Origin of the sequence: Actinosynnema sp. ALI-1.44 (genome assembly GCF_001984155.1) — a bacterium.
In the GTDB taxonomy this organism is placed as follows: Bacteria; Actinomycetota; Actinomycetes; order Mycobacteriales; family Pseudonocardiaceae; genus Kibdelosporangium.
Window position 1 is genome coordinate 169,627 of sequence record NZ_MTQO01000052.1, and the last position, 56,460, is coordinate 226,086.

57 protein-coding genes (2 of these 57 cut by a window edge) are annotated in these 56,460 nt (G+C 67.6%); 20 read left to right on the top strand and 37 right to left on the bottom strand.

Going from position 1 to position 56,460, the window contains the following annotated elements; all coding sequences use genetic code 11:
- Positions 1–389: the 3' end of a LacI family DNA-binding transcriptional regulator gene (locus ALI144C_RS38690; RefSeq protein ID WP_076992205.1), read on the top strand. Its footprint begins 649 nt before the window's first position; only the last 389 of its 1,038 coding nucleotides appear in the window; the start codon falls outside the window, past its left edge; it ends in the stop codon at positions 387–389.
- 56 nt (positions 390–445) lie between these two features.
- Here the strand turns inward: ALI144C_RS38690 and ALI144C_RS38695 are convergent, their stop codons facing one another.
- The 9 genes from ALI144C_RS38695 to ALI144C_RS38735 all read right to left on the bottom strand — a co-directional run bounded on the left by ALI144C_RS38695 (position 446) and on the right by ALI144C_RS38735 (position 9,934).
- Complete coding sequence (locus ALI144C_RS38695) at positions 446–2,707, bottom strand: FtsX-like permease family protein (protein WP_076992206.1); 2,262 nt, start codon at positions 2,705–2,707, stop codon at positions 446–448.
- Positions 2,704–3,381, bottom strand: coding sequence for an ABC transporter ATP-binding protein (locus tag ALI144C_RS38700; protein ID WP_076992207.1), 678 nt, complete (start codon positions 3,379–3,381; stop codon positions 2,704–2,706). Before ALI144C_RS38700 ends, ALI144C_RS38695 begins: the two co-directional genes overlap by 4 nt.
- 149 nt (positions 3,382–3,530) lie before the next feature.
- Complete coding sequence (locus ALI144C_RS38705) at positions 3,531–4,274, bottom strand: carbonic anhydrase family protein (protein WP_168211461.1); 744 nt, start codon at positions 4,272–4,274, stop codon at positions 3,531–3,533.
- A gap of 155 nt (positions 4,275–4,429) precedes the next feature.
- Positions 4,430–5,896, bottom strand: coding sequence for a SulP family inorganic anion transporter (locus tag ALI144C_RS38710; protein ID WP_076992209.1), 1,467 nt, complete (start codon positions 5,894–5,896; stop codon positions 4,430–4,432).
- 60 nt (positions 5,897–5,956) lie between these two features.
- Positions 5,957–6,634, bottom strand: a complete 678-nt coding sequence (locus ALI144C_RS38715; protein ID WP_237774524.1) for a carbonic anhydrase — start codon at positions 6,632–6,634, stop codon at positions 5,957–5,959.
- A gap of 58 nt (positions 6,635–6,692) precedes the next feature.
- Positions 6,693–7,019, bottom strand: coding sequence for a hypothetical protein (locus tag ALI144C_RS38720; RefSeq protein WP_076992210.1), 327 nt, complete (start codon positions 7,017–7,019; stop codon positions 6,693–6,695).
- Positions 7,020–7,272: 253 nt separating this feature from the next.
- On the bottom strand, positions 7,273–8,181 hold the full coding sequence (locus ALI144C_RS38725) for an LLM class flavin-dependent oxidoreductase (RefSeq protein ID WP_076992211.1): 909 nt from the start codon (positions 8,179–8,181) through the stop codon (positions 7,273–7,275).
- Positions 8,182–8,267: 86 nt separating this feature from the next.
- Positions 8,268–8,729, bottom strand: a complete 462-nt coding sequence (locus ALI144C_RS38730; RefSeq protein ID WP_076992212.1) for a MarR family winged helix-turn-helix transcriptional regulator — start codon at positions 8,727–8,729, stop codon at positions 8,268–8,270.
- A 344-nt stretch (positions 8,730–9,073) separates the two neighbouring features.
- Positions 9,074–9,934 carry an alpha/beta fold hydrolase gene (locus ALI144C_RS38735; protein WP_076992213.1) on the bottom strand — a complete coding sequence of 287 codons (861 nt, stop codon included), beginning with the start codon at positions 9,932–9,934 and terminating at the stop codon, positions 9,074–9,076.
- An 85-nt stretch (positions 9,935–10,019) separates the two neighbouring features.
- Between ALI144C_RS38735 and ALI144C_RS38740 the strand changes: the two genes are divergently transcribed.
- A complete protein-coding gene (locus ALI144C_RS38740; RefSeq protein ID WP_076992214.1) occupies positions 10,020–10,604 on the top strand; it encodes a TetR/AcrR family transcriptional regulator in 585 nt (194 codons plus the stop codon).
- A gap of 51 nt (positions 10,605–10,655) precedes the next feature.
- Here ALI144C_RS38740 and ALI144C_RS38745 read toward each other — a convergent pair whose 3' ends face one another.
- The gene (locus tag ALI144C_RS38745; RefSeq protein WP_076992215.1) at positions 10,656–13,079 is read right to left on the bottom strand and encodes a TIM-barrel domain-containing protein; all 2,424 of its coding nucleotides are present in this window, start codon (positions 13,077–13,079) and stop codon (positions 10,656–10,658) included.
- Between the two features lie 90 nt (positions 13,080–13,169).
- On the opposite strand from ALI144C_RS38745, the gene ALI144C_RS38750 reads away from it, so the two are divergent.
- Positions 13,170–13,907: an ABC transporter permease gene (locus ALI144C_RS38750; RefSeq protein WP_441297596.1), complete on the top strand. Its 738-nt coding sequence runs from the start codon at positions 13,170–13,172 to the stop codon at positions 13,905–13,907.
- Here the strand turns inward: ALI144C_RS38750 and ALI144C_RS38755 are convergent.
- Positions 13,886–14,644 (bottom strand): GntR family transcriptional regulator, encoded by a 759-nt coding sequence (locus ALI144C_RS38755; RefSeq protein WP_076992780.1) that lies wholly within the window; start codon positions 14,642–14,644, stop codon positions 13,886–13,888. The genes ALI144C_RS38750 and ALI144C_RS38755 overlap by 22 nt on opposite strands.
- Before the next feature lie 207 nt (positions 14,645–14,851).
- Here ALI144C_RS38755 and ALI144C_RS38760 point away from each other — a divergent pair, with 207 nt between their 5' ends.
- Positions 14,852–15,166, top strand: a complete 315-nt coding sequence (locus ALI144C_RS38760) for a hypothetical protein (protein WP_076992217.1) — start codon at positions 14,852–14,854, stop codon at positions 15,164–15,166.
- Here the strand turns inward: ALI144C_RS38760 and ALI144C_RS38765 are convergent.
- Positions 15,151–15,999 (bottom strand): NmrA family NAD(P)-binding protein, encoded by an 849-nt coding sequence (locus tag ALI144C_RS38765; RefSeq protein ID WP_076992218.1) that lies wholly within the window; start codon positions 15,997–15,999, stop codon positions 15,151–15,153. The genes ALI144C_RS38760 and ALI144C_RS38765 overlap by 16 nt on opposite strands.
- Before the next feature lie 118 nt (positions 16,000–16,117).
- Between ALI144C_RS38765 and ALI144C_RS38770 the strand changes: the two genes are divergently transcribed.
- Entirely contained in the window at positions 16,118–16,693 is a 576-nt protein-coding gene (locus ALI144C_RS38770; RefSeq protein WP_076992219.1) for a TetR/AcrR family transcriptional regulator, read from the top strand.
- A gap of 8 nt (positions 16,694–16,701) precedes the next feature.
- On the opposite strand, the gene ALI144C_RS38775 is transcribed toward ALI144C_RS38770, so the two are convergent.
- The 3 genes from ALI144C_RS38775 to ALI144C_RS38785 all read right to left on the bottom strand — a co-directional run bounded on the left by ALI144C_RS38775 (position 16,702) and on the right by ALI144C_RS38785 (position 19,733).
- Positions 16,702–17,079: a hypothetical protein gene (locus tag ALI144C_RS38775; RefSeq protein WP_076992781.1), complete on the bottom strand. Its 378-nt coding sequence runs from the start codon at positions 17,077–17,079 to the stop codon at positions 16,702–16,704.
- Positions 17,080–17,165: 86 nt separating this feature from the next.
- On the bottom strand, positions 17,166–18,404 hold the full coding sequence (locus ALI144C_RS38780; protein ID WP_076992220.1) for a cytochrome P450: 1,239 nt from the start codon (positions 18,402–18,404) through the stop codon (positions 17,166–17,168).
- A 6-nt stretch (positions 18,405–18,410) separates the two neighbouring features.
- A complete protein-coding gene (locus tag ALI144C_RS38785; RefSeq protein ID WP_076992221.1) occupies positions 18,411–19,733 on the bottom strand; it encodes a glutamine synthetase family protein in 1,323 nt (440 codons plus the stop codon).
- Positions 19,734–19,895: 162 nt separating this feature from the next.
- Between ALI144C_RS38785 and ALI144C_RS38790 the strand changes: the two genes are divergently transcribed.
- Positions 19,896–20,678, top strand: coding sequence for an acetoacetate decarboxylase family protein (locus ALI144C_RS38790; protein ID WP_076992222.1), 783 nt, complete (start codon positions 19,896–19,898; stop codon positions 20,676–20,678).
- Between the two features lie 13 nt (positions 20,679–20,691).
- Here the strand turns inward: ALI144C_RS38790 and ALI144C_RS38795 are convergent, their stop codons facing one another.
- Positions 20,692–21,768 carry an RNA-guided endonuclease InsQ/TnpB family protein gene (locus tag ALI144C_RS38795; protein ID WP_076992223.1) on the bottom strand — a complete coding sequence of 359 codons (1,077 nt, stop codon included), beginning with the start codon at positions 21,766–21,768 and terminating at the stop codon, positions 20,692–20,694.
- Positions 21,769–21,921: 153 nt separating this feature from the next.
- On the opposite strand from ALI144C_RS38795, the gene ALI144C_RS38800 reads away from it, so the two are divergent.
- Genes ALI144C_RS38800 through ALI144C_RS38825 form a run of 6 tightly spaced genes read left to right on the top strand, consistent with a single transcriptional unit; the run spans position 21,922 to position 28,504 of the window.
- Positions 21,922–23,355: an aldehyde dehydrogenase gene (locus ALI144C_RS38800; protein WP_076992224.1), complete on the top strand. Its 1,434-nt coding sequence runs from the start codon at positions 21,922–21,924 to the stop codon at positions 23,353–23,355.
- The gene (locus ALI144C_RS38805; RefSeq protein ID WP_076992225.1) at positions 23,348–24,232 is read left to right on the top strand and encodes a 3,4-dihydroxyphenylacetate 2,3-dioxygenase; all 885 of its coding nucleotides are present in this window, start codon (positions 23,348–23,350) and stop codon (positions 24,230–24,232) included. The genes ALI144C_RS38800 and ALI144C_RS38805 overlap by 8 nt, the downstream gene beginning before the upstream one ends.
- A complete protein-coding gene (locus ALI144C_RS38810; protein WP_076992226.1) occupies positions 24,225–25,073 on the top strand; it encodes a fumarylacetoacetate hydrolase family protein in 849 nt (282 codons plus the stop codon). The genes ALI144C_RS38805 and ALI144C_RS38810 overlap by 8 nt, the downstream gene beginning before the upstream one ends.
- Complete coding sequence (locus ALI144C_RS38815; protein WP_083753779.1) at positions 25,073–26,377, top strand: APC family permease; 1,305 nt, start codon at positions 25,073–25,075, stop codon at positions 26,375–26,377. Before ALI144C_RS38810 ends, ALI144C_RS38815 begins: the two co-directional genes overlap by 1 nt.
- Before the next feature lies 1 nt (position 26,378).
- On the top strand, positions 26,379–27,842 hold the full coding sequence (locus tag ALI144C_RS38820; RefSeq protein WP_076992227.1) for an aldehyde dehydrogenase: 1,464 nt from the start codon (positions 26,379–26,381) through the stop codon (positions 27,840–27,842).
- Complete coding sequence (locus ALI144C_RS38825) at positions 27,827–28,504, top strand: gamma-glutamyl-gamma-aminobutyrate hydrolase family protein (RefSeq protein ID WP_076992228.1); 678 nt, start codon at positions 27,827–27,829, stop codon at positions 28,502–28,504. Before ALI144C_RS38820 ends, ALI144C_RS38825 begins: the two co-directional genes overlap by 16 nt.
- Here the strand turns inward: ALI144C_RS38825 and ALI144C_RS38830 are convergent.
- Positions 28,495–29,073, bottom strand: coding sequence for a MarR family winged helix-turn-helix transcriptional regulator (locus ALI144C_RS38830; protein WP_076992782.1), 579 nt, complete (start codon positions 29,071–29,073; stop codon positions 28,495–28,497). The genes ALI144C_RS38825 and ALI144C_RS38830 overlap by 10 nt on opposite strands.
- A 96-nt stretch (positions 29,074–29,169) precedes the next feature.
- On the opposite strand from ALI144C_RS38830, the gene ALI144C_RS58545 reads away from it, so the two are divergent.
- Complete coding sequence (locus tag ALI144C_RS58545; RefSeq protein ID WP_269086725.1) at positions 29,170–29,295, top strand: hypothetical protein; 126 nt, start codon at positions 29,170–29,172, stop codon at positions 29,293–29,295.
- On the opposite strand, the gene ALI144C_RS38835 is transcribed toward ALI144C_RS58545, so the two are convergent.
- Positions 29,282–31,882, bottom strand: a complete 2,601-nt coding sequence (locus ALI144C_RS38835) for a LuxR C-terminal-related transcriptional regulator (RefSeq protein WP_076992229.1) — start codon at positions 31,880–31,882, stop codon at positions 29,282–29,284. The genes ALI144C_RS58545 and ALI144C_RS38835 overlap by 14 nt on opposite strands.
- A gap of 100 nt (positions 31,883–31,982) precedes the next feature.
- Between ALI144C_RS38835 and ALI144C_RS38840 the strand changes: the two genes are divergently transcribed.
- Positions 31,983–32,918, top strand: a complete 936-nt coding sequence (locus ALI144C_RS38840; protein ID WP_076992230.1) for a zinc-dependent alcohol dehydrogenase — start codon at positions 31,983–31,985, stop codon at positions 32,916–32,918.
- Here the strand turns inward: ALI144C_RS38840 and ALI144C_RS38845 are convergent.
- Complete coding sequence (locus ALI144C_RS38845; RefSeq protein ID WP_076992231.1) at positions 32,905–34,344, bottom strand: radical SAM protein; 1,440 nt, start codon at positions 34,342–34,344, stop codon at positions 32,905–32,907. The two genes, ALI144C_RS38840 and ALI144C_RS38845, sit on opposite strands and share 14 nt — an antisense overlap.
- A complete protein-coding gene (locus ALI144C_RS38850; protein ID WP_076992232.1) occupies positions 34,344–36,917 on the bottom strand; it encodes a glycosyltransferase in 2,574 nt (857 codons plus the stop codon). Before ALI144C_RS38850 ends, ALI144C_RS38845 begins: the two co-directional genes overlap by 1 nt.
- Positions 36,918–37,171: 254 nt before the next feature.
- Here ALI144C_RS38850 and ALI144C_RS55955 point away from each other — a divergent pair, with 254 nt between their 5' ends.
- Positions 37,172–37,348, top strand: coding sequence for a hypothetical protein (locus ALI144C_RS55955; protein ID WP_168211463.1), 177 nt, complete (start codon positions 37,172–37,174; stop codon positions 37,346–37,348).
- Between the two features lie 150 nt (positions 37,349–37,498).
- Here the strand turns inward: ALI144C_RS55955 and ALI144C_RS38855 are convergent, their stop codons facing one another.
- Entirely contained in the window at positions 37,499–38,017 is a 519-nt protein-coding gene (locus tag ALI144C_RS38855; RefSeq protein ID WP_076992233.1) for a gamma carbonic anhydrase family protein, read from the bottom strand.
- Between the two features lie 11 nt (positions 38,018–38,028).
- Positions 38,029–38,577, bottom strand: a complete 549-nt coding sequence (locus ALI144C_RS38860; RefSeq protein ID WP_083753780.1) for a helix-turn-helix transcriptional regulator — start codon at positions 38,575–38,577, stop codon at positions 38,029–38,031.
- A gap of 140 nt (positions 38,578–38,717) precedes the next feature.
- Here ALI144C_RS38860 and ALI144C_RS38865 point away from each other — a divergent pair, with 140 nt between their 5' ends.
- Positions 38,718–39,272 (top strand): hypothetical protein, encoded by a 555-nt coding sequence (locus ALI144C_RS38865; RefSeq protein WP_076992235.1) that lies wholly within the window; start codon positions 38,718–38,720, stop codon positions 39,270–39,272.
- Positions 39,269–41,800 (top strand): tetratricopeptide repeat protein, encoded by a 2,532-nt coding sequence (locus ALI144C_RS38870; protein WP_076992236.1) that lies wholly within the window; start codon positions 39,269–39,271, stop codon positions 41,798–41,800. Before ALI144C_RS38865 ends, ALI144C_RS38870 begins: the two co-directional genes overlap by 4 nt.
- Positions 41,801–41,802: 2 nt before the next feature.
- On the opposite strand, the gene ALI144C_RS38875 is transcribed toward ALI144C_RS38870, so the two are convergent.
- The 7 genes from ALI144C_RS38875 to ALI144C_RS38905 all read right to left on the bottom strand — a co-directional run bounded on the left by ALI144C_RS38875 (position 41,803) and on the right by ALI144C_RS38905 (position 47,724).
- Positions 41,803–42,105 carry a hypothetical protein gene (locus ALI144C_RS38875; protein ID WP_143231133.1) on the bottom strand — a complete coding sequence of 101 codons (303 nt, stop codon included), beginning with the start codon at positions 42,103–42,105 and terminating at the stop codon, positions 41,803–41,805.
- Between the two features lie 61 nt (positions 42,106–42,166).
- On the bottom strand, positions 42,167–43,054 hold the full coding sequence (locus ALI144C_RS38880) for a helix-turn-helix domain-containing protein (protein WP_076992237.1): 888 nt from the start codon (positions 43,052–43,054) through the stop codon (positions 42,167–42,169).
- Entirely contained in the window at positions 43,017–43,559 is a 543-nt protein-coding gene (locus tag ALI144C_RS58775; RefSeq protein ID WP_076992238.1) for a DUF6879 family protein, read from the bottom strand. Before ALI144C_RS58775 ends, ALI144C_RS38880 begins: the two co-directional genes overlap by 38 nt.
- Positions 43,556–43,858, bottom strand: coding sequence for a hypothetical protein (locus ALI144C_RS38890; RefSeq protein WP_237774525.1), 303 nt, complete (start codon positions 43,856–43,858; stop codon positions 43,556–43,558). The genes ALI144C_RS58775 and ALI144C_RS38890 overlap by 4 nt, the downstream gene beginning before the upstream one ends.
- Before the next feature lie 38 nt (positions 43,859–43,896).
- On the bottom strand, positions 43,897–44,499 hold the full coding sequence (locus ALI144C_RS38895) for a DUF5753 domain-containing protein (RefSeq protein WP_076992239.1): 603 nt from the start codon (positions 44,497–44,499) through the stop codon (positions 43,897–43,899).
- A 103-nt stretch (positions 44,500–44,602) separates the two neighbouring features.
- On the bottom strand, positions 44,603–46,030 hold the full coding sequence (locus tag ALI144C_RS38900; protein WP_076992240.1) for an ATP-binding protein: 1,428 nt from the start codon (positions 46,028–46,030) through the stop codon (positions 44,603–44,605).
- Between the two features lie 2 nt (positions 46,031–46,032).
- Positions 46,033–47,724 carry an FAD-dependent oxidoreductase gene (locus ALI144C_RS38905; RefSeq protein ID WP_076992241.1) on the bottom strand — a complete coding sequence of 564 codons (1,692 nt, stop codon included), beginning with the start codon at positions 47,722–47,724 and terminating at the stop codon, positions 46,033–46,035.
- A 93-nt stretch (positions 47,725–47,817) separates the two neighbouring features.
- Between ALI144C_RS38905 and ALI144C_RS38910 the strand changes: the two genes are divergently transcribed.
- Positions 47,818–48,078, top strand: a complete 261-nt coding sequence (locus ALI144C_RS38910; RefSeq protein WP_076992242.1) for a UBP-type zinc finger domain-containing protein — start codon at positions 47,818–47,820, stop codon at positions 48,076–48,078.
- Positions 48,042–48,524, top strand: coding sequence for a hypothetical protein (locus tag ALI144C_RS56450; RefSeq protein WP_193441263.1), 483 nt, complete (start codon positions 48,042–48,044; stop codon positions 48,522–48,524). The genes ALI144C_RS38910 and ALI144C_RS56450 overlap by 37 nt, the downstream gene beginning before the upstream one ends.
- Positions 48,525–48,591: 67 nt before the next feature.
- Here the strand turns inward: ALI144C_RS56450 and ALI144C_RS38915 are convergent, their stop codons facing one another.
- The 7 genes from ALI144C_RS38915 to ALI144C_RS38945 form a co-directional block, all read right to left on the bottom strand.
- Positions 48,592–48,984 carry an NUDIX hydrolase gene (locus ALI144C_RS38915; RefSeq protein ID WP_076992243.1) on the bottom strand — a complete coding sequence of 131 codons (393 nt, stop codon included), beginning with the start codon at positions 48,982–48,984 and terminating at the stop codon, positions 48,592–48,594.
- 11 nt (positions 48,985–48,995) lie between these two features.
- Positions 48,996–49,898, bottom strand: coding sequence for a TauD/TfdA dioxygenase family protein (locus tag ALI144C_RS38920; protein WP_076992244.1), 903 nt, complete (start codon positions 49,896–49,898; stop codon positions 48,996–48,998).
- A 264-nt stretch (positions 49,899–50,162) separates the two neighbouring features.
- Positions 50,163–50,975, bottom strand: a complete 813-nt coding sequence (locus ALI144C_RS38925) for an ABC transporter permease (RefSeq protein ID WP_076992245.1) — start codon at positions 50,973–50,975, stop codon at positions 50,163–50,165.
- Positions 50,976–51,027: 52 nt separating this feature from the next.
- A complete protein-coding gene (locus ALI144C_RS38930; protein WP_076992246.1) occupies positions 51,028–51,804 on the bottom strand; it encodes an ABC transporter ATP-binding protein in 777 nt (258 codons plus the stop codon).
- A complete protein-coding gene (locus ALI144C_RS38935; protein WP_237774526.1) occupies positions 51,801–52,787 on the bottom strand; it encodes an ABC transporter substrate-binding protein in 987 nt (328 codons plus the stop codon). Before ALI144C_RS38935 ends, ALI144C_RS38930 begins: the two co-directional genes overlap by 4 nt.
- A gap of 14 nt (positions 52,788–52,801) precedes the next feature.
- On the bottom strand, positions 52,802–54,118 hold the full coding sequence (locus tag ALI144C_RS38940) for an LLM class flavin-dependent oxidoreductase (protein ID WP_076992248.1): 1,317 nt from the start codon (positions 54,116–54,118) through the stop codon (positions 52,802–52,804).
- A 100-nt stretch (positions 54,119–54,218) separates the two neighbouring features.
- Positions 54,219–55,361, bottom strand: coding sequence for an ROK family transcriptional regulator (locus ALI144C_RS38945; RefSeq protein WP_076992249.1), 1,143 nt, complete (start codon positions 55,359–55,361; stop codon positions 54,219–54,221).
- Between the two features lie 173 nt (positions 55,362–55,534).
- Here ALI144C_RS38945 and ALI144C_RS58780 point away from each other — a divergent pair, with 173 nt between their 5' ends.
- Positions 55,535–55,735, top strand: a complete 201-nt coding sequence (locus ALI144C_RS58780) for a hypothetical protein (protein WP_202819161.1) — start codon at positions 55,535–55,537, stop codon at positions 55,733–55,735.
- Here the strand turns inward: ALI144C_RS58780 and ALI144C_RS38950 are convergent.
- Positions 55,719–56,460: the 3' portion of an ABC transporter permease gene (locus ALI144C_RS38950; protein WP_076992250.1), read on the bottom strand. 107 nt of this gene lie beyond the right edge of the window; 742 of the gene's 849 nt are visible here — the last part of the coding sequence; its start codon lies off the right edge, out of view — the gene reads right to left on this strand; the stop codon is at positions 55,719–55,721. The two genes, ALI144C_RS58780 and ALI144C_RS38950, sit on opposite strands and share 17 nt — an antisense overlap.

Consider the following 56,460-nt stretch of genomic DNA (forward strand, 5'->3'; position numbering starts at 1 on the left):
AGCAGGCCATGGACAGGCACGGGTACCCGTACATCCCGATCGCCGAGGGCGACTTCACCCAGCAGAGCGGCGAGACGGCGATGGCGCGGCTGCTCACCGAACACCCCGACTTGGATGGTGTGTTCGCGGCCAACGACCTGATGGCTCATGGGGCTGTGCTCGTGCTGCAGAAGAATGGTCGTCGTGTCCCTGAGGACGTGGCGGTGGTCGGCTACGACAACAGCCCGCCCGCGCTGGCTTCCCGGCCGCGACTGACCACAGTGGTCCAGCCGGTTGAGGAGATGGTGGCGGAGATGGCTCGGATTCTGCTTGACCGGATCGAGTCTCCCGAGCAGGCTCCTCGGTCCGTCGTCTTCGATCCCGCTCTGGTTGTCCGGGAGTCGACGTGAAGAAGACGCCGGAGGAAGCCCCGATACTCCCTCCGGCGTCAGGAATGACGACCGCCCTACTCGTCCGAGTAATCCCTCGCGGAAACCCGCCGCAGAACGGGCCCGCAGGCGGCAGCGGCCATCAAAGCCACGACAAGCCCCAGCACCACAGGCGTGATGATCCACAGGTTGAGCTGCAGACTCCCCTTGATCAAGGTGAGCAGCCCCGCCCCGACGAGCACACCGGCGACCCCGGCGCCCACAGTGGCCACCAGCGCGGGCAACATCGCCTCTCGCCGCAGTGCCTTGGTGAGCACCTTCACCGGCGTCCCCGCGGCGATCAGCGCACCGAACGTCCTGCGCCTGTCGACCACCGAACCCGCGGCAGCGACACCGGCGCTCACTCCACCGAGGACGGTCGCGATGCTCAGGCCCAGCAGCGTTGCCCGCCGGAGGTCGCCGGTCAGGGTATCCGCCCGGCCGTCGTACCGTTCGTTGCTGTACACCGACACGCCCGGCAAGTTGCGGACAACCGCGGTGTGCACCACGTCGGCGTTGGCCGGTGTGGTCACCACGGCCACGGTGTCCATCGCTTCCGGGCCGAAGCCGAACACCGCGGGGTCCACGACGAACCCGTGGTAGCCGACCGGCTCGTACTCCCGGATCTCTGTTCCCTTCGGCAACGACATCGGCTTGGTGTCACGCATGGCCCTGTTCCCATAGGGTGTGAACTTCAGCGTCGAAGCGTCAACGGCGGTTCCCTGGGGAACGTAGACGGCCGGTCCCGGGCGGCACCCCTCGATCCGGCCGCCGAGCACCTTGGCGACGTCGGCGCAGTTGATCACCATCGCCGAGAAGCCGCGGTCGCTGCCCGCCACGTCGAACCCGCCTCCGCCGATCTCCACGACCGACGCGTCACCGGCACCACGCGCGGCGAGGTCTGCCTTCAGGTCGCTGATCTGCTCCGTGCTGTGCCCGGCACCCTCGGCGACGAACACGCCGTCACGCCATTTGCCTGAGCTGTAACCGATCTGGTCCTCCACGCTGGGGAACATGGCCAGTGCCATGGATCCCGCGAAGACCGCGAGCACCACCCCGGCTGACGCGCGGAACGCGGCCTTGGGGTCGTCGCGCAACCTGCGCCCGGCCAGCAGGGTCGCCGGCGAGCGCCAGTTGGCCGTGAAGACCTTGCCGAGCAACGACGTCACCAGTGGGCCCGCGAACACCAGCGACACCGCGACCGCGGCGATCCCGAACAGGACCACGTACATCGCGGTGTCCTCGCCGCCGACTTTCGCCGCGCCCAGTGCGACGACGAAAACCAGGGCGGCGCCGACGAGCCAGAGCAGCCGTGCCACGTTCGGCTGGCGCTTGGTCTGCTGTTGCGCCGCACCCAGCGGCCTGCTCACCGCGCGCCGCAACCCGAGCACAGCGGCGCCGACGACCAGAAGTGGCCCCAGGATCAGCACTCCGGCGCTCAGCGGACCGGACGGCGTCCAGTCCGACGGATACCAGTCACCACCGTCCCACGGGATCAGCGCGACCAGTTCCCGCAGCGGGAACGACAGCGCCACACCGAGAACGGCACCGCCGATCGCGGCGATGGCGGTCTCCGCGGCGGTCATGGAGATCACTTGCTGCGGTGTCGCGCCTGCCAGTCGCAGTGCAGCCAACCGGCGCTCGCGGCGGGCCGCCGTCAGCCTCGCGGCCGACGCGACCAGCACAAGACACGGCGCGATCAGCACGACGATGCCGATCTGGCTGAGCACGACCAGCAGCGAGTTGATCGACCCCGGCTGTCCCGACGGCGTCAGCCCGGGGCGCGGTGTCCCGGTCGGCATCTCCTTGGCGTCGTGCCCGACGATCGCGACCAGTTCGTCCGGGTACAACAGCGCCTGGGGCCCGATCGTCCCGATCACCTTGCCCTTGAACCGGTCAGCCAGCTGTGCGGCCGGTTTCTCCGCCGCCAGCTTGGCCAACGCGGGCGACAGCAGCACTTCGTCCGGCCCCGGCACCTTCGGGATCCCGGCCGCGACAGGCGGGTCCGGCTTGAGCGCGGCGACGTCGAAGCGCTGGATCTGCTGCTGACCGACGTTGTCGCGGGTCTGACTCGCCAGAACCGCCGCGTTGGTCTTCGCCTCCTCGAAACTCGCCTCAGTGCTGTAGAACGGCTGGCGCCACGTCGCCCGGTCCGCACGGGACTGCAGGGCGTCCGGAACCGTTGCCAGCCACAGCACCAGTGTCACCCCGACCGCGACACCGACAGCTGTGAAGATGGCCGACAAGCGGCTCCGGGAGTCGCCCCGCAGCACACGCAACGCGAGCTGGACGGGGTTCATGCCGCCGCTCGCACTGCGATCAGGCCGTCGCGCATCTCGATGATCCGTTGCGCCCGATTCGCAACGGACTCGTCGTGCGTCACGATGACGACGGCCGCGTTCGTCTCCCGCGCGGCGGTCAGCAGCGCGCTGATCGTCTCCTGGCCGGTGCGGGTGTCCAACGCCCCGGTCGGCTCGTCCGCGAAGATCACCCGCGGGCTGTGTGCCAGCGCGCGGGCGATCGCCATGCGCTGCATCTGCCCACCGGACACCTCACCCGGCCTGCGGGTGGACAGGCCACCGAGGCCGAGGCGCACCAGCCACTCCCTCGCGGCGGCGATGCCCTTGTCCCGCGGGGTGCCCGCGAGCAGCATCGGCAGTGCGACGTTCTCCTCCGCGGTCAACTCCGCGACCAGCATCCCCGACTGGAACACGAACCCGAACTCCGTGCGGCGGAGCTTGCTGCGCTCGGTCTCCGACATCCGGGTGATCGGCTCACGGCCGACGAACACCTCACCGCCGTCGGCGGGCAGGATTCCGGCGAGCACGTGCAGCAGGGTCGACTTCCCCGACCCCGACGGCCCGACGATGGCGACCACTTCGCCTGTCCCGATGGTGATGTCCACCCCGGCGAGCGCGGTCACGTCGCCGTAGCGCTTCACCACGCTCCGTCCCGCCAGAATCGGCTCTGTCACCGTTCCTCCTCATCGATGTTCCGCGAACGACGAGGAGACTGCCGGGGCCAGATGGGTTGCCGCTTCGTCCTGGGAGCCGGGGAAACCGATCGGCACATCAGCCATCTGGCCGATGTGCCGATCGGTCAATCGGCGATCTTGGGCAGGTGTTAGATGTGCGGGCGGTCCACCACGACGGTCCGGCCGTTGAGCGGCTGGGGCGCACGGGCGTTTCCGCTGGTGAACAAGTGCTGGAAGCGGCTGAGGGTGGCCTGCGAGACGGTCTTGTCCTTCATCAGGAACCACTTGACGCCCTCGCTGTACGGGTACGTCGTCAAGGACCCGGTGTACCGGGCGGAGGTCCGCTCGTGCGGCAGCAGGGAGTTCAGGTCGATCTCGCCGACGTGTACGTTCGCGCCGCACTCCGGCGCCAACGCAGCCAGCACCTTGTCCACAGTAGACGGATCGCCCGCTTTCAGCGGGACGCCGATGACCAGGAGTTCCTGCGCGGCGTCGCGGTGCACGAGGTGCATCTCCAGCGGCGCGGTCTGGCCATCGAACCTGTGCTCGGACGGGGTGTGGAAGTGGAACTGGATCAGGTCGTAGCGCACACCGGCCAGCGTCACGTGCGCGGTGCCGGGCTCGACCTCGGCTTCCTCGGTTTCCTCGTGCTGCCGGGTGGAGCAGCCGCCCGGCGTGCTCGCGTCCTTCTGGACGTACCGCAGTTGGATGTCGGAATGGTGGTAGGAAATGTGTAACAGCGGCAAGCTCGGGTCGTATCTGACCGCACCGTACGTCACGTCGACCGGGCTTTGCCGCGGGAGCCGCGACTCGGCCGGCCCCGCCAGTGCGACGAGACCGGCCGACAGTGCCAAGGAAAGGCCAATGACGGCAACTTTTCTCTGTCGTGCCATCTGCGCGATCCTGCAGATGGCCGCAGACTGCATACAACCAACGAAAGACAGTTTCCGGACAAATTCCTGACGGAATTTCGGCGATTTTCCGCCAGGCGACAATCACCGTCGTACGTCCGTTTTTCCTGTATGTCAGGACATACAGTCCCTCGCATTTATTGGGCTAATTGTTCCGATTGGACGATATCGACGTTTTCCTCGCGATCGGCCCATGCCATGAGCGCGATCCGGCACGCGTGGTCGAGGTGGTGCACGTCGGTCAGGTCGAGATCCACCGGCCGTCCCCGCGGCAGCGACTCCAGCTTGTCCAGGATCGCGGGCAACCGCAGGAAGGTCGCGTTGCCCGACAGCCGCACCCTGATCGGCCCGCTGCCGGTGTCCTTCACGCGAACCTGCACGTGGGACGCCTGCCAAGCGACCTTGACGACCGCGAGGGCGATGCCGATCAGGACACCCTCGAACATGTTGAGCCCCACGATCGCCAACGCCGTGACCACCAGGATGACGGCCTCACCGCGGTGCTCACGCCACAGCGGCACCAGTTTGCGCAGCGGAAGCAGTTTGCAGCCCGCGTGCACCAGCACACCGGCCAGCGCCGCCAACGGGATGACGCCGATCGTGGCGGGCAGCAACGCGGCGAACAGCAGCAGCCACACGCCATGCAGCACCCGGGACGCCTTGGTGCGCGCGCCCGCCTCCACGTTGGCGGAACTCCGGACGATGACAGCGGTCAAGGGCAACGCACCCAGGACGCCACAGACCGTGTTGCCCACGCCCTGGGCGACGAGTTCCTTGTTGTAGTCGGTACGCGGTCCGTCGTGCATCCGATCCACCGCCGCGGCGCTGAACAGGCTTTCCGCGGACGCGATCAGCACGAAGGCGAGCACCGTGCCCAGCAGCGCGATGTCGCCGAGCCTGGCCAACTCGCCCGGCGACGTCAGGTTGATCGACCCGAGCAGACCCTGCACCTCGATCCGCTGCACGGGCAGGTCGAACACCGCGCTCACCAGGGTGGCCAGCGCCACGGCGACGAGCGCGCCTGGCACGAGCCTGACCTTGCGGGGCAACCGCGCCCACAACACCATCACCAGGATCGTGCCCACGCCGATGGCGAACGCCGTCCACGCGGCGGCCGAACTGAAGATCTTCCCGGCCAGGTCAGGCACGCCGGTCAGCTTGCCGAGACCGCTTGCGGGGGCGGTGACACCCGCCATTGTGTACAGCTGCCCGGCGATGAGCACCAGGCCGATCCCGGCGAGCATCCCTTCGACCACCGCGGGGGAGATCGCTCGGAACCACCGCCCGAACCGCACCAGGCCGAGCAGGATCTGCAATAACCCCGCGGCAAGGACGATGACGCCGAGCGCGGCGAGGCCGAACTGCCTGACCGCTTCGAACACGAGCACGGTCAGCCCGGCCGCGGGGCCGGACACCTGCAGGCTGCTGCCCGGCAGCAGACCGACGACGAGCCCACCGACGATCCCGGTCACCAGACCGAGTTCGGCGGGCACCCCGGACGCGACGGCCACTCCGACGCAGAGCGGCAACGCGACAAGGAACACCACGATGGACGCGGTGAGATCGGCACGCCAGGCGCGCCGGGACAGCGAGGGCGAGGGCATTTCAAGGAGCTCCATCCAAGTCAGCCGCGCAAAGACCGGCACAAACGCTTCGTGCGCAGGTCAGAGCGGGCGGAAGTTCGGCGTGCCAGTCTGGTTGGCGAGGACTTCGCCGGTTGTCACGCGGTAGAACCACGCGTGCAACCGCAGAGTCCCGGCGGCGACACCTTCGACGACACAGGGATGCGTTCGCACGTGATCCAGCTGTGTCAGCACATGGCGCCGGACGGCGCCGTCGAGGTCCACATCGGAGTGGGCCGTGCCGTGACCCGCCTGCGTCAGCCACCGCTTGACCTGCGGCATGACCGACAGACCGGCCTGACTGCGCAGGCCTTGCACGGCACCGCAGTGGGAATGTCCACAGACGACGATGTCGGACACACCGAGCGCGCGCACCGCGAACTCGATGGTTCCGGCGACCGCGCAGCTGGCGTCGGCCCGGTACGGCGGCACGATGTTGCCGGCGTTGCGCAACTCGAACAGCTGACCGGGTTGCGCGCCGGTGAACATCCCGGGCATCACCCGGGAATCGGAGCAGGAGATGAAAAGGGCTTCCGGCTTCTGCCCGTCACCCAGGCGCGCGAACTGTTCGCGGCGCTCGGCGACGGCTTCGGGAAAACTGCGTGCGTGATCGATCAGCGGCTGCATGTCGGCCTCGTTCTGGCTCGGTCCAACTGGAGTGGTGACCCAGGACCGCCGCAACCGGAACTTCGCGTGCACCGCCATGGCGGCAGCGCGCACCCACGCTGATTCTCGTTGAGAGGCCAGCGCTGCGTTCCGGCAGCGAGCGTCTGACCGATCAGATGCGGAGCACGGATAAAAGGTCGAGCGGCAGGGCGATGCCGCTGTGTTCCACGCGCACGATCCGGCGCGCCATCTCGTTCGCGGGGCGGCCGAGCACCGCGTCGTTCCTGCCCAGCTGCGGTGAGCCCGGCATGATCGCGCCGGACGGGTCCGCGCCGTCCGCGGCGCCGAGCAGATGCCTGCGGGCGGCCAACTGGACGGTTTCCTCGGCCTTCTCACTGGTCTTGGCCCGTGCTTCGACGCCGGCGTGCAGTGGGTGCTGCATGAACAGGACGGCCGCGAGCACGGCGAAGATCGCCAGTACCCCGAACCGTCGCGCCACGACTCCTCCTCCGTACACACCGGACCCAACCAGGAACAACACCGTTGATTGCCGGAAAGTTCCCCACCGCCGCACAGTCCGCATCGACCAAACCTGAACACTTTTCAGGGCGCGGTAGCCGGGGTCACCTGACCCGGCCCAGTCGACTGTACCGTGATTCCGGGATCTTGAAAATCCTCAACGCAAACTGAAAGCGTTGGCATCCAACAAACACGCCGCGTTCACCCGGCTGTCACATCGCGACAGTATGGCCTTACCGAGAAGTAGCCGCCCGGACGGCGGGGGCGATCTCGTTGGCCCACCGGCCCAGATCGACGAGATTCTGTGAGGTCCCCCCATCGGTGGAGAACAGCGTGAACCCGGACGCTCCGTGCTCGAGCACCGCTCCCACGAGCTCATCGACCCACTGATCAGGTGAACCGCCAATCCAGCGTCCCCCGTCGTCCCGCGTCGCGCGCAGCGGCCTGTCGGTGACCCGCCCGACGAAGTTGAAGATTGTTCGGATCTCGCCGGGATCGCGCCCGGCCGCCACCGCCGCCTCGTCGATGACCGGCCGGGACTCCCGGTAGCGCTTGCTCAGCCAGTCGGCCGCGTGACCGGGGATCCAGCCGTCGGCGACGCGCCCGGTGGCCGCCAGCGACTTGCGGCCGTTCGACCCCGTCCACACCGGTGGTGCCGCCGCCCGCGCCGGTTCGATGTCCTCGACCCGCCAGTGCCTGCCCTCGAAGGTGACCGGCGGACCTCCGCCCGACAGCTTCCGCACCAGAACGATCGCCTCCTCGAACGCGTCGACGGCGTCACCGGGCGACAACCGCGGAATTCCCAGCGCGGCGATCCGTTCCCACAGGCCGCCCGCTCCCATCCCGAGAACGATGCGACCGCCGGAAAGCGTCGACAAGGACGTGACGGACCGCGCGAGCATCGGCGCGGGCCTCGTCGGCGAGTTCGTGACGTTCACCAGACCGGAAATCCGCCGCGTCCGACCGAGCACGAATCCGATCGCCGCGTACGCGTCCAGGCGCGTTCCGGCATACGGATGGTCGGAAACGGACACGATGTCCAGTCCGTCCCGATCGGCAAGTTCGGCCAAACGGAGCAAATCGGACACGTCATCGACACCGCTCGGCGCGCCGAAACCGAAGACAACCCCAGGTAGAGACATGACACCCTCATCAGACAGGTTTTGAAGTTCGCAGTACGAACCATATTAGTTCGTACTGCGAACTTCAACCCGCCTCGAGTGTGTTCCTAGTGACGCTCGTCCAGCTCCATGAACACCTCGGGCACGTCGTTGTCCAACACCACACGGCTCAGCAGAGCGGCGAGCTCGTCCCTGGCGTCGTCACCGAGCCCCGCAGGCAGCTTCTCGACCCGGCGGCAGGTCTCGGCGTAGAACTCCTTCGCCAGCTCGGCGCCCCGCTCGGTGAGCTCCACGCGGACCGCGCGGGCCTCATCGGGATCGGATCCGCGCCGCACCAGGCCGTTGCGCTCGGTGCGGTCCACCAGGCCGGTCAGGCTGGACTTGGCCAGCCCCAACGTCGCACTGAGTTCACCCATGCCGTACGACCTGGACATCAGCACGCACAACAGCTGCCCTTGCTGCGGGGTGAGTCCGTACTCCCGTGCCGACTCGGCGTACACGGCGTTGACCAGGTACGAGGCACGCACCAGCGCCGTCACCACGCCGAACCCATCCTGATTGGCACTCACACATTCAAGGCTAGTGCACGGTCAAGAACGCACCGAGGCCGTGGACAGACCGCCCGGCGGGAGCGGGTCCCGCCGGGCGGATCCACTGTGGAGTATCAGAAGCCCGCCGTGATCCGGCTGACGCCACCGCCGAAAAGCCAGAAGACAACCGATATTCCGACCTTCCGGCGGCGACGCCAGGAACCGCCCCACTGAATCCCAACTCCGGCCTCCGGCCGGGGCAGACTCTCATCGAACGAGGACACCGATACACGACCACGAGGCGAGCAACCTGGCCACGCGCCGTGACCGGGTCATTCACGTCCATGAAGCATTGGCTTAGACCAATCCAAAGGTCAAGGGTGTCAGTCGGCCAGGAACGCGCGAACCAGCTCGTTGACCTCGTCGGGGCTCTCGATGAACGGGAAGTGCCCGACGCCGTCCAGCATCACCCCGTCCGACCCGGCGGGCAGCGCGGCGACGATGTCGGGAAGCGTTTCCGCGTCCACGCTCGGATCCTCAGTGCCGTGCAGGTACAGCGTCGGCTGGGTGGGGAGCTCGGCCAGGAGCGGCCCGGCCTCCCATCGATCCGTGCCGAACGTCGCAATCGGGAAGTTCTGCCGGTACGCCTCGATCGCCATCCGGAGGTTTTCCGGCTCCCGCAAGGCGCTCTTGCCCGCCTCGAGATCGGACACGAGGTCGACGCCCTGCTTGGTGCCGCTCCAGTAGCGCCACTGCCAGTCGAAGTAGGCGAAGTCGTCCTGGCGCACGACCTGCTCGGCCACGTCCATCTGGAAGAAGAAGAAATGCCCGAGCTTGTGGATCATCTCCGGGCCCAGCGGCTTTATGAAACGCAAGGGCGGGATGTCGGCCGCCACGACCTTCGCCCACCGCTGCGGCGCGGCGGCGGCTGCGCCCCAGGTGGTGTACGCACCCCAGTCGGTCCCGATGATCACGGCGTTCTCGTCGCCGCCCAGTTCGTTGTGCAGGGCGTTGGCGTCGGCGACGAGGTCCGCCAGTTTCATGCTGCCGTCCGGCGGAACCTGCGTGGGGGCGTATCCGCGCATCGCCGGAGCGACCGCCCGATACCCCGCGTCGGCGAGAACGGGCATCAGGTGCCTGAAGACACGGGGCGTCTCCGCCATGCCGTGCAGCAATAACGCCAACGGACCGTCGCCCTGCTCGGCGTAGGCGAAGTCGATCCCGTTGGCGGTGATGTGGTGCATGAGGTCCCCTCAGTGACTGTAACGAACGTTCCACCCAGAACGTAGCACGCACTAGAACGAACGTTCCACCGGGTAAACTGCGGCCATGAGCACCAGGGACCGGATCCTCCATGTCACCTCGCAGCTGATGCAGCGCCAGGGCTATGAGGGGACTGCGATCAAGCAGATCGCCAAGGAGGCACAGGTCGCGCTGAGCTCGGTCTACCACTTCTTCCCCCGCGGCAAGCAGGAACTGGCGGCCGACGCGGTCCGGCACGCCGACGCGCACTTCGCCGGGATGCTGGCCGAAGCACTGGCGAGCGAGGACGACCCCGCGGACGCGATCGTCGCACTGGCCCGGGTGGTCGCGGACTACCTGCGTGACTCGGACTGGCAGGACGGCTGCCCGATCACGGCAACGGCGCTGGAGACGGCGGGCCGCATCCCGGAGATCCAGGCCGCCGTCGAGGAGGCGTTCGAGCGCTGGCGCGGCCTGGTCGCCGAGAAGCTGCGGACCACCGGAATCCCCGAGCAGGACGTGAAAGACCTGGCGTACACGGTGATCAACACACTGGACGGCGCGGAACTGGCCGCCACGGTGTCACGGACCACCGAGCCGCTGGAGATCGCCGGGCGACACCTGGCCCGGTTGATCAACTCCTACATCACCAACCGGGCGGACGTGCCGTGAAGGCCACCTTACCGGCATGAGACGCCCGTAAAGTTCCCCTCACGCCGGGCGTCACCGAGTGATCGTCACGCTGCTAATGCCCGCGCGGGGCTTGAGTTTCAACAGCAAACCGCCGAAGGGCCCCGGTTTCGTCGTCCAGCCGACCGGATCACCGGACAGTGTGGACGACTCAGGGACGCGGCGGCCGTCGATCATAACCACCGCTGGCTTGGCCTTGACCGTGATCATCACTTGGCTTTCCCCAGGGGCGTTGGCGAGCAGCACTGTCGTCGTGTCACCACGGCTGTGGGCGATGAAGGTGCCGCCGGTAGGGCTGGTGGCATGGGTCAAGCCTGTTCCCGGTGCGTACATCCACCCGGAACGGTCCATGCGGTCCAAGTCGTTGAGCTGCCACGGCCGGGACCAGACGCCGTCGATCCTCTGGTTGAAGCCGATCGCCGCGCCTGCCCGCAGGTAGAGGGGGAAGTCGTCCAGAGTGGAGTTCCGGGTTGTTCGCTGGTTCCCTTCGTGCACTGTCCCTGTGTGCAGGTCGATCCAACGGCCCGCTGGGAGGTAGACGTCGACCGGGGTGGGTTGCCCTGCTGCCGCGTCCGCTTCGTTGCGATCCGCCGTGACCGGGACCGCCAGTAGGTCATCGCCGACCAGCATGTGCTGGTCCGCTGCCCAGGCCTGCTCGTCCGCCGGGTGGTCGTACGCCATCGGCCGGACGATCGGTTCTCCCGTGCGGGCGGAGTTCTGGGCCAGGCCGTAGAGGTACGGGAACAGCGCGTAGTGCAGCAGGACGTTGTCACGGAATCGGCCGACGGTTTTTTCGTCGTAGTTCCAAGGAGTCGCGTTCCGGCCCGCTCCCCCGACCTCGAAGACCGGGGACACCGCCGAGAACTGGCTCCAGCGAGTGAACAAGGTGGGGCTCGGCGCGCCCGGGCCGCCGCCGTTGAAGCCACCTGTGTCCGTTCCCCATGCCGGGTGGCCCGACAGCCAGGAGTTGAGGCCACGGCGGACCGAGAGCCGCAGGCCGTCGTAGGTCGCCTGCGGGTCACCGCCCCACACACCGTTCACGATGGACGGCACACCGGTGTATCCGCCACGCCACAAGGTCGTGAACTGGTCACCGTGGATCTTGCGGAGCACGTCCACTGTGGATTTGGCGTAACGGACCGGGCTCGTGTTCATCAGCTCGGTTCCCGGCCCGGCCGCGAAGGTGGCGTCCTCCAGCTCGAACTCCTCACCCCTGTCCCCCTTGACCATGTCGATTCCCAGCGCGAACAGCTTCGCCAGCTTCGCTTCGAAATGCGCCCGGGTGGCCGGGTTGGTCAGGTCCAGTTGCAGCGGGTCGGTACGGGCGGTCCGGATGAACGAGCCCGGCGGGTAGTCCGTTGCCGGGCACGGGCGTTCGGCCGCCACGGTTCGTACGTGCGGGGAGATCCAGATGCCCAGGTGTACCCCGCGGTTGCGCAGGTCCGTGACCATTCCGCGCGGATCGGGGAACTGGGTCGGGTCGAACGTCAGCGTCCCGTTGCACGCGTAACGGCTGTTCTGGCTCTCTCCCGGGAGTTTCGTCGACGTCTCCCACGGGTTGTCGATCCATTCCGTGGCGAGGGGGATCCCCCGGTTCAGCAGCTGGTTCACGTCATCGACCACGGTTGCCTGGTCCGCCACTGTGTCGCGCCAGTGCGTCAGCGCGAACTGACGGGGTGGCGGCAGGGTTGGCCGTCCCGCCTTCGCCGTGTACGCGTTGACGACCTGAGATGGCCTGCCCGCGTAGATCTCGTAGTCGAGTTTGTTGGTCTTGAAGCACAACTGCGTTCGGTCGGGCTGGCCGAGTTGCACCGCGCACGGCGGTGGGTTGCCCGAGCAGTGAGGCGGGTCGTCGGTCGCGTTGGGGAAGGCGATCCGGCCGATCGCGTCGGTCTCCGGGAACACCGCGTATCCGCGTGAACTGAGGAAGAAGGGACTCGGCATGCCACTCTTGTTGCAGCGGCCCAACGTTGACGCACCGGTGAAGTGCGCCTTGTTGAGCACCACGCGGTGCCGGAGATCCGTGTAGATGAAGTTGGCGCCGCCGCCCAGGAAATGTTCGGCATCGTCGCCCGTGAGTGATTCGCGGACCTCGACGACGTCCACCGCAGGAGTCAGGCGCCACTCCACCCGGATGCCGCGCGGTGTGCGCTGCACAGAGACGTGCGCGGTGCGAGCGGGTTCAGACGTTGCGACTACGTATGTGTCGCGCTCAGTTCGTAGGACGTTGGTGAGGCGATGTGGTGTGCCGTCGGCGAGTGTGTACGACATCCGTCCGTTGGCTTGGCCGATGAGGGGGCGATCGCCGTCGAAGACCTGGAGGTGGAACGGCGAGCGGTCGACCGTCCACCGCAGGCCCGACTGCACGGCTTGCGCGAGCGACGGCAACCCGGTGACCAGCAACACCGTTGCGACCAGCAGTACACGCACACGCCGCCAGGCAAGGCGCACGTCCATGACGTCTCCTTGAAGCTCCTTGCGGCGGGAGCAGTACCTCTCGCAGCCTACACATCCGATGTCTGCTTGTCGTGGGACGCTCAGCAGGTGATCCAACTCGGTCCGTTGCTCGTCGTCGTGCTGTCCGTGTTCGCGGCGGCAACGGCAGTGCTTGTCTGGTTGGGGCGTCTCGGGGCATGGCACTCCATAGCCACGGCAGCGGTGCGCGCGACTGTGCAACTCGGCGCGGTGTCGTTGCTCATCACGGCCGTCCTGCACTCGGGTTGGTTGACGGCCGCGTTCGTGCTGATGATGTTCACCGTCGCCAGCGTCACCTCCGCGAGGCGGTTCGGCACCTGGTCGGACACGGTGTGGTCAGCAGCCGCGATCGCCGCGGGAGTCGCGCCACCGTTGGCCGCGCTGATCCTGTCCGGCCTGGTCCCGGCTACGCCCGTGGCCGTCGTGCCGATCGCGGGGATCCTCATCGGCGGCGCGATGACCGCGACAACCCTGGCGGGCAGACGCGCACTCGACGAGCTGAAGACACGCCACGGCGAGTACGAGGCCGCGTTGGCGTTGGGGTTGTTGCCCCGGGACGCCACCTTGTTGATCTGCCGACCGAGCGCGGGTCAGGCGCTTGTTCCAGCGCTCGACCAGACAAGGACGGTCGGGTTGGTGACGTTGCCGGGCGCGTTCGTGGGCGTGCTGCTCGGCGGCGCCTCACCGATGCAGGCCGGAGCGACACAGCTGGTCGTACTGGTCAGTCTGCTGCTGGTGGAAGCGGTCGCGGTGCTGGTGATCGTTGAGTTGATCGCTGGGCAGCGCGTTCAGTCTGCGGGCAGCTCGTAATGCAGCTCGTACCTGTTCGCCGCGAGGATCATGTCGTTGACCTCGATAGGCCGCTTTGCTGTGTGCGCGACACGGGTCACCACCAACACCGGACTGCCTTCCGGCAGTTGCAGGCGTGACTGTTCCTCGGCGGTCGGCATCCTGGCCGCCACCACCTCGTCGTACCGGCGCAGAATGTAACCGGCTTCTTCGAGGCGGGCGTAGATGCCGCCGGGTCCCGTTTCGATCTCCTCGACCGCCAGCCCTTTGGTGAGTTCGCGTGGCAGCCGGGAAACCGCGAGCTGCACCACTACCCCGTCGGCGCGCATCACCCGGTCCCGCACGAGCACTTCCGCGCCCGGGGCGATGTTCAGCAGGTTCGCGATACGGTCGTCGGCGGCCTCCACTCGCACGTCGACCGCGACGCTGGGAACGAAGTTGCTCGCCGACGCGTCGCCCATGAACGCGCCCTTGTCTTCTGCTCGCGCTGTTCGAGACAGTCGCGTCCGCGCGAGTCTGGTTACAAAGGCATCCGGCCGGACAAACACGCCTCGGCCATGCCGGGCGACAACAAGACCACCGTTGCGGAGAAGCTTGATGGCGTCTCGGATGGTGGGCCGCGAGGCGTCATAGATGTCGACGAGTTCACGCTCCGACGGGAGCGGCGCACCTGGTGCGAGCTTTCCGGACTGGATCTGACCGCGAAGGTCGTCGGCGATCTGACGGTAGACGGGCACGCCGCTGGTCCGATCGACCACGGCAGGCACCTCCACTAACTGGTCAGGACGTCACGATATGGAGCCAAGGCTATCGACTGTCACTCCACCAGGGACGGCTTGCCGACTGGTATTGACCAGTCGTGTCGACGTCCTTACAGTCTTCATGTCAAGACGTCTTGACCACTGATCGATCTCGATCGCTTACAATTAGCCCTGAGCGCCCCGTATAGCCTAAGGAGTCCCTTCATGCCCGGAATCACCGACCATGAGCAGTTGATTGCCGAAGTTGTCGCCGCCCAGGCTCCGCGCGTGTTCGCCACAGTCGTGACCACCGACGTCTCTGATGGCGTCACCACGGACGACTCGGAGGTCAACGTGCTCGGCTGGGGCATGCAGTTCACGGACAACTCCGCCTACATGGTGTCCGCCGACGGCCGGAACCAGTACTTCCTCGCCGAAGCCGAGAACGCGTTGATGTACATCCGGACAGGCCCGGACGCCGTCGCCGACCTCGTCTGGCTCGACGGCGAACAGGAAGAAGCCGGTCAGGACGCGATCTGACTCGCGACTTGCGCGGCGGCGTCGCGTGGTTCACGGCCGAGGAGTTCGGCAAGCAGCGGATGATGGCCCGCGAAGGACCCTCCGCGCGCGGCTTGGAACATGGCGAGCGTCAACTGGGCCACGAACTCCGGCACGCCGTCGGCGATCTGCTCGGTCACCCACTGCTCGTCGGCCACGACGACGCGTTCGATGGTGCGGCCGGTGAGTCCGGAGACGATCTTGGCGAAGTCGTCGAGGGTAACGGCAGGCGCCGCGAGCGTGACGGGCCCGTCGAACCTGCGGGTGCCGGTGAGGATGACGGCGGCGGCCTCGGCCAGGTCGGCGCGATCGGTCCACGGTATGGGGCCGTCCGCGGGCATGGCGATCACGCCGGTCCGCTGCCAAGGACCGAGTAGCTGTTCGAGGCTGCCGAAGAAGCCGTTGCGCAGCGCGGTCCAGGCGACTCCCGAGTCGGCGAGCATCGCTTCGGTGGCGGCGTGGATGGCCGCCGGAGGGTATGCACTGCCGACAGCACCTTGCTGGCTGGTGTACAGAATCCGCCGGGCACCAGTCACCACCGCAGCCTCGACCGCCGTGCGGTGCTGACCGACCACGTCGGCCGCCATGTCGTTGGAAGACACCAAAAGCACCTGCTCGGCGTCGACCAAAGAGGCTCGCAGCGCGACGGGGTCGTCGTAGGAGCCCTGCCGTACACGCACGCCGCGTTCGGCGAAGTGCCGCGCCTTGGCGACGTCGCGCACGCTGACACCGATCCGGTCGGCCGGTATGCGCTGGAGGAGGTGTTCGACGGTGGCACCGTTGAGGGCACCGGTGGCGCCCGTGACAACGATCATGCTTGTGGCCTTCCCACGTACGGAGTCGCTTAAGTTGACTACCTGAGTCAGTTTGCTGTCCCTCGACGACGGTAAGTAAACTGACCAGGCGAGTCAAATTAGGAAGGCGAGGAAGCGCATGCCGGACGCCCGGCCTCGGCTGCGCGCTGACGCCCAGCGCAACACCGAACAGATCCGCCGCGTCGCGATCGACGCGTTTCAGGGACGGGGCCTCACCGTGCCGCTGGAAGAGGTCGCCAAGGCGGCAGGCGTGAGCAAAGCGACGATCTTCAACCGCTTCGGCGGCCGGATCGGCCTCATCGAAGCTGTCATCGATGAGGTCGTCGCGAACGAGCTGTACGCCATCGTCGACCGGACCCGGGCTGTCGAGGACATCAGCGAGCGGATCGCGTACTACATCACGGCGATCCGCGACCTCCAGTACCGCCAGCCCGCCGCCAACGACGTCATGCTGCAGGCATACCCCCACGCACCGCAGCTCATGGAGATCTGCCGGGCCGCGGGGGAGATCAACGACGAGCTCATCGCGGCGGGCCGCGTCTCCGGCGCGCTACGGCCGGAGTTCACGGCAGGCGACCTCCACGCGTACATCCACGACAACGCGCTCGCCCTCAAGCACGGACCTCGCCCTGCCCGTGACGACTACGACCGCCGGACCAGGTTCTTCCTGGACGGGATCCGCGCCGGAAGGTGACGGACTCGTCAGAAGTCGTCGGTGCCCGCGAGTTCCCGCTCGAAGTGGTCCGCGTTCGCGACGATCTGCTTCAGCACGGGTTCGAAGTCCTCACGCGCGCTCAGCTCCGTCACCGGGACGCTGTGCTTCAGCAGCGCGACGCCGTCGACCACCTCGACCTCGCCGACCTTCTCGGCACCGGCCAGCTCACGGAGCTTGCCCATGTCGATCTTGTCGGCCCAGCCGACGGGCGAGGACAGCTCCAGCGTTTCCGGCTCGGCGTGCACCGAGACCTGCTGGGTACGACCGCCTTCGGTGTCCAGGCGGAATCGCAGCCAGTCGTCGTTCTCCTCCAGCACCTCGTACCGGATTCGCACGTAGTTGATCACTTCGGTCCAGCTGGTCACCCGCGTCGCCTCTCCGATCACACCCGCTCGCGCGGCGAAAGCATCTCATGCCGGTCCGGGCGGCACTACCGGGGACTTCCCCGGTTTCACCGTCGGCCGACTTCGACCGGCAGCTCCTTGATCCCGTTGACGAAGTTCGACCGCACCCTCGGCACGTCACCAGTCAACCGCATCCCCGCTGCCCGCGGCACCAGTTCCTCGAACATGATCCGCATTTCGGTACGGGCGAGCAGGCCGCCGAGGCACACGTGCGGCCCGCCTTTGCCGAAGGTCACGTGGTCGTTGCGGGTCCTGGTGACGTCGAAGGTGTCCGGGTCGTCGAAGACCTCCTCGTCGCGGTTGGCCGAGCCGTACCACATGACGACCTTGTCGCCCGCCTTGATCTGTTTGCCGCCTAGTTCGACGTCGCGGACCGCCGTCCTCCGGAAGTGGTACACCGGCGTGCCCCAGCGCAGGAACTCCTCCACCGCGCCCGGGATGAGCGACGGGTCGTCACTGAGTTTGGCCAGCTGGGCGGGGTGTTGCAGCAGCGCGAGCATCGCGTGGGTGATCGCGTGCCTGGTCGTCTCGTTGCCCGCCACCACCAGCAGGAGGAAGTAGTTGTCGAAATCCCTCGCCGACAACGGGACGCCGTCACGCGGTGTGTCGTTCACGAGTTTGGACACCAGGTCCGCGCCGGAGACACCCCGGCGTTGCCTGGCCAGTTCCCGCCCGTACGCGAACACCTCGAGGGACGCCGGGGAGCGGAACGGCAGGTCCCGGTAGCGATCGCTCTCCGCGCTCCCGAGCAGGACGTCCGCGTAGTCCGGGTCGGTGTTGCCGATGATCCGGTTGCCCCAGTCGATCAACTGCCGGGTGTCGCTTTCCGGCACGTCCAGCAACCGGGCGAGGACGTTGATCGGGAAGTCCGCGGCCACCTCGGCCACGAAGTCGAAGCGGCCCTTGGCGAACGCGGCGTCCAGCGTCCTCACCGTCAGTCCCCGCAGGAACTCCGCGTACTGGTTGATCACGGTCGGCCCGAACTGGCGCTGCAACAGGCCCCGCAGCGCCCGGTGCCGCAGGCCGTCCATCTCCAGCATCGACGCGCGGATGGCGATCTGGTCGTCGTCGACCTCTTCGAGGTTGACGAACTTCGCCGAGGTGAACGTCTCGGTGTCCTTGCTGATCCGCACCACGTCCGCGTGCTTCGTGATCGCCCAGAAGCCGGAGCTCGGCTCGGGTTCCGGCTGCCAGTACACCGGGTCGTTGTGGCGCAACGTGTGGAACATCCGCCACGGCGTCACGCCGTCGGTGAAGTTGTCCAGGTTGACCAAGTCGACGTCCATGCGACCTCACAGGTGATAGGCGTACTCCGTGAACTCCCAGTCCGTGACGTGGCGGCGGAAGCGCGCGACCTCGTCCCGTTTGTAGGCGAGGAACGACGTGGTGAAGTCCTTGCCGAGGATCTCGGTCAGCTCGATGTCCGCTTCGAGCGCGTCCAACGCGGTGGACAGGGTCGACGGCAGGGCAGGCGATTTGCTGGTGTCGTAGCCGTAGCCCTCCAGCGGCGCGGGCGGTTCCTCACCGGCCAGCACGCCGAGCAGCGCGGCGGCGATGGTCGCGGCGATCGCGAGGTACGGGTTCGCGCTGGCGTCCCCGAGGCGCAGTTCGAGGCGCGCGCCCGCGCCGCGTTCCGGCGGGATGCGGATCATCGCGCTGCGGTTGTCCAGTCCCCAGTCGATCAGCCACGGCGCGAGGGTGTCGGGGCCGAACCGCTTGTAGGAGTTGATGGTCGGGTTGACGAGCGCGGCGAGCGCCGGTGCGTGCCGCAGGACGCCCGCGATCGCGTGGCGTGCCATTGTGGACAGTCCATGCGGCGCGGCCGGGTCGTCGAAGCAGTTGCCCGTGTCGTCGACGCAGGACAGGTGGAAGTGGAAGCCGGAACCGCCCGCCTCGGCGAAGGGCTTGGCCATGAACGTCGCCAGCCTGCCTTCCTTGCGGGCCAGCTCCTTCACCGCCGCCTTGAACCAGAACGCACGGTCGGCCGCGGACATCGCCGCGGAGTGCTGGAGGTTGACCTCGAACTGCGCGCCGTCGTACTCGTGGTTTCCGCCGGTGACGCCGATCCCGAGTTCGCGCAGGCTGCGCAACACGCGCAGCAGGTGGTTGTCGGGGTCGGCGCGCAGTCCGGCGGTGTAGATGGCGCCGGGAACCTCGGTGTAGCGGCGCCAGCCGCGCGGCGATGACGGGTCGGGGTCGCACAGGAAGTACTCGAGTTCCGGGCCCACGACCGGGTTCATGCCGTGGTCGGCCGCGCGGGCCAGCACCGAACGCAGCACCTCGCGGGGTGACTCCGGGCTGGTCACGTCGCCGAGGACCCAGGCGACGCCCGGCTCCCACGGCACAGCGACCACAGTGGACAAGTCGGGGCGCACCGTGATGTCCGGCAGCCCGGCGTCCAGCCCGCCGGGCACCTGGATCGTCTCACCCTGCGGGGTCGTGTGGTACACCGCGCGGCAGAACGAGAGCCCGTGTTCGACGAGCGACGGCAGGTGCTCGAGCAACACGTCCTTGGCACGGTCCGTGCCGAGCATGTCCGGGTAGGTCACCCGGACCACGTCGATCCCCGCCGCGGACAGCCTGCCGACGGGATCCACACTGTCTTGAGCACTCACCGACGTCTCCTCGGACAGCTCATCGTTTGGGGTCAAACAGTAAGCCGTCGACCACCCGGGTTCAAGGGGCGCGACCACTTTCCGCATCCTATTGACCCCGACGCCCGGCCGCCCTACATTGTTTGAGGCCAAACGACTATGCCGCCCGCGAGGAGCACCCCCTTGACCAGCGGATTCTTCTACCCGAAGACGGCGACAGGTGAGTCGTCGCTGATCCCGGCGCCGCCATGGCACTACTCGGGCGACCTGCTGACGATCGAGTACCGCACGGATCCGGACCGCGTGCGCGACCTGCTGCCCGAGCCGCTCGAACTCGCCGAGGACGACCCGGGCGCGGTCGCGCTGATCTGGGCGGACTGGCAGTCCTGTTCGGACAGCCGGGAGGAACTGCTCGATCCCGTGCGGTCGCAGTACAAGGAAGCCTTCGTGGTGGTTCGCTGCCGTTACGACGGCACGCACTACTCCCGCTGCGTCTACATCTGGGTGGACAAGGACTTCGCCGTCGCCAGGGGAATCCACCAGGGCTATCCGAAGAAGTTCGGTTCGATCCACATGACCAGGCCACACCCGTACGGCCCGGCGCCGAGGCTCGAGGCCGGTGCCCGGTTCGGTGCGACACTCGCCGCGGCGGACCGAAGGCTTGCTCAGGCGGTGGTCACGTTGCGGGAACCGTCGGACACCAACGGGTTCGTCAACGGCCACCCGATGGCCCACCACCGGACGCTGCCGTCCATCACCGGAGACGGCCTGGCGCTCGACGAACTGATCGAATCCGGTGCGAAGTCGTTCGAGGCGGGACCGGCCTGGCGGGGCGAGGCGGACCTGGAGCTGTTCGAGGCCCCGACCGAGGAACTCGCCCGGCTGGTGGTCCGCGAGCCGATCGCGGCGTACTTCCGGCAGCTCGGAGTGGTGTGGGACGGCGGCAAGGTCTTGGAGAAGCGTTGACATCCTCCCTGCCCTAAAGGGCGGGGATTCCCTTGGTCGCCCATGGGTTTTCCTGCTTCATCGTCGACTGCCCCGAACGGAGGTTTCCCCGTTGAGGTCTTACACCGTCTCCACAGGCTGTCACCGCCAGCCCGGCGGCCAGAATGTTATGCGCCGCGTTGACATCACGATCGTGGCTGGTGCCGCACCGGCAAGACCACAACCGCACGGTCAACGGCATCCGCTCAACGAGCGCACCACACGCCGAACACACCTTGGACGAGGGAAACCAGCGATCCACGACCACCAGGTCACGCCCATGCCACTCGGCCTTGTATTCGAGCAGGGTGCGAAACTGCCGCCAGGCTGCGTCGCTGATGGCACGGGCCAAGCTGTGATTCTTGACCATGTTACGCACGGTCAGATCCTCGATCACGATCGTTTGGTTCTCACGAACGAGCCGAGTGGTCAGCTTGTGCAGATAGTCGCGGCGGCGGTCGGCGATCCGGGCATGCACACGAGCAACCTTGTGGCGGGCCTTGGCTCGGTTCGCCGACCCCTTCACCCTCTTGGCCAAGGCGCGTTGGGCGCGGGCCAGCCGAACACGGTCGGCCCGCTCGTGCCGGGGATTGGCGATCTTTTCCCCGGTCGACAGGGTAAGCAGGGAGTCAAGCCCTGCGTCGATGCCGATCGCACCCGATGCCGAGGTCTGTTCGATCACGTCGTCGCACACCAGCGACACAAACCAGCGGCCAGCCGCGTCCTGCGACACCGTCACCGTCGACGGGGACGCCCCTCCGGGCAACGGACGCGACCACACGATCGCCAGCGGCTGATCCATTTTGGCCAGGGTCAGCGTGCCTTCGCGCCACCTGAACGCGCTGGTGGTGTACTCCGCCGAACGCCGCGACTTCTTCTTGCTCTTGAAACTCGGGTATCGGGCGCGCTTTCCCCAGAAGTTGGTGAACGCGACCTGCAAATGCCGCAGCGCCTGCTGCAGCGCCATGTTGTAGACCAGCCGGACACACCCGAACGTCCGGGCAAGCTCAGCGGCCTGCCGCAGGGTCGGATAGAAGCGGTACTTGAACGCCCGCTTCACAACCTTGGCCACGACCCACAACCTAGCGGGCCAACCAGTGAACCTCGCGATGACACGCCGGTAGACACCGATCCACCGTGGCGCATCGGCTTTCCCTGCCCTACACCGCAGAGATTCCGTTTCCTCTCCAGTCCGAAGGCCGAATTCATCCACGGAAGGAATCCGATGATCGAGCACTGGATCGGCGGCCACCGCGTCGCATCGGCCGAGACGTTCACGGACGTCTCGCCCATCGACGGCCGTGTCCTGACCGAGGTGGCCCGCGGTGGCCCGGCCGAGGTCGACGCGGCGGTCGCCGCCGCGACAAAGGCGTTCCCGGCGTGGGCGCGGACTTCGCGGACCAGGCGCGCGGAGATCCTGCACGCGATCGCCGACGGCGTGGAGAAACGCCTGGAAGAGCTGGCGATCACGGAAACCGAGGACAACGGCGCACTGCTGCGGTCGCACCGGCGTGGTGTGATGCCCCGGGTCGCGCACAACTTCCGGTTCTTCGCCGACTGGCTGCTCCAGTTGGAGCACGAGGACTTCGTCACGCGCGGGCACATCAACCACGTGTCGTGGGACCCGGCCGGGCCGTGTGCGTTGATCACGCCGTGGAACGCGCCGCTGATGCTGGCCACGTGGAAGATCGCGCCCGCGCTCGCTGCCGGTAACACCGTTGTGCTCAAGCCCGCCGAGTGGTCGCCGCGTACAGCGTCGCTGCTGGGCGAAATCGCCGCCGAGGCTGGTCTGCCCGACGGCGTGTACAACGTCGTGCAGGGATACGGCGACGAGGTCGGCGGCCCGTTGGTCGCCCACCCGGACATCCGCCGGATCAGCTTCACCGGCTCCGTGCCGACCGCGCGGCGCATCACGGCCGCCGCGGCGGCCAACCTGACGCCACTCAGCCTTGAGCTCGGCGGCAAGTCCCCGCTGCTGGTGTTCGCCGACGCTGACATGGACCTGGCGGTCGACCTGGCCGTCGAGCAGTACGACAACGCCGGGCAGGTGTGCCTCGCCGCCACCAGGATCCTGGTCGAGCAGTCGATCGCCGAAGAGTTCACCGAACGGTTCGTCGCCAAGGCTTCCACGGTGCGCCAGGGAGATCCGCGCGACGAGGCCACGGACATCGGACCGAACATCCACGAACGCCAGTTCACCAAGATCGACGGCTACGTGCAGCGGGCGCTGGCCTCGGGTGCTCGTGCGGTGGTCGGCGGCGGTCCGAACACCGACCTCGGCGGCCTGTACTACCGGCCGACGCTGCTGACCGACGTCGCCCAGGACTCCGAGATCGTGCAGGAGGAGGTCTTCGGGCCGGTGCTGACGCTGCAGACGTTCACCAGCGAGGACGAGGCGGTCCGGCTGGCCAACGACACGCGGTTCGGACTGGCCGCGACCCTGGCGACCGGCGACCACGACCGCGCCGACCGCGTGACACAGCAACTCGTCGCGGGCACGGTGTGGGTGAACTGCTTCTTCGTCCGTGACCTGCAGGCGCCGTTCGGCGGGTCACGGCAATCCGGGGTCGGCCGCGAAGGCGGGAACTGGAGTTTCGACTTCTACTGCGACCTGAAGAACACCGTCAGCGCACCGAAGGGGTGGTCCGATCATGGGTGAGATCGTCGGCGCGGGCCTGCTCGCCCATGTCCCGACCATCGTGCTGCCCGAAGCGACACGGCTGGAGCTCAACGAGGGCAAGGAAATCACCCTCGTCACCGGGCTGCGGCAGTTGCGCGAGGACGTGTTCGAGAAGCTGGACTACGACACCGTCATCGTGATGGACTCGCACTGGGCCACGACCGTGGAGTTCGTGGTGACGGCGCAGAACCGGCGCGCGGGACTGTTCACCTCGGAGGAACTGCCGCGCGGGATGTGCCGGATGCACTACGACTTCCCCGGCGATCCCGAACTGGCGCGGGCGATCAGCGGGTTCGCGGGCAAGCACGGCACGTGGATCACCCCGATCGACGACGACTACCTGCCGATCTACTACGCCACGATCAACCTGTGGAAGTTCCTCGGCGAAGGACTGCCGGACAAGCGGTGGATCAGCATCGGCGTCTGCCAGACGGGCGACATGGAGGACCACCTGCGACTGGGTCGCGCGGTCGCCGACGCGGTCGCCACGACCGACCGCAAGGCGATCGTGATCGCGTCCGGCGCGCTGTCCCACACCTTCTGGTCGCTGCGCGAACTGCGTGATCACGAGGCGAGCGATCCGGTGCACATCCGTACCCCGGAGGCGCGCGAGGCAGACCACGAACGGATCGCGTGGTTCAAACAGGGCAGGCACGACGAGGTGCTCCGCACCATGCCCGAGTTCTACGAGTACAAGCCGGAAGCCAAGTTCGCCCACTACCTGATGATGGCGGGCGCACTCGGCGAGGAGAAGTGGACGGCACCGGCACGCCAGTACGGCGAGTACGAGAACTCGGTCGGCACCGGCCAGGTCCACCTGTGGTTCGACCGTCCCGAAGGAGGGTGGCATGCCTGAGTTCCGCCGGATCCTGCTCGACGGCGCGGTCGTCGAGACCGTCCGCGACGGTGACGAGCTCGTCGCGGGCGACGGCCGTCGTGTCAAGACCGCCGAGGCGACACACCTGCCGCCGGTCGTTCCGTCCAAAGTGATCGCCGTACACCTCAACCACCGCAGCCGGGTGGAGGAGTTCCAGATCAAGCTGGCGGACACGCCGACGTACTTCCACAAGCCGACCTCGGCGTTGAACTCGCACAGGGGCGCGGTCGTGCGGCCCGAGGGCTGCAAGTGGCTCAACTACGAGGGCGAAGTCGCCATCGTCATCGGGCGGACGTGCCGCAACGTCTCCCCCACCGACGCCGGGGCGTACATCGCGGGCTACACCATCGCCAACGACTACGGCCTGCACGACTTCCGCGACACCGACGCCGGTTCGATGTTGCGCGTCAAGGGATCCGACACGTTGTGCCCGCTCGGCCCCGGGCTGGTGACCGACTGGGACTTCCGCGGCAAGTACCTGCGGACGTACGTCAACGGGAGCGTGGTCCAGGACGGGTCGACCGACGAGATGAAGTGGGACATGCACTACCTCGTCGCCGACATCGCCAGGACGATCACGCTGAACCCCGGTGACGTGCTGCTGTCCGGCACCCCGGCCAACTCCCGGCCGGTGCAGCCGGGTGACGTGGTCGACGTGGAGGTCGAAGGCCTCGGCAGGCTGACCAACCACATCGTCTCCGGCCCCACGGCGATCCGCGCGGACGTCGGCGCGCAGCCGACCGAGTCGGAGGAGGTGCTGTCCACGGCGCTGGGCGGCGACTGGGAGTTCCGCGGCATCCGCCCACCCAGGAAGGCCTGATGGACACCAGGACCGCGACGCTCAAGCCCAACGCGTTAGGTGTCTTGGGGATTCTGTTCTTCGTGTTGTCGGCACAGGCGCCGCTGACCGGGATCGCCGGTGCCATGCCGATCGCCATCGCACTGGGCAACGGTCCCGGCGTCCCGGCCGCGTACGCCGTCGCCGGTCTGGTGATCCTGCTGTTCTCGGTCGGTTTCGTGACCATGGGCCGTCATGTCGTGAACGCGGGTGCGTTCTACACCTACATCGGCAAAGGACTCGGCAAGACCGCCGGCCGGGTCAGCGCGGGCGTCGCGTTGTTCGCGTACTGCACGATCCAGGCCGCGATGTACGGGCTGTACGGCGCCACGGTCAGCGGGCTGATCCCGATCGGGGTGCCGTGGTGGGTCTGGACACTGGTGACCATGGTGGTCGTGCAGGTGCTCGGCTCTGCCGGGATCGAGATCGGGGCGCGGGTGCTCGCGGTGTTCGTCCTGGCCGAGTTCAGCATCCTGCTGGTGTTCGGCTTGGTCACACTCGTCAGCGGGGGTGGGCCGGAGGGGCTCGGGGTAGGCGCGAGCTTCTCCCCCAGCGCGCTGTTACAGGGCGCTCCCGGGGTCGCGTTGATGTTCGCGGTGGCGTCGATGTTCGGCTTCGAGGCCACCGCGATCTACGGCGAGGAGGCCAGGGAGCCGCGGAAAACCGTGCCACGGGCCACGTATCTCGCCGTTGTCGTGGTCACCGGGTTCTTCGCCTTCACCTCCTGGATGCTGGTGTCCGCACATGGTGCCTCGAAGGCCGTTGACGCTGCCGGTGCCGCGTTGGGCGGCGGCGACTCCACGGTGTTCGTGTTCGCACCGATCGCCGAGCAGTTCGGCGGCTGGGTCACCAGCGTCCTGCCGATCCTGCTGGCGACGTCGTTGTTCGCCGGGATACTGGCGTTCCACAACTCCGCCAACCGGTATCTGTTCTCACTCGGGCGTGATCGCCTGCTGCACAGCAAAGTCTGCTCGCTCAACAAGCGCAAGGCGCCGTGGTTCGCCGGGTTCGTGCAGACCGTGATCGCGATCGTGCTGGTCGTGCCGTTCGCCGTGGCGGGTCAGGATCCTGTACTGACGTTGTTCTCGTGGTTCAGCGGTGTGGCCGTGCTGGCCATGATGGTGCTTTATCTGCTGACTTCGGCGTCGGTGGTCGTCTTCTTCCGGCGTACCCGGCTGGACACGCGCCCGTGGCAGACGATGATCGCGCCCGGTCTCGGTGCGCTCGGCATCGCGGGGGCGATCGCGGTGATTCTGGCCAACTTCACCACGTTGATCGGAGGTTGACGTGACGCACGACGAGTGGCTCGCGCTGGCGAAAACCCTGGAGTTCCCCGGCGCGCACCACATAGACGGCGGCGACGTGACCGGGACGCGCACGTTCCCGGTGACATCCCCGCGCGACGGCCAGGTCCTCGCCGACGTGGCCGACGCGCAGCAGTCCGAAGTGGATGGCGCGGTGGCCGCGGCCCGGTGGGCTTTCGACGAAGGCCCGTGGCCCCGGCTGGCGCCCGCCGAACGCGGCCTGGTGCTGCTGAGGATCGCGGACCTGCTGGAACAGCACAGGGAAACGCTTGCGCTGACGATCAGCCTGGAGATGGGCAAACCGATCTCCGAGGCGTACGGCATCGAACTGCGCGCCACGATCAACACGTTCCGGTGGTACGGCCAACTCGCGGACAAGCTCAACGACGCCGTGCCGCAGACCGCGTCGGATTCCTTGGCGCTGGTCACCCGTGAACCCGCCGGGGTGGTGGGTGCCGTTGTGCCGTGGAACTTCCCGTTGACGTTGGCCTCGTGGAAGATCGCTCCGGCGTTGGCGGCCGGGTGCACGGTCGTGCTGAAGCCGTCGGAGTTCTCGCCGTTGTCGGCGTTGACGGTCGGCAGGCTGGCCACCGAGGCCGGGCTGCCGCCGGGCGTGCTGAACGTGGTCGCGGGCGACGGACCGACCGCGGGGCGGGCGATCGGGCTGCACCCGGACGTCGACGTGCTCGCGTTCACCGGGTCCGGCGCGGTCGGCCGGGAATTCCTGCGGTACTCGGCGGATTCCAACCTCAAGCGGGTGTGGCTGGAGCTGGGCGGCAAGTCGCCGAACATCATCCTGCCGGACGCCCCGGACCTCGACCGCGCCGCCGCGACGGCCGCGTGGGGCATCTTCTTCAACCAGGGCGAGATGTGCACGGCGCCGTCACGCCTGCTCGTGCACTCGTCCGTGGCCGAGCAGGTGACCGAGGCGGTGGTGCAACGGGCGCGCACGCTGCGCGTCGGGGATCCGCTCGACCCGGTCACCGAGATGGGTGCGTTGGTCAGCACGGGGCATGTAGATCGCGTGCTCGGCTACGTCCAGAGCGGGCAGGACGAGGGCGCGCGGTTGCGCTCAGGTGGTTCACGCGCGGGCAATTCCGTGCAGCCCACGGTGTTCGACCAGGTGACGCCGGAGATGCGGATCGCGCGGGAGGAGATCTTCGGGCCGGTGTTGTCGATCATGACGTTCGACACCGTCGACGAGGCCGTGTCGCTGGCGAACGGCACCGAATACGGCCTGGCAGCGGGATTGTGGACGTCGGATCTGTCCACAGCGCACACGGTGTCGCGTGCGTTGCGGGCCGGGACGGTGTGGGTCAACTGCTACGAGGAGGGTGACCTGACCGTGCCCTTCGGCGGGATGAAGCAGTCCGGCAACGGGCGGGACAAGTCGTGGCACGCACTGGAGAAGTACACCGAGCTGAAGACGACGTGGATCCAGTTGTGAGGCCGTTGATCGCGATCCCGGCCCGGTTCTCCGCGTCGGCGTCCGCGTTGCGCCACGCGGCGGAGGTCAACGCGCGAGCGCTGGTCGAAGCCGTGTGGCGGGCAGGCGGCGAGCCCGTGTCGATCCATCCCGCCGCAGGTGAGGTCGCGTCCCGGCTCAAGCGGTTCGACGGCGTGCTCCTACCGGGCGGAGGGGACATCTCACCGGATCGCTACGGCGGCGCGGCGCACGAGTCGGTGTACGACGTCGACGCGATCCAGGACGAGTTCGACCTGGCCGTCGCCGGGGAAACGGTGAACTCGGGCAAACCGTTGCTGGCGATCTGCCGTGGCCTCCAGGTGGTGAACGTCGCGTTGGGCGGCACGCTGCACACGGACGCACCGGGGCACCGGCATGTCGTGCACCCGGTCGCGCTGAGCGGGACGGTCGCCGAGATCACTGGCGTCGAGAAGATCGACGCCTCGTGCTACCACCACCAGCACATCGACACGCTGGGCGCGGGCCTGGACGTCACCGCACGCGCGGCGGACGGCACCGTCGAAGCTGTGGAGCTGACGGGGAGCGCGGGCTGGTTCGTCGCCGTGCAATGGCATCCCGAAGATTCCGCGGCCACGGACCCCGCTCAGCAACGTCTGTTCGACGCGCTGGTCGGTCAGGCCTGATTCTTCGGGCGCCTGCCGCTGCGGCGGGGCGGCGGGGTGCTGCCCGCCAGCAGCTCCTGACGGCGTTCGTCGCCGTACATCTCGATCTGGCGCACGACCTTGCGCAGCGATTCGGCGGTGCCGCGGCACTCCTCCAGGCTGAGCTGTTTGGTCACGAAGACCTCTTCGGCGTTGAACGCCGGGAAGATCCGCCGCATCAGCCGTTCGCCGTCCTCGGTCAGGCTGAGCAGCACGAGCCTGCCGTCCGACGGGTGCCCGGCGCGCCGGACGAAACCGCGTGACTCCAGCGTTTTCGCCACACCGGTGAGGGTTCCCTTGGAGATCCCGGCTTCCTCGGCGACGTGCCTGGTCTCCGACTCGCCCCAGATCCAGATCACCCAGAGCACCACGAAGGTCGTCCACGACAGGTCGACCTCGCGCAGCACAGTGCCTTCCACGTGCTGCCGGACGGCCATCGCCGCGCGGTGGATGTTGGCGACCGCGGCCATCTGCTCGCGGCTGATCGAGATCCCGCCGAGCTTGGCCTCGGCCAGTTTCTCGGCCTCACTGATCGATCGGTGGCCTGGCACGACGACAGTGTACTGGCCGGTGATCGGCCTGGACGTTCGTCCAGGCCGGACACAGTGGGGATCTCCCACCCGGCCGTCCATCAAGGTAGGTTAGGCTTGGACGGCCGCTACCAGGCCACGACGATCGCGACCGCCCAGATGCTGCAGGCCCCGGATGTCGTTGGCGTCCCTTGGCTGCTGGACCAGCTCAAGCCGACGCTCGCCAAGGTCAACGGCGGTTGACGAACGGAGCGAGCAGGCCCAGAGCACGGGCGCGGGCGACGGCCTCGGCACGGCGATGGACACCGAGCTTGCGGTAGAGGTTGCGCAGGTGGGTTTTGACCGTGTTCGGGGAGACGGACAGCTCGACGGCGATTTCCGGCGCCGACAGGTTGGTCGGCAGGTAGCGCAGCACCCGGATCTCGCTGTCGCTGAGCGGTTCGAGCGGCGGCGACGCGGACGGTGCGGGTGTGGGGCTTCGTCCGGTGAGCAGGTTGCGGATCTCGGCGACGAGTGCGGCGTGCCGGGTGTCGTTGTGCCTGGCGAGCAGGTCCGGTGTGGGGTGCAGCAGGAACCAGATCAACGCGCCGTCGGGTTCGGCCAGGTCGAGCGCGCGTTCCAGGGCGCGTCCCGCGTCCTCGGGTTCGCCGAGCGTGTCCCTGGCGATCGCTTCCAGCAGGAACGCCTGTGTCCGCCGGGTCGGTGAGACAGGCGGAGCGGAGCCGTCGAGAACCGGGGCGAGCGCGGCGGACGCGGCGTGGGCGTCGGACTGGGCGAGCCGGAGCACCGCCAGGGTTATCCGCATCTCCCCCAGGTCCCGATCGTGTTCGTCCAGTCCGGCGAGGACACGCGCGGCGTGCTGGATCTCCCCGGCCCGCACGAAAGCCTGCAGGTGCAGCGCCCGCATCGCCGTGTTCAACTGCGTGGGTTCGGCCAGCAGACCGGCCAGCCGTTCGGCACCGTGGAACGCGGCCAGCGCCGCGGCTTCCCGCCCGTGCGCCATTTCCAGCATCGCGCTGACGTGGCGGATCCCCAGTCCCGCCAGCGGCTGGGCGTTGGCCCTGATCGTGCGTTCGGCACGTTGGACCCAGGTTTCCGACTCGTCGAGCCGTCCTTGCCATGCCCGTACCGCGCCGAGCGTCATGTACGCCACCCCGGCGGCCGGTTCTTCGGTCCAGCCGTGCCGGTGAGCCAGATCCACTGCCCGCGTGCCGTGGTCGGCTGCCCGCTCGAAGGACAGGAAGAACTCGTTCGCCGCCTGACAGGCAAGACCGCTGAACTCCAGGTACGGCCGCCGCAACCGTTGGGCCAGTGCGCGGCCCAACTCCAGGTGCCGCCGCGCCTCGCCGAAACTGGCGGTCCAGTACTCGGCGCTGTCAAGGCTGATCAACGCGAACGCGCGCAGGTCCTCGGCCAGCCACGCCACGTCCTCCGCCTCGACCATCTCCTGCAGCTGACGTCCCCGCTCCGCCATCGCGACCAGGTTTCCCCGCCTGCGGGCCAGCATCAGCCGAACGATGCCCAGCAGGAGCCGCGCGTGGCCGCGTCGTGCGGCGGGCACCGAATCGGCGGTCCGCTCGGCCAGACCGAGGTACTTCTGTGCCGTTTCCACCGATCCGTGCGCGAGTTCGTCCACGGCGAACAGGGCCGCGAGCACGCTGTCCGCCGCGATCACGTCATCGGGGAACCCGATGAGCAGGTCGTGTGCGGTGGCCGCCGCGCCGTCGAGGTGCATGACCGGCCCGTGTTCGGTGAGCAGACTGGTGGCCAGTGGCCAGTCCCGCGCGGCCTGGGCGTGCCGGATCGCCTCGACCGCCTGCCCGTGCGCAGCGAACCAGCCGGCGGCTTTCCGGTGCAGTACGGCCGGATCGGCCGACGCGGTGCGGCGCAGCTCCAACCGCAGCAGGTCGGCGAACAACCCGTGATAGCGGAACCACGACCGGGTCGCGTCCACCGCGGTCACGAAAGCGTTCGACTGCTCCAGGTCCTGCAGTATCCGCTCGCCACCGCCGCGTCCGGTGAGCAGATCTGCGAGCTCGCCGTTCACCCGCCCGAGCAGGGAAGTCCGCAGCAGCAGCTCGCGCACCGCGTCCGGCTGCCGTTCCAGCACCTCGCTGAGCAGGTACTCGGCCACGGTCCGCTCGCTGCCGGAGAACTCGGCCACGAACCGGTCCGGGTCCGGGTGCCCGGCGAGGGACAACGCCGCGAGGCGCAGACCCGCCGCCCAGCCCTCGGTCCGTTCCCACAGCGCGGCCGAGGCCGACGCGGACACCTCCACCCCGACCGCGGCCAGCAGCTGCCGGGCCTCCTCCAGTGAGAACCGCAGGTCGGTTCCGCGGATCTCGGTCAGCTCGCCGTCCAGCCGCACGCGGTGCAGCCCCAGCCGGACGTCGTGCCGGGTGACCAGGACGAACCGCAGCGCCGACGGCGCGCGCATCACCAGGAGTTCCAGCTGGCCGCGTGCCTCGGCCGAACCGAGTTCGTGCACGTCGTCGAGCACCAGCCAGACCCGGTCGGTCAACGCCGCCAAGTCGGTCAACAGGCGCTCGACGAGTTCCCAGCCGTCCAGATCCGGCGCCGCCGTCAGTGCCCGCACCAGCGCCGAGCCGGGGACGGTCGCGCGGAGCGCGTCGAGCACCGACAGCCAGAACCGCTGCGGGTCATGTTCGTCGTGCCCGACCGTGACCCACGCGACGTCGACACCCACCTGGTCGACCCACGACCGGACCAGGACTGTCTTGCCGCTGCCCGCGGGCGCCGACACCACGGCCACCCGGGCAGAGCGCGTGAGTCGCTCGGCCAACCCGGGCCGCGGCACGACGCTCTTCATGATGAGATCAAATCACCCTGATGGGGTGAGGCTCGCTCACCCCGTCCGCCCGGAGAGTGGGCGTCGAACACGGGCACTGACGTACCAGGGAGCACTCAGCATGCGAGCGGTCGTGAACACCGACGACGGAATCCGCACCATCGACGTCGACGAGCCCGGCGGACCCGGTGTCCGGCTGTCCGTCGCCGCTGCCGGGATCTGCGGCACCGACGTCCAGTTCGCCGGGTTCGGCATGACGGGCTTCGTCTACGGCCACGAGTTCGCCGGGGTGGACGACACCGGACGGCCTTACTTCGTCGAGCCGACCATCTACGGCGGTGAGTGCGACGAGTGCCGTGACGGCAACCCCCAGCGGTGCACCGAACCCGGCCAGGGAAACCTCGGCGTCTTCTCCGACGGCGGGATGGCCGAGACCGTCGTGGTGCCGGAGTACACGCTGCTCGCGCTGCCCCCGCAACTGGACGTGAAGGACGCCTGCCTGATCGAGCCGGGCGCGGTCGCCTGGCACGCGGTGCGCCGGGCACAGGTGCAGCCGGGAGAACGTGTTCTCGTGGTCGGTGGGGGCACGATCGGGCTCCTCGCCGCGGCCACCGCCCAGCACCACGGTTTCGACGTCGATGTGGACACTCGGCACAGCCATCAGCGGGCCGCGGCCGAGCGATTGGGATTCGGCACGCCGAGCGGCGACTACGACGTGGTGATCGACGCGGCTGGCAGCGATTCCAGCCTCGCCTCGTCCGCGCGAGCGGCCCGGCGCGGAGGCCGGATCGTGCCCTTGGGCGTCTACATGGACACGATGCCGATCCCCGGCACCGCGATCAGCCAGGTCAAGGAACTCTCCTACGTCAACAGCATCGCCTACGGCCGCCACGACGGAGTCCGCGAAGTCGAGGAAGTCGCCGCCATGCTGGTCAAGAAGCCCGACCTCGCGCGGACGCTCATCACCCACCGGTTCCCGATCGAGGACGCCGGGGAGGCGTTCCGCGTCGCGGCCGACCGCGCCGCCGGAGCGATCAAGGTGGTCATCGAACCCTGAAGCCCGCGTTGATGATCGCTTCGACCAGCACTTCACCGTTGGGTGTGAGCGTGACGCCCTCCTCGTCCACGGTGAGCAGGCCCCGGGCCGCGAGGGACTCGAAGTGTTGTTTCCACGGGCTTTCGTCGAAGCGACTGCCGAAGCGCTGCCTGTGGACGTCCTCACGGACCGGGCGCAGTGTCGACAGCGCCATCTTGATGGCGCGTTCCTCCTGGCCTTCCGGGGTGAAGCGGGTCGCCGAGCCCAGCGGGACACGTCCCGCTTCCACTGCTTCGCCGTAGCGCTCCCAGTTGACGTCGGTGATCGCTTCCGAGCGGCGGCAGCTCGAGCTCCCGCCGAGGCCGATGGCCACCTCCGCTTCCTGCCTGTGCTGGTCGACCATGATGGACTTCCACTCTTCCGTTCCGTGGCCGTCCTTCGCGAAGTACATCGTCGGGTGTTCGGTGTACCCGCCTGCTCGCAGCCCGTCGGTGAGGATCTCCCGCATCTGGTACTGCTCGCCCAGGCTCGGCCAGCGGTGCCCGTCCCGGACCAGCTTGTCGCGGTAGGACGGGATCTGCCAGGCCGCCGGTCGCACCCCGGCCACGCCTGTCCTGGTGTCCGTGTAGGACTTCAGGTGCAGCTTGGTGCACACCACCGCCGTCAGGCCGAGGTCCAGCACTGTGTCCAGGTCCCTGCGGACGCTGTCGAGGTTCTGGTCCAGCAGGCCGTACATCAGGTCGATGCTGATCCACGGGAAGCCGATCGCCTGTGCCGTCCGGACGAACGAGACGCACTGCTGCGCGCTGTGTTCCCGTCCGCATTCGGCGAGGACCTTGTCGTCGAAGGACTGGACCCCGCTGGACAGCTTGGTCACGCCGAGGGACGCCAGGAGTTCCAGTTTGGCCGGCGTGAAGGTGCTGGGGTCCCCTTCGAAGCGGATCGCGGTGTCCGGGCCGAACGCGAAGGTCGAGCGGTAGAAGTCCAGGAGGCGGCGGATGGCGTCCGGCGGCAGCAGGGACGGTGTGCCGCCGAAGACGTTGAACTCGCCGATCGGTGCCGTCCGCAGCGACGGCACCTGCGCCAGCCAGAGCTCCGCTTCCCTGATGTTCCAGTCCACCCACTGGTTGGCCTTGGCCTCCGCGCCCGCACCCTTCGCCAGCACAACCGGGTACTGGCAGAAGCGGCAGCGGTACGCGCAGGTCGGGATGTACGACCAGAGGTGGATGGGATTCGTGCTCGCCAGTTGGGTGTCCAGGTCGGCGAGGAAGTCCGACGGCGCGTAGTCCGGTTCGTCGCCGGGGAACACGTGCGCACCGAACGGATCCTCCACCACGTACTCGAGGAGGTGCTGGTTTTCCGGTGCGGTGAGGGCTTCGAGCACTCTTGGGACCGGGTGGGAAGGGTCGAGCACTCGCAACGACTCCAGCGCCGACGCGTAGTCCATCAGAACACACCCCCGTTGCCGAAGTAGTTGTGCGCTTCGCCTGATTCCCTGTCTTCGCAGTAGTACTTCACGAACTCCGTGAACCTGTCCGGTGGAACGTCCCGCAGGCACCGGGGCAGTGGCGGTGGGTGGCCGATGTCCTCGCCGACCGTGGCCCGCAGTCTTGCGAAGATCTCGTCGGCGAACTCGAAGTAGAGACGGTAGGACGGTGTCTTGTACGAGTGGATCGACGTGAAGTCCGTCATCCGCATCTCGTCCTTGATCTCCGCGATCCGCCTGCCGAGGCGCTCGGCGAGCGGCGGGGTGAAGAACTCGACCACCGCGTCGTCGTCCAGCAGCGAGGGGGTCAGCAGGACAGGCAGGATCGTGTTCTTCGGGGTGAAGTCCTTGATGGAGAACTCCCACGCCTGCCGGGCCTGGTCCTCGGTCAGGTCCTCGGCGACCACCTCCGCTTCCTGTGCTTCCGGGCGGATGTCGCGCATGACGATGATGCCGTCCGAACCGTACGCCCTGCCCGCGATCACCTCGTCGATCGCGTGGTCCACCCGGCGCGGGTTGATCTCGACCCGCGCCTTGGGCACGTAGCCGATGTCCTCGCCGCTGCCGCGGACCGTGATCCCGAAGTCCCAGTCGTCGGAGAGGTGGTTGACGAACTCGCCGTCGCGCAACTGGTAGAAGATCTCGATGCCGCCGACCCGGTCGTGCACGTCCCGGTCGACGGCGAACCCCTTGCCGTCGGGGAAGCCACCGAACAGGGCGAAGGTCACCGCCCGGCACCGCAGGGTCCTGGTGATCGCGTCCCAGAGCCGTGGCCGTCCGGCGAAGTGCCCGGCGGAATAGTAGTAGTCGCAGACGCCGATCGCCGCCTTGCTCGACTCCATCGCCGCGAACAGTTCGGCCAGCCAGTCGTGGTCGACGCGGCAGTCGGCGTCCGCGGACACGAGGTAGAAGCGTTCGTCGGCGTTGACGCGGCCACGGCTGCGCTCACTGGCGAACCGCATCCCGGTGCGACGGGCGCACGAGACGCCCTGTTCCGGCTCTGCCACCACGTGCACGGCGAGGTCCGGGTGTTCGGCGGCGAAGGTGTGGACGACCTCCACCGTGTTGTCGGTGGAGTTGTTGTCCACCACTACGACTTCGTACGTCGAGCGGTCCAAGCCGTGCTGGTGGTAGAGCGAGTCGAGGACCCACGGCAGGTTCGCGGCCTCGTTGTAGACGGGCAGGACCACGCTGAGCCTGACCCGCGGGTCCATCGGGGTGAGCACGAGCCGGTCCAGCAGGTCGTGTGCCGTGCGGGAACCTCGTTCGCCCAGCCGGAAGTTGTGCTCCGCCATCTGCGTTCTCTTCTCGTCGTCGTCGAGCAGGTCACGGACTTGCCGGACGAAACCGGCGCCGGGGACGTCCTCGGTCAGCAGAGGCGCCCGGAAACCCTTGCTGCCGTAGACCGTGTCGTACAGCTCGTACCGGGTCGACACGTACGGCACGCCGGACGCGATCGCCTCCCCGACCGGGTTTCCATAGCTTTCGTAGTCGTAGGACGTCAGGAATGACGCCAAGTCCGCGTGCGCCAGCAGATCCCGTACCGAGTAGCGGCTGCCTGTCGAACGGCCGACATCGTCCTCGTGCGGGGCCAGCCAGCCGCCGAACACGACTCGATCGGTGACTCCCAGTTCGGCGGCCAACGCGGTCAGCCTGCGGTACTCGTCAACGGATTCACCGGTGTCCCCCGCCACGAACAGGTACGCGTCCGGGATCTCGGCGAGCAGGCGCAGGTCGCGGTCGATGCGTTTCTGCCTGATGATCCTCGTGCAGCGGGCGATCAGCGGGACACCGACCGGAATTCCGAAGTCACTCCGGAAATCCGCGTTGCCGGGGTGAACGGTCGCCCGGCGGTGGGTGAACGTGTTGGGCAGGACGTCGATGGCTTGCAGGTGAACCCATTCCAGGGTTCTGTCACGCGCTTGCTCGTGCAGCGCCAGGTAGTGGATGTGCGGCGAGTTCGGCGGCTTCGGCGTCGCCGGATACGGGTACACGCCGTACTTCCCGGAACTGGGCTCGCTCTGCCACATCAGGTCGTGGTCACGCCAGAGGACGTACCGGCCGAGTTTCCGCAGGGCGCCGTACTTCTCGATCGCGAGCCGCAAAGCCTTGGTGTAGGTGATGTTCTCCGGCAGCGTGCCGTTCTCGACCAGGACGTGCGAGACGTCATGCGCCTCCCAGGTCCGCACGATCAGGTCGCTGAGGTGTGCCGCGATGGTGTCGATCCTGGGCAGCAGGTGCGGGGCCGAGCCGCGCCCGACCACCTCGCGCAGCACCTCGGCGACGAAGTCCCTGTCGTAGCCGGGGATCTGCTCGACGCCGTCGATCCTGCCGAGCCGCACCCAGTCCGGCAGGAGCCGGGATTCGTCGGTGTACGGGCGGAAGAACGCGCCCTTGTCGGCCTTGATGTCGTACCCGAGGTCGAGTACGACCTGTTTGCCGCGCTCGGCGAAGTGCTTCGCCGTCTTCACGAACTCGACAACGACACCGGAGATCGGCGTGGCGTCGAAGGAGATGCCCCAAAGCGCCGTCATACCTTCCGAAGCTAACGGCTGCCCGCCCGGCGCGCGTGGTGAGATCCTCCAGTCGCCGCAATGGAAAGTGGCAAGAAGTCGCCAGTCGCGTCCGGGGGGTGCACTCCGGCAGGGCCACGAGCCGGGGTCGTGACACCGCACCGGCACTGGGCCGATCGGGGGACCTTCGTTTCGCCGTCGTCGATCACGGGCACGTAAATACTACCGCTGCACAACCCCGCATCGCACGACCCGTTGTCGAGAGGAGCGTGGCCATGGCTCGCCGATTCGTACATCAGACCGGGGCACGACGACGGCGTCGCGACGGCGGTGACTTCGAGTCCCCCGGCGCGTGCACGTGCCGTGCGTTCTCCGGTGGCCGGGCCGTGCACAACTACGGTCAGCCCGGATGCCGCTACGCGGAGCACGGCAACCAAGTCGTCACACCCTGATCTCCCGCTGGATTTTCCTGTCACCGCAACACTTTCCGTCTGGGTGGTGGCGTCGTGGCTGGACATCCCGCGCCGCGTGCTCAGATGGCCACCCGCCCCAGGCAACGTTGTCCGGGACGACCAGTCGATCCGCTGACACCGAGCGACGGATCACACCTCTTGGATCCCGGCGGCGTGCCTGCGGGCCAGTTCCTGGTACAGCTCGGGGTTCGTGTCGATCCACGCACGGGCGCCGTCGGTCAGGCCGATCTGGCGTTTCGCCGGTGAGCCCCTGGCCACCACCTCGGGCGGCACCTCCGAGGCCGGGGTGACTGTCGAACCCGCCGCGATCATCGCGCGGGCGCCCACCTTGCTGCCGTCCAGCACCGTCGATCCGTTGCCGACGATCGCGTACTCGCCGATCTCGCAGTCGTGCACCAGGCAGAGGTGGCCGACCGTCGCACCACGGCCCACTGTGCAACCGTTCACGCCGACGTGCAGTACGGCGTTGTCCTGGACGTTGGCGCCCTCGCCGATCACGATCCGGCCGAAGTCCGCGCGGATCACCGCGCCGTACCAGACCGACGCCCCGGCTCGCACGACCACGTCGCCGACCAGGGTCGCGGTCGGGGCGATCCAGGCTTCGGGGTGGACCTGCGGGCTCTTGCCTTCGAACGAGAACAGCGGCATACCGGGGAAATCTACTTCACGAAGTCGGGGACCACCTTCGGTGGCCACGTTCCCGCGGCGAGGATGCCTTCCGCATAGGCTTTCGACACAAGAGAAGTCCGGTTCGGCGCGCTCAGCTTCCGCAGCAGGTTGGTCACGTGGTACTCCACGCCGCCCCGGCTCAGGTCGACCATCAGCGCGAGTTTCGCCGTCGGCACGCCTGCCGCGACGCCTTCGAGGATCCGGGAGTCCATTTTGGTCAGGAACTTGCGCCTGCGGGTCACGGTCGCGCACGCTCGTTGCTGGTCGGGCGCGACCATCACGATGATCGTCTCGCCGCGCAGGCCGTCGCGCTGCACCACGTCGAGGACGTTGCGGCCGCGCACGTCTTCCGGGTGGCACCCGAGCCTGCGGTAGAGCTGCTGGCTCGCCTTGACCACCGTTCCGCTGGCGTCAACCTGCGCGGCGCACACGCCGGGAGCGGCCGTGAATGTCCGGAAGAACTCGTTGTCCACTGGGACGACCCCTCTCACCCCGAGGCTCGGGACCCGCACGTCCACGGCCGAGCGTAACCAGGCCATGTGTGGATTCGCAAGGCTTCTACCGTTGCTCGGTGTTGCTTACTTTGTTTTTGGGTTGGATTGATAGACGCATGAAAACCGCGAGGGTTGCGTGATAGGTATCTCCCCGTCCGATCCACCCCCGACTCGCGAGGTGACCTGTGCCCGATCCGTTGACCCTGTCCGTCCTCGGCGGCGCCGCACTGACCGAAGGCATCAAGTTCCTGTACGGGCAGGCGACGGAACTGCTCAAGCGCCGACGGGAGCGCAAAGACGCCGCCACGGCCGAGCAACCAGCGCAAACAGTCGAAACACCCGAGTTGGACGGCCAACTGGCCCAGCCGCTGCGGGTGGATCAGGCCGCGCTGGAGCGACTCGAACCGGACCTGCGCGCACTGCGCCGTGACCTGCAGGACTACGTGGACGGGCTGGAACCCGTCGAATCATCGGATGACCGGCTGCTTCAGACGGCGGACGCCGTCCGGCGGGTCCTGGAGGCGGTGTACGGCCAGCGGATCACGTTCCGCGGCGAGCAGCGGCCCGCCTCCGGCCCGCTCGCCGAAGGACGGGTCGACGTCGGCACGGTCGCGGGCTACGTCGCCGGTGTGCGGGCCAAGACCGCCACGGGCACCGTGCGCGGCATGGTGAACGTCGACGAGGTGAGCGCGGGCGGCGAGGTGGTCGGGGTGGACATCGACCACCTCGGCGAGAAGTGAACGACCGGCTCAGCCGGTCGGACCTGCTCTACGAACCCCTGATCGCCCAGTACCTCGGGCCGGGGTTCGTCGAGCGGACCTGGCTGGCCGGTCGGGTCGAACAGCACTTCGACGACCCGGGCTGCCGGTTCGTGCTGCTGACCGGCGGGCCGGGAACCGGCAAAAGCGCCTTCCTCGCGTGGCTCTCGCAACGCCACGCGCTGTCGCCGCGCTACTTCCTGCGTCGGCTGAGCAATCATCCGCTCGCCAGCGGGGACGCGTCCTCGCTGCTGCTGAGCGTGGGACACCAACTGGCTGTGCTGCGGCCGGACCTCATGCGCCCCGACGTGGACGTGTCGGTCGAGCAAACCGCCGGGACCGTCGCCGCCGAAGGCCGGGTTGTCGGCGTACGCGTGGGAATCCTGCAGATCTCGCCATTCGGCCGGACCGCGATCCAGGTCGAGCAGCACGCGGATGTCGTGGAAGGCACCGTGGTCGGACTGGACATCGAGCGTTTGGTCGTCGATCCGCGCCTGCACGACCTGGGCACGTTGCAGAGCCTCGCCCTGCTCGACCCGGCGATCCGTCTGGCGCACAAGCAGCCTGACGCGCTCGTGGTGGTCCTCATCGACGCGCTCGACGAACTGCGTTTCCAGTTCGGCGGGCACGGTGACATCGTCGAATGGCTGGCCGCGTGCCCCGAACTGCCGGCGAACCTGCGGATCGTGGTGTCGTGCCGTCCGGATCGTCAACTGCTGCAAAGGTTTCGCATCGCACAGGCGGACCGGCTGCGCGAGGAGACGATCGAGCCCGCGTCCGGCGAGGTGACCGGGGACGTGGTCGTGTACGTCCACAGTGTCCTGAGCGACCCGGCGCTCTCGGCACTGCCCCGCATCGACGCCAACCGGATAGCCACGCACGCGCAGGGCAGCTTCCTGTACGTGGCAATGTGGGCACGAGGCTTGCGCGACGCCGCCGCGGCCGGCGACCAGGAGCGAATCGCCGCTCTCACCGGCCTTTCCACGTTGCCCAACGGGCTTGCCGGTATCTACGAGTACTTCATCGCGCTGGTCCGCGACGGGGTGCGGCGCCGGGAAGGCGACCAGTGGAAGCGGATCTGGAAGCGCGTGCACCGGCGATTACTCGGCGTTCTGGCCGTCGCCCAGGCCGCCGTGAGCGTCGACCAGGTATTGCTGCTCGCCGACCTCGAGCAGGAGCGTGCGGACAGCGTCGACGCACTCGACGACCTCGAACAGTTCCTGATCGAGGACGACAACGGAATCCGGCTGTGCCACCGGACCTTCGCCGAGTTCCTGACCGACCGCGACCGGTGGCGCGAGGACTGGTACGTGGACGCCCAGCCGTTCCACCGCCGCGTCGCCGACCAACTCCTTGCCGAGTACGGCGATTCGTGGGCTGTCTGCGAGGACGAGTACGCGCTCGGCCACGTCGTCACCCATCTCGTCGCGGCAGGTGAAGCAAGCGACCGGTTGCCCGGCTTGCTGCGCGACCCCGGTTTCGGCTTCGCCAAGGCCACCAGGGTCGGGATCGGCGCGGCGCTCGCGGACTACATCGCCGCGAACGCCGAACTGCCGGGAAACACCGACATCGCGGCCGGACTGGCCGTAACCCTGGCGAAGCTGGCCGACCACGGTCTGGACAACGTCGCCGACCACCTGCACGCCGTCGTCGGCTACCACGGCTCCGCGAAGCTGTTGCACGAGTTGGTGCTCGACCACCTCAGCGATCCGGCCTTCCTCGAACAGCACATTGTGGACGACCAGGTCCGAAGGGCCGCGCTGATCTCGTTCTCGCTCGTCCTCGGCACCCGGCTGCGCCGCTCGGGGCAGGTCGCCGAGGCGCGAGAGGTGTTCCAGCGGGCCGTTCCGGACATCGACGCCGTGCCGTTCATGCGGCAGAAGTCGATGTTCCTGTACGAACTGGGCTTCATCGAGTTCCTGCTCGGCAGGCCAGAACAAGCGCTTGAGTGGCTCAACCAATCGGCCGACTACGCCGACAACCCGGTCAGCGCCTCCATCTCCAAACTGGTGGCGTTACGCGTCGGCCTGCTGAGCGGCGCGGTGTCCGCGGAGGACTACCTGGAAGCGCACGAGGAAGCATTGGCGTTCTTCACCGGCCCGGAGGCATCCGGGCCACACGCGTCGCGGTGGGTGACGAGCGCGCACGGCCAACTGCTCGACTTGGGACTGTGGACACAGGACACCGAGCTGATCGGCAAGTACATCCGCCTCCTGGAAGACGACCCGTGGATCCGTGAGACCGGCCGTGACGACATCCTGTTGAAGCACCGAGCCCGCGCGGCGGCCGTGACCGGCGACTGGGCGGCGGCCATTCCCCTCTTCGAGGCGGTGCTGGCGGATGCGCACGAACACCGCGAGGAACTGGCCAGAGACCTTTACTACTACGGCAAAGCACTGGCCGGATCAGGCGACGCCGACAAGGCGCGCGAGGTGTGGCAGGCGGGACTGGACACCCCAGGCGACGCGGCGAACTGGCCGTGGCAGGCGCTCATCCGTCGCGAGATGTAAGCCTACTCAGGCTCCGGTCCGACCCACACGAAGTGCGGCTTGGTATTGGTTCGCCTCGGGACATATCGCAACGCGTTCCCGGGGTCCGCCAAGGAGTACACACTCCGCCCGTCGTTCGCGGTCATGTAGGCGCCGTCGTCGAGGGCCATCCCCCAGGCGTACACCTTGGCGTCGGTCTGCTCGCCGTATTCCAGGACGACGGCGAAAACACGGGGAGCCTGATCGGCGACCATGTCCGTGATCATCTCGGTGAACGACTGCGGCTTGTACACGCCTGTGCTCCAGGGGTTGTTAGTGAGGGACATACCCAGGAGCGTAAGGAGGCTGGAGGGCGGGAGCCAGAAATATTCTCAGGTATTCGATGGTTCACTCGTCCGTGGCTGACAGCTCCGCCGCGAGGTCGTCCGCCAGCCGAGTGATGATCGCCCTGGCGGCACGGTCATAGCTGGCGATCGAAGAGAGGTGTTCGAAGACCTTGCCGTACAGGGCAACTTCCTCAGGCTGGGCAAGGCGCAACTCGGCCGAGTAGGTCTCGATCACTACGCTGTCGTTGTCACGCAACCAGAAGCCATGCCACGGCCCGACCACATACTGGGTGCGCGAGCCGATGATCCCGAGGCGGACGTTGGGCAAGTTCGACAGCGTGGTGAGCCGATCGAGCTGTGCGAGCATGCCGCTCGGCCCGCAGTACCGGATCAGCAGTGCCGATTCCGGGATGACAAGATGAAATCGCTTGTCCTTCTGATAAAGCAGTTCTTGTCGCTTCATTCGCGCCCGCACTGCCTCATCGACACTGTTCGGAACATCACGAAGAACAATGCCATTCATTATCGCCGCTCTTGCATACTCCGGAGTTTGCAGCATGCCGGGCACAATAGTCGTTTCGAACACTCGAAATAGTCGTGTCTTGGAGTCAAGCTCGAGAGTCTTCCGCTGAAGCGCTCCGTGTCCTTCAGCAAGCAGTCGATCCCATTCAGCGTACCTTGCTTCCAGCGTTCGCAATGCTGTCAGCAGCTCACTGGTTCGCGACTCACACCCGGTTGCCAGAGCCCACTCCCGGATGTCCTGCTCAGTCGGCGTCTGCCGAGCGGTCTCCAACTTGGAAATCTTGGACTGCGGCCATGACAACGACTCCGCGAGCTGCACGCCGGTCAGTCCGGCTTGTCGACGTAGCTCACGGAGTCGTTGCCCCAGCGCAGCGCGGGCCTCTTGGACGCTATGCGCGTCCAAGCTGTTCTTCGGTGACAAACTCATCCCGTTTCACAGCGTGATGCCAAGCGACATCTCGCCAGTAATTATGCCGCACGATCTCAATCGGGTCCTCATCGAACTCACAATTGAGAAGGCGATCCTCGTCATCGAAATTCATACGCAGCAACCTGCGCGAGTCAAACAACCAGTAATCATGGTTGGGCAACCCGACATCACGCGCAGCCTCGCGGTGAAGATAGCGAATATCCTCACCTGCATCATTGTTGTACCGCGCGTGCACATAGCCGAATCGACTGTAATCACTCAGTGGAAGGTCGACCACCCGAACACGCATGAAACGACGTCCAGCCTCGGTCGCGGTTCGGACCGTATCGAACCAGCCCGCCAGCCACGAAACGTCCTCGGGCGCGCCTGCCAGGAACCTGTCGAGATACTTCCGTTCGCGCTCAACGGCATACGCGTTCCTGACTTCCAGTCGAAAAGCCGTGTGCTCGAACTCGCTGAAGAGTTGCCTGAACGCAGCGCCGGGATCAATGATCTTACTCAGCGGTCTCCCTCCTTCGGCTGCTCACTACGCGCATAGAATCTCAGCACATCTTCCGGGATCTCAACAACGGACTCCCCATCGGGTATCGGACCGATGTCGGCCAGCGCCTGCGGGTCCGTCACTGCCCAGCCCTGCGCGAAGTAGGTTCTGCGGTCAGTGCGATCCGTGACGAACAACGTAGGCGAGCCGTTCTCCCCAGACTCGGGGTCCTTGCCGAGGAACTGAGCGCGCATCACGCCTCCAAAATATTCGAGAACTTTCTCTACGTCCAGAGTGTCGACGATCCAAGTTCCGGTCAAGGGGTCGCAGACCTGTTCCCCCGATCGGGGTTACGCACCTAGAGCGCATCAGCCGCGTGAGCGATGATCGCCCGCGCCGCGTTGCCGTATTCGGCGATGGACGAGAGGTGCTCGAAGACTGTCCGATACACAGCAACCTCCGCGTGGTCGTCCAGATGCAGCGCTGCCGAGTAGGTCTCGACGTCCACTTGGCTGTCGTCGGTCAACCAAAACCCATGCGACGGACTGATCACGTACCGCATGCTGGAGCTGATGATGCCGAACCGCACGTTGGGCACAGCGGACAGTTCACTGAGCAGGTCGAGCTGGGCATGCATGACGTCCGGCTCGGTGCATCGCATCCACAGCGCGGACTCGGCGAGAACGAAATGGAAGTGCTTATCCTTCCGGTACAGCAGTTTCTGCCGCTCCATTCGCGCCTCCACCGCGTCGTCGACACTGTCCGGAACGCCGTGGAGGAACATACTGCTCGTCAACACTGCTCGGGCGTACTCGGGAGTCTGCAACGTGCCCGGGATGATGGTCGTCTCGAACACCTGGAACGTCTGCGCCTTAACTTCCTCGTCGAGGATCTGGCGTTGCAGCGGCCCATGGCCGTCACCGAGCAACCGGTCCCACTCGACATGCCGTGGCCCGTTCATTCACAACCTCCTGGATCGTTCGGGGACGTCCCAGGGTGTCGGTGACCAGAGCACACAGGCAAGCGCTCGTCCCCCAATGGAGGACGAGCGTCAACCTGTTGGTCTACTGGGCTTTCAACGGGTTCAACGGAATCCGGACATGGAAAGTCGTCTTTCCCGGAACGGACTCCACGCGAACATCACCGTGGTGCTTGTTCACGATGATCCGCCAAGTGATGTCCAGTCCGAGCCCCGTCCCCTCACCCACCGCCTTCGTGGTGAAGAACGGCTCGAAGATCCTTTCCTTGATCTCCGCGGGAATCCCCGTCCCGGTGTCCGTGATCTCCACCACCGCGCAACCGTCGTCCAGCGCGGTGCGGATGGTCAGAGTGCCCTGGCCGGACATCGCCGCGATCGCGTTGTCGATCAGGTTCGTCCACACCTGGTTGAGCTCAGCCGCGTAGGCCGAGATCAACGGCAGCGAACGGTCATACGAGCGAACCACCTCGATGCCGCCGCCGAGCTTGTTGTTCAGCATCACCAACGTCGAGTCGAGCAGCTCGTGCACGTCGACAACCTGGAACGGCGCGCGGTCCATCTGCGAGTACTGCTTGGCCGCACCGACCAGAGTGGACACCCGAGTGGTCGCGTCCTCGATCTCGTTCATCAGCGACTCGGTTTCCACTGTGTACGCGATCCAGCGCACCGCCGCCTCGGTAGTCGCCTGTGGACACTTGTCGATCGCCTCGCGGAGCCACTCCACGTCCAGGCCGCCTGCCACCAGGGTCGGCGCCAGGTCCCAGCCGCCCTGTATCCCTCTCTCGTCCAGCCAGTCCGCTACCTCGTCCTCGCGGTCACTGGCTTCCATCGGCCCCAGTTTCGGGGCTTTCGCGACTCGTTCGACCGCGTTCTCCTGCAACAGCACCAGGGACGGCAGGGTTTCCGGGTCGATCGCACCGCTGGCGAGCATGGCCAGCTTGTGGCGCATGCCTGCCACGCGCTCGCGCAGGGCTGCCGTTGCGCGGACCGCCGCGGCCGCGGGGTTGTTCAGTTCGTGGGTCAGGCCCGCCGAGAGTGAGCCGAGGGCCAGGAGGCGCTCGCGTTGGCCGAGCACACGCTGGTTGTTCTGCATGCCCAGGAACAGGCCTTCGAGCAGGTGCATCGCCATCGGGAACCACTCGCGCACCATCGGCCCGAACTCGTCCGCCGGCAGCTGGAACATCACCGTGTCGGTGATCGAATCCACCGTCATCTGGTAGTTCGTCTTCGACCCGATGTCCGCTTCCAGGTACGCCTGGGTCGCACCGAAGTACGACCCTCGGTGATCCGTCCTGTTCGTCTCGACCATCTCGCCGCCGACGTTGCGGCGCAACGCCACCGTGCCTTCCAACAGCACGAAGAAACACGTCGCCGGTTCGCCCTCGGTCAGGATCGGGGTCCCCGCCGCGCGGCGCTCCACGTGACCGTGCTCGACCAGCCACGCCACCTGGGACTCGTCCAGGTGCTCGAACAGGAACAACGTGCGTACCTGCGACGCGGTCAGCTTCTCCATGGTTACCTTTCCAAGTACCGGTGTACCAGCGTCACGGCCATCGCGCCTTCCCCGACGGCCGACGCCACCCGTTTCACCGAATCAGCTCGCACGTCACCGGCCACGAACACGCCGGGCAGGCTCGTCTCCAGGTGGTACGGCGGCCGCTCCAACTGCCAGCCCGCGGGCAACGCGCCCTCGGTCACCAGGTCCGGCCCGGCCAGGACGAAGCCGTTCTCGTCCCGCGCCACGATGCCGTCCAGCCAGTCCGTGCGGGGCGCCGCGCCGATGAACGCGAACAGCCACGACGCGGGCACCGTCGTCGACTCGCCGGTTTTGTTGTGCCGCAGCGTCAGCGTCTCCAGGTGGGCGTCCCCCGCCCCGCCGATCACCTCGGTGCACGTCATCACCTCGATGTTCCCCGGCCCGGTCAGCTGGTCGATCAGGTAGCGCGACATCGAGTTCTCCAGCGAGTCGCCGCGCACGACCAGCACGACCCGCTTCGCGTGCCGGGAGAAGTACATCGCGGCCTGCCCCGCCGAATTGGCGCCGCCGACCAGGTACACGTCCTGGTCCTTGCAGTTCGGGCCTTCGGTCGTCGACGCTCCGTAGTAGACGCCACGTCCGGTCAGCTCGCCGAGCCCCGGTGCTTGTAGCGACCGGTAGGAGACCCCTGTCGCGAGGATCACGGTGTGCGCGGACAACTCCGTACCGTCGTCGAACCGGACCACCCTCGCCGATCCCCTGGCTTCCAGCGACACGACCTGCCGGGTGGTGAGCATCTCGACGTTGAACTTCTGCGCCTGCCTGCGGGCTCGTTCGGTCAGCTGCTCACCCGACACGCCGTCGGGGAAGCCGAGGTAGTTCTCGATCCTGCTGCTCGTGCCCGCCTGGCCACCCGCGGCCAAGCGCTCCACCAGCACCGTACGCAGCCCCTCCGACCCGCCGTACACGGCCGCGCCGAGCCCGGCCGGGCCCGCGCCGATCACGATCAGGTCGTAGAAATCCGTCGACGGGGTCGTGGTCAGACCGACGCTCGCGGCCAGCTCGGCATCGGACGGGCACGCCAGCGGCGCTCCGTCGGGCGTCACCACGACGGGGATGTCGGCCTCGCCGTGTCCGGACGCGGCCAGCAAGCGCTTGGCTTCACAGTCGGTGTCGTCGAGCTCGTACCAGCGGAACGGCACGGCGTTGCGGGCGAGGAAGTCCCGAACCTCATAGGACCGCGCCGACCAGCGGTGGCCGATGACCTTGGTCTGCCTGACCGGCTGCCGGTCGGCCGCCGCCCACGAGGCCAGCAGCTCGTCGAGCACCGGGTAGAGCTTCTCCTCCGGCGGGTCCCACGGCTTGAGCAGGTAGTGGTCGAGGTCCACGACGTTGATCGCCTGGATCGCGGCGTCGGTGTCGGCGTACGCGGTCAGCAGCACGCGCTTGGCCACCGGGAAGAGGTCCATCGCCTCCTCGAGGAACTCGATCCCGCTCATCTGGGGCATCCGGTAGTCCGCGAGCAGCGCCGCGACCTCCTCGCCGCGCAGTTTGATCTCCCGCAGCGCCTCGAGCGCCTGCGCCCCTGACTCCGCACGCACGATCCGGTAGGACTCGCCGTACTGCCTGCGCAGGTCCCGTGCGACTGCCCTGGACACGCTCGGGTCGTCGTCCACGGTGAGGATCGATGGCCGCGTGGAACGGCTGGTGTCGGGCAGAGCTGATGTCATGCCCCACAGTCAAGCACCAGATCAGCGCCCGGCGTACCTTCACGGGAGGACCGCGGGCATCCGGCAGCGTGAGATAATCGTCAGGAGTACACAGTGGCAGTTTGCGAGGACATCACCGAACTCGGCCCCGACCCCGAACCGCACACCCAGGACGGCTGCGAGGACTGCCTCGCCGACGGCGGCACCTGGGTACACCTGCGGCTCTGCCTGGCCTGTGGGCACGTGGGCTGCTGCGACTCCTCACCAGCCAAGCACGCGAGCGGGCACGCCGCCGAAACCGGGCACCCGGTGATCCGGTCGTTCGAGCCGGGTGAGTCGTGGCGCTGGTGCTTCGTGCACAAGACGACCGCCTGACAGCTGAGGCGCACGGCGTCGACCGTGGCCGCGTAGGGCGAGCCCAGGTCGTCGAGCGCTTCCCAGAGCAGGTCGATCGCCTCGCGGTGGGCGGCGAGCAGGGCCACGGCCTGTCTCGTGTAGCCCGCCGCGGAGCACTCGAGCACGACCGCGAGGTGATCGGTCACCCGCATCCCGGACATCAGCGACAACCTGTCGAAATCGGCCGGGTCGCCGTCGGCGTAGCAGGTCAGGCGCAGGCAACAGGGCGGCGCGCCTTCGGCGTCGTCCAGGCGGCACAGCGTTCGGGTCAGCGGCCCGGCCAGTTCCGTGGGCAGCGGCTCGGTGGCGGCGCGCAGGGACGGCAGCATCGGGCGGATCGCCTCGGCCGGGTGCGCCAAGATCGCCGATGCCACGAAGTGGGCCAGCTGCAGGGAATTCATGGTGGTCCGTTTCGGGCGCGTTGATCCACTTTGCGCTCACGGACAGCTACGCGTCAACGGACGCGTTGCCCCTAGGTCAGGCCCTGCCTACTTAGGGAAGCTGCTGCCGGACGTGGTCCGGCAGCTCCCGCTCCGCGGCCTCGGACGGCGTCAACCAGGCGTAGGCGTCGTGCTCGCCCGGGTTGAGCACCACCTCGGCCTCACCGTCCTCGACGACGTCGAAGATCGTCGCGTTGATCGTCAACGGCTTCCCGCTGATGTCCGGCCAGCTCGACGACGCCCGCTCACCGACGACCCGGACCGCGAGACCCGTCTCCTCGGCGATCTCACGGACCGCCGTGTCCTCGCTCGGCTCGCCGGGTTCCACGGTCCCGCCGGGCAGTTCCCACCGTCCACCGAGGAACGCGCCGCGATCACGCCGGATGAACAGGATCTTGTCGTCACGGGTGACCCAGCCATAGGCCAGGTTCTTCTCGGCGGTCATGCCGCCCGATGTTAGGCCCCCTGCTCGGACCCTGTGTAGTGCGCGGCGTCGTCGCCCTCCACGATCCGGCTGGTCGAGCCGTCGATCGCGACCGGTGCGTCACCGACGACGGTGACCCTGTGCAACAGCCGCGGCTGGGTCCCGTAGTCGTCGGGCGCGTAGTGCTGGGTGGCGCGGTTGTCGAAGATGAGCACGTCGCCGGGCGCCCACTGCCAGCGCACGACGTTCTCCGGCCTGGTCACGTACGACTGGAAGATCCGCAGGATGTCCGCTGATTCCGCTGTGGACAGCCCGACGATCCGGGTGGCGAACCCGCCGACGAACAGGCCACGCTCCCCCGTCTCGGGGTGGACGCGCACGACCGGGTGTTCGGTGCGGTAGCGGGTCGTGGTGAACACGCGCCGGTACTCAGCGGCCTTGGCGCTGCTAGGCGGATCCGCGTAGTCGTAGTCGTTCGTGTGCACGGCCCACAATGTGTCGGCGAAGTCCCTCAACGGGCCGGGCAGGTCGTTGTACGCGGCCACCGAGTTCGCGATCAGCGTGTTGCCGCCCGACTCCGGGATCACGATGCCCCGCAACGACGTCGCCTTCGGCGGCGTGCGGACGAACGTGACGTCGGTGTGCCAGCGGTTGGCGCGGATGCCTTCGTCGCCGTTGACCGCGAGCACGTTCGGTGCGCCTTCGACCGACGGGACCGTCGGGTGTGCTGTGGTGAGTTCGCCGAACAGGGACGCGAACCGGGCGTGCCCGGCGTCGTCGAGGTCCTGTCCACGGAAGAACAACGCCTTGTGTTCGTTCAGCGCCGAGGTGAGGAACTCCGCGGGTGGCAGGTCCCGTGCGAGGTCGGCACCGAGTACCTCGGCACCGATCCGCCCGCCGATCCTGCGGACTTCCAGTGACGTGATCGTCGTCATGATGTTCCCTTCACGAGGTGATCTCAGGTCCACGCGGGTCGAGCTTCGGCTCGACAGCGCGGGCGGCTCCGGGTGTGCGACCGTGCCCCCGGCCGATGCGTTCCCGGTAGCTGCCCCAGCAGCGCGCCGAGCCCGCGGGCAGCGGAATTCGTTGACGGACTCGTAGGTCTGGTCGAGTACACGAGCCATCCAGCCACCGAGGGCTTCCCGGCTGGCCATGGCTCGTTCCCGTGCCTCGGGCGTCGACCACCAGGACGTCCGCCGTCAGACGCGCCATGACGTGAACCTGCGCTCGAGCACCACCAGGATCTGGTTGAACACCAGGCCGTACAACGACAACGTGACGATGCCCGCGTACATCTGCGGCACCGCGAAGTTGTACTGCGACGAGTTGATCAGGTAGCCGAGCCCGGCCTTGGCACCGACCATTTCGGCGGCGACCAGCACCAGGATCGACACCGCTCCGGCCAGCCGGACCCCCGTGAAGATCATCGGCACCGAGGCGGGCAGGATCACCTTCTGGAACAGCCGCAGCGGCGGCAGGTTCATCGACCGGGCCAGCTTCACCAGCGTCGGGTCGGCGCTGCCGACCGCGCTGATGGTGTTGAGCAGGATCGGCCACGTGCAGGCGTAGAACACGATCGAGATCTTGGACGTCTCCCCGATGCCCAGCAGCAGCACGAACACCGGCAGCAGCGCCAGCGCGGCGGTGTTGCGGAACACCTCCAGCAACGGCCCGAGCAGGTCCGCCACTGGCCGGTACCAGCCGATCAGCAGGCCGAGCGGCACGGCTGTGACGACCGCGAGCCCGAAGCCGCTGAGCGACCGGACCAGGCTGGCCTCGAAGTTGGTGAGCAGTTGCCCGTTGCCGAGCAGTTCCCACCAGGCGACGGCCACCTCCGAGAACGGGGGCAGGAACGTCCGGTCGGTCAGGTCCAGCCGGGGTGCCAGTTCCCAGATCACCAGCAGCGCCACGATGGCCGCGCTCTTGGTGACCGCGGTCCTCAGCAGTCTTGGGCGTGGGCGGGCTGGTGCGGGAGCGGCGACCACCGTGGCCCGCTCCAGTATCGCGGTCATAGCTGTTCCGCCTCTCCGAGATTTCTACGCCTGGTCACCTTGGACCGGGGGGTCATACCGTCTCCTTCTCGTGCAGCAAGGACCAGACTTCGTGCCGGTAACGGCCGAAGATCGGGCTGGACCTCAGGTCCGCCTCGGCCGACCGGGCACCGAGGTCGATCGGCAGGACCTCCTTGAGCCGTCCCGGTCGTGACGTCATCACCGCGACCCGGGTGCCCAAGTACACGGCCTCTTCGATGCCGTGGGTGACGAACACGATCGTCTTGCCGGTGCGCTGCCAGATCCGCAGCAGTTCGTCCTGAAGGGACTCACGGGTCTGCGCGTCGAGCGCCGCGAACGGCTCGTCCATCAGCAGCACGTCCGGGTCGTACGCGAGACTGCGCGCGATGGCCACGCGCTGGCGCATCCCGCCGGACAGTTCGTGCGGGTAGCGTTTCTCGAAGCCGGACAAGCCGACCAGGTCAAGGAACTCCTTGGCCCGCTTGGCTCGCGCACGGCGTGGCGTGCTGGTGGCCTCAAGGCCGAACTCCACGTTGGACTGCGCGGTTCGCCACGGCAGCAGGGCGTACTGCTGGAAGACGATCCCCCGGTCGAGTCCCGGTCCGGTGACCGGCTTGCCGTCGACGAGCACACGTCCGGTGGTCGGCATGGTCAGGCCCCCGAGCAGGTCGAGCAACGTGGACTTGCCGCAGCCGCTCGGGCCGACGACCACCACGAACTCGCCGGGCTCGACGTCGAGGGAGAACTCCTCGACGGCGGTGAACCGTTCGGCCGAGCCGCGGATCGGGAAGTCCTTGCACACGGCATCGAACGCGATCTTCGGTGTCACACGATCCCCCCGTTGAACTGGTTGCTGTACAGATCGCCCACCTTCACCGCACCGGGTTCGAGGTCACCGCGTTCGGTCAGCCAGTCCACCCACACCTGCAACTCTTTGTCCTGGATGCGGCCGCCGGGTTCGGCGACACCGTAGGACTTCCAGTAGTCCAGCGGATCCGGGTCCTCGTTGCGGGCGCGCCGGGTGAGGATGTCCCTCATCCGTTTGATCACCTGGTCGCGAGGTGTGGTCCGGGACCAGTCGATGGCTTTCGCGACCGCTGTGACAAACGTTTTCGTGGTGCTCGGGTTGTCCTTCAGGAACCGTTCGGTCATCACGTAGGTACCCGCGGAGAACCGGCCGAGCAGGTCGAAGTCGGTGAACAGTGGCCGGATGCCGCCGGTCTTGAGCGCCTTGTCACGCAGGATCCCGCCGAGCACCGCGACGTCGACCTGTCCCTGCCGCAGTGCCTGTTCGGTGTTCACCGGCGGCAGCGCCAGCCGTTCGACCTGGCCGAACTCGGCCCGCTCGACGCCGTTGCGCTGCAGGTACGTGTCCAGCATGGCCTCGGAGTGCGCGCCGAGCGTGTTCATGCCGACCTTGGCGCCCACCAGGTCACGGGCCGAGCGGATCCGTGAGTTCGCCAGGACGTAGTACCCGCTGAACTGGGCCTCGTCCACACCGTAGTAACTGATCACCGCGGTGATCGGGGCGTTGCCGGACGCCAGTTTGACCACCGCGCCGTTGAACGCGCCGCCGAAGTCGACCTGCCCGGTCGCGGCGGACTGGATGTCCTGCGGGCCGCTGATGGTGTTGCCGACCCACTCCAGCTTCACGTCGCCGAGATACCCGAGGTCCGCGGCCAGTTCCGGCGGCGTGACCTGCCCGGCCCAACCCTGGTAGCGCACCGTCTTGGTCTCGCCGGATGCCGAACCTGTGCCACATCCCGCGACGATTCCACCCGCCAGGACAAGGAAAGCACGCCTGTTGACCACTGTGGACACCTCCTTCAGACCGTCACCGGCGCCAGGTTCGACAAGCCGTAGTGATCACGCAAGGTCGAGCCGGTGTAGCGGCTGCGGAACAGCCCGCGGTCACGCAGTCTGGGCACCACCGTCTCGACGAACTGCTCCAGCCCGTGTGGCAGCAGCGGCGGCATGACGTTGAAGCCGTCCGCGGCGCCCTGGTCGAACCACGTCTGGATGTGGTCGGTGATGGTGTCCGGTGTTCCCGCGACCACCTGGTGGCCACGGCCGCCGCCCAGCCGCGACAGGATCTGCCGCAACGTCAACTGCTCGCGCACGGCCAGGTCACGCACGAGTTCGAACCGACTCCTGGCGCCGTTGACCCGCTGCACCGGCGGCAGTTCGGGCAGTCGCCGGTCGAGCGGGTGCCCGGTCAGGTCCACGCCGATCATCTCCGACAGCTGGCGGACCGCGCGGACGGGCACGATCAGCTCGTCCAGTTCTCGCGCCAGCTGATCGGCTTCGGCCTGTGTGGCACCGAGTACCGGCACGATCCCCGGCAGGACCTTCACCGAGTCCGGGTCCCGTCCCTGTTCGGCCACCCTGGCCTTGAGGTCGGTGTAGAACGCGCGCGCCGAGTCGAACGTCTGGTGCGCGGTGAACACGGCTTCCGCGTGCTGCGCGGCGAAGGTCCTGCCGTCCTCGGACGATCCCGCTTGGACGAGCAACGGCCGCCCCTGCGGGCCGCGGATCGAGTTCAGCGGGCCCCGGACCTGGTAGAACCGGCCCACGTGGCCGAGTTCCCGAACCTTGGCCGGGTCGGTGTAGACACCGGTTGCCCTGTCGACGACCAGCGCGTCGGCATCCCAGCTGTCCCACAACCGGTTGGTGATGCCGACGAACTCGGCCGCGCGCTCGTATCGTTCGGCGTGGTCGGCCGCCGCGTCACGGGAGAAGTTCTGCGCGGCCCGGTCGCCCGCGGTGGTCACGATGTTCCAGCCCGCGCGGCCGCCGCTGATGTGGTCGAGCGACGAGAACCACCTCGCGACGTTGTACGGCTCGCTGTAACTGGTCGACACGGTCGCGATCAGTCCGATGTGGCTCGTCGCGGCCGCGATCGCGGTGAGCAGCGTGATCGGTTCGAAGACCTGGGCGGCGGTGTGCTCGATGTCGCCCCACACCTGGACTCCGTCGGCGAGGAAGACCGAGTCGAACGTGCCGTGCTCGGCGATCCGCGCCAGGTTCTGGAAGTGCCGGACGTCGGTCAGCGCGGCCGGATCGGCCAGCGGGTGTCGCCACGCCGCCTCGTGATGGCCGACGCCCATCAGGAAGGCGTTGAGGTGCAAGTGCCGCTCCGGCATGGGTTTCTCCAGGATCGTCGCGCGGTGGGATGCGTCCAATACTGGGAATGCCGCGACGGGACGGTCAACTTTGCGACGGATGAAATTAAGTCGGGCCCACTCAGTGAGACGTGGGCGCGAACGACGCCGACAGCGGATTACCGTAGAGCATGTCCAAAGCAGCCGCCCCCGCCGAGACGGCCAGCACGGTCGACGAGTCGAAACTGCTTGCGGTCACCGGGTTTCCCGGCGCGCGCGAGCGTGTGCCGACTTCCTCGCGGACAGCGGCGAGGCATTCGGGAAAGGAGTTCGCACCGAGTTCCGAGACCACCAGCAGGTCCGGGTTCACCAGGTCGTACAGCAAAGCGGCGACACGTCCGATGATCCGGCTGCGCTCGGCCAACTGCCGACGCGCCACGACATCGCCCGACTCGGCGGCCGCGAGCAGGTCCCAGAACGACCGCCCGGCGACCCGGCGAGACCACGCCTGATCGGCCACCGTTGCCTCGAAACACCCGAAATGCCCTTCGGGGCAACGGACAGCCGGATCACCGACGGGCAGGTGCGCGATGTCGCCCGCGGCGGAACGCCTGCCGCGCATCGTCCGCCCGCCCATCCGGACGGCGGCGTCGACCACGTTGCCCACGAACAGGTACAGCACGGAGTCCCGATTCCCCACCGCGCCGAACAGCTCCTCGGCGTGCATCAACGCACGCGTGTGGTTGTCCACGTGCACCGGCAGTCCGAGCCGTCGCGCGAACACGTCCCGCAACGGCACGTCCCGCCAGCCCAGCGAGGCGTGCTCGACCATCACCCCGGCATCCTGGTCGACCCATCCCCCGGTGGCCACCCCGAGCGACAACGGAGCCTGACCCGGAATCACCTCGAGCACAAGCGAAGTGAGCTCGTCCGCGGCGTTCTCCAGTACCTCGACGGGATCGCCGGACACGTGCGGCACGCGACGCTGCGCGAGGACACGGCACCGCAGATCCAGCACCACGACCGTGCAGAACTCGTGTGCCACGTGGACTCCGGCCACACGGTGGGTGTCGGTGTCGATGTCCAGTGGCGCGTGCGGGCGGCCCATCCGTTGGATGGCCGGCGTCTCGACGACCAGGCCGAGCTCCACCAGCCGCGCGCAATGGCGTGACACGGCGGCCCCGCTCAGTCCGGTGAGACGGGACAGCGTCCGGCGCGGCACCGGGCCGTTCCGGAGCACCGCGCGCAACACCGCAGCCGCACTCGAAGTGGGACTCGCGACCATGGTCGGGATGATGGCAGCTATCCGCGCCGGACAAGCCCCTGTCCCACGCCGTGGACGCCGTTGACCGGCGCACACGTCGCTTCGCAAGCTGCAGTAGTGCATAGACCTCGTGAGTGGTTAGCCGGGTCAGAACCCCGACAACCACTCACGAGGAGGGAGCAGAGGAGTTCGTTGTGTCATCCAGGTTAACGGCGGCGTTGCTCGCACAGCGCTCGTCGTCGCGGGCTGTTCACAAGCGGGCAACGCCGATCGCCGACCGCGTCGGGGTGATGCACGCGGGCCGGATCGTCGAATCCGGCCCGGTGCGTGACGTGCTGTCCGCCCTGCGGCACGAGTACACCCAGGGTCTGCTGGACGCTATCCCGGGACGCTGACTCGGTTGCGCCTGCTGGACAGGAACAACGCGACCAACGTGACCAGGTACGGCGCCGCGTCGGTGGCCTGTTGCGGCAGCCCGAGGCCCTGCAGCCGGAAGCCCAGCGCTTCGGCGAGCCCAAACAACAACGCCGCCAGCAGCACGCCGATCGGGGTCGCGCGGCCGAGCATCACCGCTACCACCGCGATCCACCCGCGCCCGGCGGTCATGTTCTCGGCGAACAAGGTGACCGAACCCAGTGCCAACTGGGCGCCGCCGAGGCCGCACAACGCGCCCGCGGCGATGATCGCCCAGTACCGGTATTTCGTGACGCTCACGCCGAGAGCTCTCGCCGCCAGTGGCCGTTCGCCGACTCCGCGCAGCCGCAATCCCCACGGGTGGCGGTAGAGCAGCACCGCGAACGCGGCAACGGCGATCCAGGACACGTAGACCAGCAGCGACTGTCCGAGCACCGGTTCCAGTCCGTCCAGCGCCGGGTCGCTGAACGCGCCCTCGGTGCCGAAGACCGTGCGGATCAGGAAGCTCGTCAGGCCGACCGCGAGGAGGTTCGCGGCCACACCGATGACGATCGCGTCACCGCCGAACGTCACCGAGCCGACCGCCAGGATCAGCGAATACGCCGCCGACGCCACCACCGCTGTCAGGACACCGAGCCAGGCGCTGCCGGTGTACCAACTGCCCGCGACCGCGGCGAAGCACCCGACCAGCAGCGTGCCCTCCAGC

Coding starts and splice junctions, on each gene's coding strand:
- ALI144C_RS38695 (WP_076992206.1), bottom strand. CDS start 2,707: ATGAACCCCGTCCAGCTCGCGTTGCGTGTGCTGCGGGGCGACTCCCGG.
- ALI144C_RS38705 (WP_168211461.1), bottom strand. CDS start 4,274: ATGGCACGACAGAGAAAAGTTGCCGTCATTGGCCTTTCCTTGGCACTG.
- ALI144C_RS38710 (WP_076992209.1), bottom strand. CDS start 5,896: ATGCCCTCGCCCTCGCTGTCCCGGCGCGCCTGGCGTGCCGATCTCACC.
- ALI144C_RS38725 (WP_076992211.1), bottom strand. CDS start 8,181: ATGTCTCTACCTGGGGTTGTCTTCGGTTTCGGCGCGCCGAGCGGTGTC.
- ALI144C_RS38735 (WP_076992213.1), bottom strand. CDS start 9,934: ATGCACCACATCACCGCCAACGGGATCGACTTCGCCTACGCCGAGCAG.
- ALI144C_RS38740 (WP_076992214.1), top strand. CDS start 10,020: ATGAGCACCAGGGACCGGATCCTCCATGTCACCTCGCAGCTGATGCAG.
- ALI144C_RS38745 (WP_076992215.1), bottom strand. CDS start 13,079: ATGGACGTGCGCCTTGCCTGGCGGCGTGTGCGTGTACTGCTGGTCGCA.
- ALI144C_RS38760 (WP_076992217.1), top strand. CDS start 14,852: ATGCCCGGAATCACCGACCATGAGCAGTTGATTGCCGAAGTTGTCGCC.
- ALI144C_RS38765 (WP_076992218.1), bottom strand. CDS start 15,999: ATGATCGTTGTCACGGGCGCCACCGGTGCCCTCAACGGTGCCACCGTC.
- ALI144C_RS38770 (WP_076992219.1), top strand. CDS start 16,118: ATGCCGGACGCCCGGCCTCGGCTGCGCGCTGACGCCCAGCGCAACACC.
- ALI144C_RS38780 (WP_076992220.1), bottom strand. CDS start 18,404: ATGGACGTCGACTTGGTCAACCTGGACAACTTCACCGACGGCGTGACG.
- ALI144C_RS38800 (WP_076992224.1), top strand. CDS start 21,922: ATGATCGAGCACTGGATCGGCGGCCACCGCGTCGCATCGGCCGAGACG.
- ALI144C_RS38805 (WP_076992225.1), top strand. CDS start 23,348: ATGGGTGAGATCGTCGGCGCGGGCCTGCTCGCCCATGTCCCGACCATC.
- ALI144C_RS38810 (WP_076992226.1), top strand. CDS start 24,225: ATGCCTGAGTTCCGCCGGATCCTGCTCGACGGCGCGGTCGTCGAGACC.
- ALI144C_RS38815 (WP_083753779.1), top strand. CDS start 25,073: ATGGACACCAGGACCGCGACGCTCAAGCCCAACGCGTTAGGTGTCTTG.
- ALI144C_RS38835 (WP_076992229.1), bottom strand. CDS start 31,882: ATGAAGAGCGTCGTGCCGCGGCCCGGGTTGGCCGAGCGACTCACGCGC.
- ALI144C_RS38840 (WP_076992230.1), top strand. CDS start 31,983: ATGCGAGCGGTCGTGAACACCGACGACGGAATCCGCACCATCGACGTC.
- ALI144C_RS38845 (WP_076992231.1), bottom strand. CDS start 34,344: ATGGACTACGCGTCGGCGCTGGAGTCGTTGCGAGTGCTCGACCCTTCC.
- ALI144C_RS38850 (WP_076992232.1), bottom strand. CDS start 36,917: ATGACGGCGCTTTGGGGCATCTCCTTCGACGCCACGCCGATCTCCGGT.
- ALI144C_RS55955 (WP_168211463.1), top strand. CDS start 37,172: ATGGCTCGCCGATTCGTACATCAGACCGGGGCACGACGACGGCGTCGC.
- ALI144C_RS38855 (WP_076992233.1), bottom strand. CDS start 38,017: ATGCCGCTGTTCTCGTTCGAAGGCAAGAGCCCGCAGGTCCACCCCGAA.
- ALI144C_RS38860 (WP_083753780.1), bottom strand. CDS start 38,577: ATGGCCTGGTTACGCTCGGCCGTGGACGTGCGGGTCCCGAGCCTCGGG.
- ALI144C_RS38875 (WP_143231133.1), bottom strand. CDS start 42,105: ATGTCCCTCACTAACAACCCCTGGAGCACAGGCGTGTACAAGCCGCAG.
- ALI144C_RS38880 (WP_076992237.1), bottom strand. CDS start 43,054: ATGAGTTTGTCACCGAAGAACAGCTTGGACGCGCATAGCGTCCAAGAG.
- ALI144C_RS38895 (WP_076992239.1), bottom strand. CDS start 44,499: ATGAACGGGCCACGGCATGTCGAGTGGGACCGGTTGCTCGGTGACGGC.
- ALI144C_RS38900 (WP_076992240.1), bottom strand. CDS start 46,030: ATGGAGAAGCTGACCGCGTCGCAGGTACGCACGTTGTTCCTGTTCGAG.
- ALI144C_RS38905 (WP_076992241.1), bottom strand. CDS start 47,724: ATGACATCAGCTCTGCCCGACACCAGCCGTTCCACGCGGCCATCGATC.
- ALI144C_RS38915 (WP_076992243.1), bottom strand. CDS start 48,984: ATGACCGCCGAGAAGAACCTGGCCTATGGCTGGGTCACCCGTGACGAC.
- ALI144C_RS38920 (WP_076992244.1), bottom strand. CDS start 49,898: ATGACGACGATCACGTCACTGGAAGTCCGCAGGATCGGCGGGCGGATC.
- ALI144C_RS38925 (WP_076992245.1), bottom strand. CDS start 50,975: ATGACCGCGATACTGGAGCGGGCCACGGTGGTCGCCGCTCCCGCACCA.
- ALI144C_RS38940 (WP_076992248.1), bottom strand. CDS start 54,118: ATGCCGGAGCGGCACTTGCACCTCAACGCCTTCCTGATGGGCGTCGGC.
- ALI144C_RS38945 (WP_076992249.1), bottom strand. CDS start 55,361: ATGGTCGCGAGTCCCACTTCGAGTGCGGCTGCGGTGTTGCGCGCGGTG.